The organism is Mesorhizobium sp. L103C119B0 (genome assembly GCF_000502235.1).
Classification (GTDB): Bacteria; Pseudomonadota; Alphaproteobacteria; order Rhizobiales; family Rhizobiaceae; genus Mesorhizobium.
On record NZ_AYXE01000001.1, the window covers coordinates 514,162 to 569,159 of the forward strand.

Here is a 54,998-nt window from a genome sequence, read left to right on the forward strand (position 1 = left end):
TTCGCCAGCGCCAAGAACCGGCGCGCCGACCACACCCATTGCTATCATCAGACGGTCGAGCGCGCGGGCCGTGATCGCCATCGAATCGACCGTTGCGGTGCCACCGCCGCCGAACTCACCGCTGACGCCGATGGCGCCGGCGCGGCGCGCTGCGCCCATCGAGGTCGGCGAGGCCTGGCCGTTGTCAGCGATAAAGCCGTAGGGCATGCCGAGCGTGCGCATCAGCTCGACGCCACGCCGGTGGCGCTCGGGATCGGCGTTGCGTTCGACCAGCGCGGTCGGCAGATGCTCCATCGACGTGCCGCCCGAATGGATATCGAAGACGACGTCGTGACGAGGAAACAGCTCCGTCTCAAGGAAATTCGCGAGCCGGCTTGTCGGCGTTCCCGAGGGATCGCCGGGAAACGCCCGGTTGAGATTGCCGCCGTCGAGCGGCGAGCAGCGCTTGGCGGCCATCACCGCAGGGGCGTTGGCCATCGGCATGATGGTGATGCGGCCCTTGATCCGCTTCGGATCGAGCCGGCGCGCCAGTTTTGCCAGCGACAGCTCGCCCTCATATTCGTCGCCGTGATTGCCGGCCATCAAAAGCAGTGACGGGCCGTCGCCATTGCGGATGAGGCAGATCGGCACCTTGACCTGAAAGTAGGGCGAGCGATCGATCGAGAACGGAATGCTTAGATGGCTGAGCGTCTTGCCGTGGCGGTCGAAATCGAGCGTGTGGGCGAGGCCGGTGTGCATGGTCAGACCGCCGCGACGGCGGTGATTTCGATGCGCAGATCAGGGTCGGCAAGCCGCGCCTCGACGCAGGCCCGCGCCGGCAGGCGGGCAGGATCGACCCAGGCATCGTAGATGCTGTTCATGGCCTCGAAATCACCGATCTGCGGCAGGAAGATGTTGACCGCCACCAGCTTCGACTTGCTGCTGCCGGCCTCGACCAGCAGCGCCTCGACTTTGGCCAGCACGTCGCTGGTCTGGCCTTCGATGCCGGCCTTGCGATCGTTGGCCACCTGGCCGGCTATGTGAACGAGGCCGCCATAGACGACTGCCTGCGACATGCGCGAGCCGGACTGAAAATACTTGATCATATCGGATCCTTTCGAGGTTCTCTTTTTGGGGGATCTGGTCAGCCGAACCAGGTGGGGAAAGCGTGGCGGACGTGGCCGGTCGCGTCGACGCCGAAGATCACGCGATAACGGTCGAGGCAGGTGCAGGGATGCGAGATGCCGAATTCGACGACGTCGCCGACGGCGATGTCGTCGCTCGGCGCAATCGACAGGAAGGAATGCTGGTCGTTGAGCTTGACCACCTCGGCGCGCGCCGCCGGCATCGGCAGCGGCTTGCGGGCACGAAAGACGGTGAGCGGCGTTGGAAAGCCCTGGTCGAACGACACGTCGCGCATGCCCATGCCGCAGATGGCAAGGCCTGGCTCCGGCCGCGACAGCACTTCGGCCCACAGGCGTAGCGCAGGGCGAAAGGAATGCCGCGCCGAAGCGCTGATGCCGCCTATGGCAAAACCCTTGCGGGCATCGAGGGCGCCGAGCGAACGGTCATAGGTGCCGTGGTCGTGGAAGAAGATGGCGCCGCTGCGCAGCACCAGCGTTGCGTTGCCGTCGCTGGAAACGAGGGGTGCAAGCGCCGCGACCGCCTGGTCGAAGAAGGCGGAGCCGCCGGCCGTGACGATCAGCGGTGCGTCGCCGCCGACGCGGGCACGCAGCCGCAGGAACATATCGGCGGTCATTGCCAGCAGGCCGGATATCACCTCATCGGTGCGACCGGGCTCGGGTTGCGCCGCCGCCCCTTCATAGGTCGCAACGCCGGCGATCAGCAGCCGCCCGCCGGCAGCCGTGATCGCGTCGGCGATGGCCTCGGCTTGCGCGGTGGTGCGGGCGCCCGCCCTGCCCGCACCAAGTTCGACCAGCACGCGCAGCGGCGGCAGCGCCGCATTGGCGCGCCAAGCCTCGGCAAGCGCGTTCACGGCGTCGACCGAGTCGGCAAAGACATAGAGCTCGGCATCCGGCCAGGCACCAGCAAGCACGGCCAGCCGGTTGGCGCCGCCGGCTCCGCCAACCTCATTGGCGATGATCAGCCGTGTCAAGCCGGCCTTCAGCATCACTGTCGCTTGCCTGATGTCGGCGACCGTCGTGCCCCATGCGCCGGCCTCGACCAGCGACCGGGCAAGGTCGGGCGCCATCGGCGTCTTGGCATGCGGAGCGATCGCGACATTGTGTTCGCGCGCATAGCGCAGGAACAGGTCGCGATTGGCGGAGAAGGCCGCCTCGTCGAGGGTCAGCACCGGAAGCGCCATGCGTCCATCGGCCGGATGCCAGCGCTCGGCCGCGACAAGGCTGCTGTCAAGCCCGGTTGTGCCGGGAGGCACGCCGCGGATGCGGTCGTCGAGCCGAAAATTTTCGTGCACCGAAAGGGCTGGAACCGGTGAGTTTTCAGTCATCCGATGCTAACCCTTTCACCGTCGCAACGAAGCCAGATCGATCGCCGGTCACAGCCTGAGAGAGATACGTGCCAGAACCTTACGCCGGACCGATCATCGACGCCCATCATCATCTTTGGGATCTCAGCCTGGGACGGCATCCCTGGCTCGCCGCCACGGCCGGCGAGCGCGGCGGCCTGGGCGAGCTTGGCCCCTTGCGGCGGAACTATCTGCCCGGGGATTATGCGCGCGATGCCATAGGGCATAATGTCGTCGCCACCGTCCATGTCGAAGCCGGCTGGGCGAGTGGCGACTGCATCGGAGAAACGCGCTGGCTTGAAACACTCGACAAATCGCGCGGCGTCGCCGCCCGCTATGTCGTTCACGTGCCGCTCGCCGATCGCCAGGCGCCGGCGCTGATCGAAGCGCAAGCCGCGTTCGAGCGTGTCGCCGGCGTGCGCGACATATTGAGCTGGGATCCCGACCCTGCCCGCCGTTTTGCGGCCCGTGACGGCATCATGGACGATCCGGCCTGGCGCGCCGGGCTTGCCTTGCTTGGCCAGCATCGGCTGGCCTTCGACATGATGGTGTTTCCGCGCCAGCTCGCCGACGCGGGGCGGCTTGCCAGGGCCTTCCCCAACCAGCAATTCGTGCTCAACCATTGCGGTAGCCCGATCGACCGCGACGCCGATGGCATGCAGGTGTGGCGCGACGGGCTGCGGCTTCTGTCGCAATGCGACAACGTCGCCATCAAAATATCGGATCTGGTCGCCTACGATCATGACTGGACGCTCGACAGCCTGAAGCCCGTCGTCCTGCATTGCATCGATTGTTTCGGCACCGGTCGCGCCATGTTCGGCAGCGACTTTCCGGTCGCCGGCCTGCATGCCTCGTTCGATGACATATATGACGGCTTCAAAACCATCACAGCGGGCTTTTCCGCCGACGAGCAGACGGCGCTGTTCTTCGGCAACGCAAAGCGCATCTATCGGCTCGACGATGTGTCATCGGCGCGCCTGCTCCCGGCCTGAGAGCAGCAGCAGGCCGAGGATCAGCGAGCCGAACAGGATGCTGCGCCAGCCGGGCGATGCGTTGACGACGGTGATCAGCGCGGTGATGGTGACCAGCAGGATGGCGCCGGGGATGGTGCCGGCATAGGTGCCGAGCCCGCCGAGGATCGAGGTGCCACCGAGGACCACGGCGGCAATCGAGGCGAGCAGATAGGGATCGCCGATGCCGACATAGCCCTGTCCGTTCATGCCCAACACGAGTACGCCGGCAAGTCCCGAGCAGAAGCCGCTGATGCCGTAGACCGCAAGCGTCGTGGACGTGACGGGAACACCGGACAGCGCCGCGGCAAGCGGGTTGGCGCCCATGGCGAAAATCCGGGCGCCGAGCGATGTCGCATGCATCGTGGTCAGCACGATCGCCGAGACGACCACCCACAACAATACGCCAGCGGGAATGCCGGCCGGCCGACCGTTGCCGAGCCAGTGGACCAGCGGGTTCTCGGCGGTCACGGCGCTGCCGCCGGCGATGATGATCAACAGACCCTGCAGGAATGTCGCCATGGCCAATGTCATGATCATCGGGTGGACGCGCAGCAAAGCGACGCCGAGCCCGTTGACCAGGCCGATTGCCGTGGTCAGCACCAGAACGGCAAGGATGGCGGTGATGCCGGTCGGATCCACCTGCCACGACAGCAGCGGCAGGCTGACGGCGCTGACCGTGACGATGGCCGCGACGGAAAGGTCGATGCCGCCGGCGATCACCACAAAAGTCTGGCCCGCGGCAACCAGGCCGATGACGGCGCCGAGCTCCACCAGATAGCGCAGATGGCCATAAGCGCCGAAGCCGGGCGAAACGAAGCTCGCCATGATCCAGACCGCGGCAACGATGGCACCGGTGAGAAACGGCCGGCTGCGCAGGACCGTCAGGGCGCGTTTGGGGCCCGCGCTGTCATTCCATGCTGTCATTGCTGTGCCTTGCGGAATTGCGGGATGGCGACCGCGCCGATGATGATCAGGCCCTGGGCCACATATTGTGCGACCGGCGTGAAGCCGAGGAAGAACATGACGCTGATCATCAGGCTGAGCAGCAGGCTGCCGGCAAGCGCGCCGCGCATCGTGCCCTGGCCGCCGAGGAAGCCGATGCCGCCGAGCACCGCAGCGGCAATCGAGTTCAGGGTAAAGGCGGCGCCGATGACCGGGTCGCCCGAACCGGTCTGTGCGGCGACGAACAAGCCGGCGCCAGTGGAGAGCAGACCGCTGACCGCATAGGCCGCAATGCGCGCGCCGTCGACCGGCACGCCGGAGCGATAGGCGCCGACCGGATTCTCGCCGGCGGCATAGAGGCTCAAGCCAAGCGGCGTGGCGAGATAGAGCTTCCACAGGAGAATGATGACCACCAGCAGCACGAATGCCGCCGGTGTGTTGCCGGCAAGCAGGTCGGACAGCCACGCCGGGATTGCGCCGCCGGGCCGCGGCAGGATCAGCAGTGCGGCGCCGCCGATGATGAACGACCCGGCAAGCGTCACCACGATGGCCGGCAGCCGAAGCCGTACCACGATGAAGCCGGTCGCCGCCCCGATGCCGAGGCCCGTCAGCGCCACCGCGGCAGTGCCCCCGGCGACGCCCAGCGGCCCGGCCATCGTCGTCGCGGCGATGACCGCGCCCAAGCTGACCGTCGCGCCGATGGCCAGGCTGATGCCGCCGGTGAGCATCAGGATCGCCTGCGCCATCGCGACCAGAGCCAATGGAAACCAGCTCTGCGTGAATTTGGCGAAGCCGGACGCCGTGAACAGACCCGGAAAGAGGACGCCATAGGCGATGAGAAACACCAGGACGACGACAAACAGGCTGCGCACGCCGACATTGCGACGCAGTTGCACCGGCCAGTAGAGCGCATCGGTCTGCCGGGCGGAGGAAGATCCGTTCATGCCGCAACCTTCCGCTGTTCGGCGCCCATCGCGGCGGAGACGATGGCTTCCTCGCTCAGCGCCCCACGCGCCAGCATGGCGACGATGCGGCCTTCGCGGACGATGGCTACACGGTCGCAAAGGTGCACGAGTTCGGGCGTGTCGGAACTGAGCAGCACGACCGCCTTGCCGGCGCCGGCGAAATTGCGAAGCATCATGTAGATCTCACGCTTGGTTTCGACGTCGACGCCGCGCGTCGGATCGTTGAGCAGAAGCACCAACGGGTCGTGCGGCATCCATTTCGCCAGCGCCACCTTCTGCTGGTTGCCGCCCGATAGAGCCTGCGCCGCCCGGCCGAGGTGACCCTTGATGCCGAGTTGGGCGGCAAGGCTTTTGGCCGTCTCGCGCTCTGCGCGGCGGCTGCGCAGCTTCAGCGCCGGCAGCCTGGCAAAGGCGGGCAGCATCATGTTGGTGATGATGGGATGGATCAGGTGCAGGCCCTCGCGCTTGCGATCCGCGGGCACATAGGCCAGCCCCAGCGCGTTGGCTTTCGGCACGCCGCCGGGCAGGCCGGAGGCGCCGTTGACGGTCGCCGACGCCGTCCGTGCCGGAATGGCGCCGTAGAGACCGAGCAGCAGATCTTCCTGCCCTTGCCCGACCAGGCCGCCAATGCCAAGCACTTCGCCCGTTTTGATATCCAGATCGACGTCGCGCATCAGGCCGGCCGAAAGATTTCGGACGGAGATAGCGTTGGCAGGCAAACTGGAAGGCTGCCATTGCGGAAAAAGATCACCGGGATCGCGGCCGACCATCAGCCGAACCAACCCGGCGGCGTCGGTGCCTTCCAGGGTGCGGTCGGCCGTGCAGGTGCCGTCCTTCAGAACGGTGACGTGCTGGCATAGCGCCATGACTTCGTTCAGTCGGTGCGAGATGTAGAGAATGGCGATGCCTTCGCCGCGCAACCGCTGCAGCAGATCGGTGAGGATTTTGGTTTCGGTTGCCGATAGCGACGATGTCGGTTCGTCGAGAATGAGCACGCGCGGCCGGCGGTAGAGCGCCTTGGCGATCTCCACCATTTGGCGGCGGCCGAGCGACAGATGCCCGACCGGCGTCGACAGCGGCTCGTGCAGCCCGACAAGTTCGCATGCGGCCCTCGCCCGCGCAGCGAGTTCGCGGTAGTCGATCAGGCCGAACCGTTTGGGATAGGCGCCGAGACCAACATTTTCGGCGATGGAAAGACTGGCCGTCAGGCTGAGTTCCTGCTGGACGACGGCGATGCCGGCCTGCCGCGCAACAGCCGGCGTCATGCGTGAGACCGCGCGTCCATCGACCTCGATCGTCCCGCCATCCGGTCTCAAGGCGCCGGACAAAAGGTTGATCAAGGTCGACTTTCCGGCGCCGTTCTCGCCGAGCAGCGCATGCACGCGGCCCGGCTGGAGAGCGATTGAAACGTCGCGCAGGACGGGGTTGCCGAAGAAAGACTTCGACACCCCGCGCGCCGCGAGCAGCGGAGCCATGGTTGTCAACGCTACAACCCTTCAGGCTTATTTCTGAGCCAGCAGCTTCTTGAACAGCTCCTCATCGTAAGGAGAAAAGATGTAGCCGTCAGCCGGGAAGTCCTTGGCCCGGGCGAGGTATTCGTCGATGTTGGAATTGTCGATCACCGGCAGCGGAATCTTGACGAAAGCCGGCACATCCTTGCCTTCCAGCGCCTGAACGGCGGTGTAGGTGGCGAAGGCGCCGAGCCAGTTCGGCTGCATCGTCGCCCAGCTCTTCAAGCCCTTTTCTTTCCAGAGTTCCAAAAACTGCCGGGCGTTCTCACCGGTGATCGGCACCTGTTCGCGGCCCTGCTTGTCGAGGGCCAGCACGGCGCCTGCCGACAGAGCACCGCCGAGCGACAGGATGCCGTCGATCTCGGGGTTGGCGAAGAGCAGGCTGGTGACGGCTTCCTGTGCCGGCGCGACGTTGTAGGGCGTGTTGGCCTCGGCAAGCACCGTCACGTCGGGATGGGCCTTGAGCTCAGCGTCGGCGCCTTTGCGCCTGTCATCGCTGACCGAAACCCCGGCGGGGCCATTGAGGATCAGGATCTTGCCCTTGCCGCCGATGGCGTCGATCAGGAACTTGGCGGCCTGGTCGCCCCATTGCGAAGAATCGGTGTTGACCTTGGCGGTGACCTTGTCGGTATCGACGAGGCTGTCGAAGTTGATGATGGCGATGCCCTTGGCGCAGGCATCGGCCAGAACGCGTGCAGGTGCGGTCGACGAACCGGCGATCAGGATGATGGCGTCGACATCGGAATCGATCATCGACTGGATCTGCTGGATCTGGACGTTGGCATCGCCCTGAGCGTCGGTGACGACGAGCTTGTCGACCAGTCCCTGCTTCTTCAGGGTCTCGACTTCGACTTCGATCGTGCCTTGGGTCTGCTTCATCCAGGTCGGCACGGAATAGATGTTGGCCCAGCCGATCGTGTACGGCGCCTTGCGGTCGCCCTTGATGCAGTTGGCGGCGGCATTGGCTGCCGAGCCGGCGCCAAAGCTCAGCACGAGACCGAGGCAAAGCGCGCTGGCGGATGCGAAAAACGGTGATTTCATCATGACTGTTCCCTTCAGAGGTTGTGGCCTCGACGTGCAGAACAAGGGCGAGGAAACCCGTCGGTCGCCGGATCTTGGAAACCGTGTGTCGCCTCGGGATTTGTCTGCGTCAGGCTCGTTAGTTTGTCTGGTATTTCAGACAATGTGTCTGTATATCGGACAAACTGGATGCTAGACCGAGCCTTGACATCTTTCAAGCGCCTTGAGACGAGAACCGAAATGATTTTGGCGGATGGTCATGAGCGACGGCACTAACGATGCGATCGGGAAGGAAGCCGGCGCGGAGCCGCGCAACGGCGAACGACGACGCGGCATTGACCGCGTCATCATGCTGCTCGAGGCGTTGCTGCGGCACCGCGCGCCAATGCGCGTCGGCGACATCGCCAAAATGATCGGCGCGCCGCGTTCGACCACCTACGAGATCGTCAACAGCCTGCTCGACGCCGAAATGCTCGAAAACGTCGGCGGTGAAGGTTACGTCTATTTCGGACGCGCCATGCATCTGTTCGGCTGGGCCTACTCACATCACAACGCCCATTACCGTCGCATCATCGAGACCTTGGATAAGTTGGCCGCCGAGACAGGCGAGACGGTCCAGCTATGCGGCCTGCGTGGCAACAAATACGTCGTTCTTGACTGCCGAGATTCGCCGGGCCCGTTCCGGATCTCAAGCGATGTCGGGGTTGAGGTGCCGATCCCATGGACGGCATCCGGACGGCTGCTCCTCGGCCATATGAACGAGCAAGAGTTGAGGGATTTCATCCCATCTGGCGACTACAAGCTTCCCGACGGCCGCATCATTGCACCAGCCGAATTCTTTGCCGATGTTGCCTTGGCCCACCGGCAGGGTTTCAGCGAGACCACAGCCTTGGCCGACCGTTTCACCTGGTGCATGGCGGCCCCCATCCGTGACGGCCACGGCGCCATCAAAAGGACCTTGTGTTTGGTGTTACCCGTCGACACGCCGGAGCCACGGCGCGACGAACTGCTTGCGTTGCTGCGCGAGCGCGCCCGTGGACTGTCTCTGGCGGGAGGCTGACGATCAGCCGTCGTGCACTCAGGTTGAAGCCTCTTAAAGGCACATGGATTCCGCTCTTCCCCATTGGTTCCATTTAGGTTCCGGACCTTAGTCCCATAGTCGGTGGATAAGGTCCGAACCAGGGAACACGCAACCGGAAGCCACATTAGGAGAAGACCGTCGATCAAAGTCCCTTCATCGCCTGTTGAGGATCCCGCCGCTCTTACTGTCGAGAGCGCGGCGGGATCCTTACGCGCGGAGCGAGCACATGAGATTTGTCGAGATTTTCAGAGATGTGCTTACGGCCCTGCTTCTCGCTTTATTCGTGTGCGGGATATTCGCTGTTTTCGGAGGCCATCTGGTTCCTCCACGCTACGCAAAGATGGTGTTGCTGCCGGACCTCGATAAGATGACGACTGCATCATCTACACCCAGCTTGCCCGATTCCATCGACTTGCAAGTTCAAAAGCGCCCAGAGGTGCAAAGGTCTACCGGCGTGACACAGCGCGCAGTCGGTCTGGAGCCGCCAGTGCCATCCAGCAAGCGGTAAGAATCAGCGGAGGTTTTGGGTAGTGTGCTGAGAGTTCTGCAAATTCGCTGAGAGGGGGCGGTCATGGCAGGCTGGTGATTGTTCACGTCACCTGATTNGTGTGCTGAGAGTTCTGCAAATTCGCTGAGAGGGGGCGGTCATGGCAGGCTGGTGATTGTTCACGTCACCTGATTCCCGCGAAGGAACGCCACCATGACCAAGACAGAAGGTAAATCGACCAGCGCTGCCGTCAAAGACATTCTGCTTTCGAACCCGGATGGATTGCACGAAGTGCTCCGTGCGGTGATGCAGGAGGTGCTTGAGGCCGAGATGGACGNGCGCTTCTCCACCGAGCTGTTCGAGCGCTACCAGCGTTCCGAGCGGGCCCTGGTGGCGACACTGGCCGAGATGTATGTCCAGGGCGTGTCGACCCGCAAGGTGAAGGCGATCACGGAAGAACTGTGCGGCCATCAGCGATTGCCGGGATCAGGCTTGCCGCAGACCTGGTCAAGCATAGTGCGGGTTTTCCGAAGAGTCCGACGACCAGCACTCGCGTGAATCTACTGCGCCCCCTTGGTTCTTACCTCCATGATCCGAAAGCCAAAGATTCTAGCGGCCGCTGCATCTCCAGCTTGAGGATTTCGTTGCCGCCTACAGGCTGAAATACGGCTTTGCCGTTGAACAGCTGAGCAACGGGTCCGCCTAAGAAAGATCTGAGGTCTTCGTTGCCGCCGACGGCGCGCTGTCAAGCGCTCACCTTTTGGACCACGATCGAGTGCCTGATGAGAGTGCGGGGCGGATACTATGACACGCTCGGCCCGCTGCTTGCCAATGTCAGGCCCAGAACCCACGACAGAGATCCTTGAGCGACGGCTCGCCGTTTAACGTTTTTTGTACTGTTATCTACGTTCGACCATATTCGTCGTCGAAGCGAACGATATCATCCTCGGCGAGATAATCGCCGCTCTGCACTTCAATGATAACCAGGTCAATTCTGCCTGGGTTCTCGAGCCGATGCTTATGGCCGCAGGGGATGTAAGTAGATTCGTTTGTCCCCAGGAACAACTCCTGCTCGCCATTGACGATTTTAGCGGAGCCGCTGACCACGACCCAGTGCTCCGAACGATGATAGTGCATCTGCAGGCTCAACTGGCGACCGGGCTTCACCTCGATGCGTTTGATCTTGAAGCGCTCGCCTTCCTCCAGAACCGTATAGGTACCCCAGGGCCGGTGTACCGTGCTATGGACCAGATGAGCTTCATGTCCCGAAGCCTTGAGGCCCTCGAAGAGCTTCTTAACGTCCTGAACGCGGTCGCGGGATGTGACAAGCAAAGCGTCCGGGGAATCCACGATCACCAGATCGCTTACGCCCACCGTGCCGATGACGCGCTTGTCGGAGCTCACATAGGTGCCGGTCGTGTCGACCATGTGCACATCGCCGCGTATCCTGTTCCCGCTTTCGTCGGGGGCGATCAAATCGGCCATTGCGTTCCAAGATCCGATGTCGTTCCAATCCATGTGGCAGGGAATCACGGCAAGTCTGTTAGTCTTCTCCATGACAGCGTGGTCGAGCGAGATTCGCGGCGCGGAACCGAAATGCTCAGGCGCGAGTTCGATTTTGGCAAAGCCTTGGCATTGACTGGCGCGGCCGTTCTCGTAGCTGTCGGCGACGGCCTGGAGCACCTCGGGACAATGCAAAACCATCTCGTCGAGCATGGTTTGCGCACTGAAGCAGAAGATGCCGGCGTTCCAGAAGAAGCGTTGAGACGCGACATAGGCTTTGGCTGTATCCAGATCCGGTTTTTCAACGAAACGGACGACGTTCTCACCATCTGCTTCGATGTAGCCGAATGCGGTGTCCGGTCTGGTTGGGGTGATGCCCAATGTGGCGATCCGCCCGAGCTTCGCATGTTCCATGGCCAGGCCCATGACGTCTAAAAACGCAGGCAGGTTGCTAATCAGGTGATCGGCCGGGAAGACGCACAGGATCGCGTCAGGGCCTTGCGTTGCCCTCGCATGGATCGCGGCTGCAGCCACGGCGGCGGCCGTATCCCGAGCTTCGGGCTCGAGCAGAAAGGTGCGTGGCAGGACCACGGAATCCAGTTCGTCAAATTCGTCCTTGGTCAGGAAGAGGTGGTCCCCGGATGTCACAGCGACGAGTTCCACGACACCTTCTATCGAAGCGGCGCGCAGCACAGTCTGCTGAATGAGAGAATATCCGTCCGCCACTTTGAGGAAAGGTTTGGGGTGCGATTGCCTTGAGGCGGGCCATAGCCGCGATCCGGCTCCGCCGCTGATGATCACGGGAATGACTTTCATAACCAACCTCAATTTCGTCTCTGGAGTGACCGCCCGCGTTGTTTCGAGCGTCAGCGTCACGATCGCCGTCGCTCTGGCTTGTCTGCGGCCCCGGCGTAACAGCGAAGTTCTGGTGCGTTGCAGGCGGCGTCAGATGACGACGCTATCGGTAATGTACGACGCCTCCACTGGCGTCGGTGAGAAATGCGCATTCAACTATGCCTGTTGGTTGCGTCTGCCGAATTGCGCAGGTGGCGGGTCTTAACTGAGATCAGAGACTTGGCTGCCTTCTATCAAAGTCAAACGACTTGGCTCTTTCAGATCGAATTCAATTACCCGTGGTGCGAAAAGGCGTGCATATCGTGTAAAGGCGCTCGTCGGGGGAAACCGAATTACGGTATCGCAGCGCCCGAGAAGATACATCTCAACGAGGGCGGAAATTCCGCCGTCAATCCCGAGTGCTGCAGTGTGTAAGGGGCCACCTTGATTGGATCCGAAGTGCTTCGGGACAGTGAGCAGATCGGGAAACCTGGCCGACAGAAGATCCAGTATCCGCGCGCTGTCCGTGCATAAGAACAGCCGCACAGGCCTGGGGTGCGATAACGCCTTAGCCTTGTCAATTGCAGCGCACACTTGCCCAACGGCGAGCTCCGGATCGGCCCAGTAGGGCGCATGCTCCATGATGTCTTCACCGTTACCGTGCCGAACATGAATCCCGATGATGCTGTGCCCCTCAAAACATTCCTGATAAATGGCATCTATGCGGGCTTGAATTTCTGGCCGAGGCTGGACACTCTGGAACACCTGCCGCTCTGCATCCTCATCGCACCGCCACATCAGACAAGCGTCACACACTACTGTGTTCGCTTCGACATCGTGTTCGGCCTGAAAGAGCTCGCCCAACTCATCGCGCTCTTGGAAAATCTGCTCATCTGGCCGGTAAAGGCACTCGATCGCCGGCCTGTTCCACCACTCCGGGAAGAATGGACCAGGGAAGGAAACGTCGTTGATCCGGTCGTCGGAAATAGCCGGCACGCCAGCGATGTCATTGATCGGCTGGAAGAACACCGGAAACGCATTTGTGAAGGGTTGGTCGAGGTAGCAGGCCCCCCGCCAGTCGATGACTAGAGTTCGTCCCGACCGCTGCGCGTAGCGCCAAGCGGCCGCCAATGACCACAGACAATCACCGAACCCCGTACGCCTCCGAGAGACGACGAACCGGAGCTTTTCCAATCCACTAACATGCATTTTCGGAAATCTCGTTTCGGAGAGGAGGTTGCATCCGGCTTGGAATCCTTAGTCGACACTAGTAGACCCTGACGCCGGGCGCTTGGCAGAGGCCGGGCCGTAGGGCAGAAGAGCTCCCTCAGCACGGCCCACTTATCCCTCTCGCACAGCTTGAAGCCGATGCCCTCGCTTCCGGTTCAGCCTTCTCTAATGGGCTTCCGCGGCATATGTAAAATCTATTGAGTGGATGCCGGCCATCCATGTGTTGGATGCCATGATGAAGGGGCTCGGCTGACGCGGGCCCGGCCAATAGAGCCGAAACAGCCGGGAAACGCTGCGACACTGCCTGCCGAAGCAAATCATTCCGTCGACGCCAGACGCCAAGGGTGCAAGGCTGCATACAGCAACCGGTACCGGGCGAGATGAGGTCGACAGCTCGACGCGCCTGGAACCAGCTGATCGACAGAATCTGCAGTCTGCTCCCAAAGTTCTGCACGACCTGTGCCGGATGCTGTGGTGAGAGCTCGCGGCCACGAACTTTGTCCTCGCCCCGAACGGAAGCTCGGGACCTACGACTCCGGGCCGGCGATGCGCCCCGGCTGCTCGGTCAGACCATCCATTCTGTGGATGCACTTTATCCAAACAATCGATTTCACTGATCCAAACAATTCCCATTAGAAGACGCTGAAGCAAGAAAGAAGGCGTCCTCACTCGCTGATAGATGAGCAAATCAGCTGCAAGGTGCTTGGAGTACAGTCGCTCGCGGCGTGAGCTGAGCGGCACTCTGACCGCATGTACGAATCCCAGTTAGCGGCGCAACTCTATTTTGCTGTGACTCCAAGCAAGAGCAGGTGTGCTCGGCTGGCAGACTGTCAATGACGAGCTTCGCGCCGCATCTGTCGAAGTGCTCCATAGGGCACGGGGCGGGCCGCACATTGTGTCGGCGTGGCGACCCGGAGCCGAAACTTTAAACTTTAGATAGAGCAGGAATAGAATGGGCGATAGCAGAAAAGTTGCTCTTATTACGGGCATAACTGGACAGGATGGTGCCTATCTTGCCCGTCTTCTTCTCAAGAAAGGCTACATCGTTCATGGGATTAAGCGACGTTCCTCTTCCTTCAACACGGGTCGTATCGAAGACCTCTACCAAGACCCGCACGAATCCGATCCGCGCCTGATCTTGCATTACGGTGACCTCACTGATTCGACTAACCTCATCCGCGTGGTTCAGGAATCTCAGCCAGACGAAATTTACAACTTGGCTGCTCAGAGCCACGTGCAGGTGTCGTTCGAAACACCTGAATACACAGCAAACGCGGACGGTATCGGTACATTGCGACTTCTTGAGGCGATTCGCCTGCTCGGTCTGACGGACAAGACCCGCTTCTATCAAGCCTCGACTTCGGAGCTATACGGCCTCGTGCAGTCCGTACCGCAGAACGAAACGACGCCCTTTTATCCGCGCAGCCCTTACGCCGCCGCCAAGCTCTACGCCTACTGGATGGTCGTCAATTATCGCGAGGGCTATGGTATGCACGCTTCCAACGGCATTCTTTTTAATCACGAAAGCCCCCTTCGTGGCGAAACTTTTGTGACGCGCAAGATCAGCCGCGCTGCCGCTGCTATCTACCTGGGCAAGCAGGACAAGCTTTATCTCGGCAATCTCGATGCTCAACGCGATTGGGGCCATGCGCGTGAGTACGTGCGAGGTATGTGGATGATGATACAGCAGGATCAACCGGATGATTACGTGCTGGCTACGGGCAAAACGACTCCTGTCCGCCAATTCGTCGAGTGGGCTTTCGAAGATATCGGCGTCGAGATCGAATGGCGTGGCAAGGGTGTCGGCGAAAAGGGCTATGATGTAGCGAGCGGCAGATGCCTAGTCCAAGTGGACCCACGCTACTTCCGCCCCACGGAAGTCGATCTTCTCCTGGGTGACGCTACCAAGGCGAAGGAGAAGCTCGGCTGGGTGCATGAGACATCCGTGCGCGAGCTTGCTGCGGAAATGGTGCGCGAAGACCTGAAGGTCATGCAGACATCTGTAGTCATGAAGGAAGCGTAATGTATGATCTGAACGGAAAAACCGTGTGGGTCGCTGGCCACAAAGGTATGGTGGGCAGCGCTGTTGTACGCCGACTCGCGTCTGAAGACTGCAAAGTTGTGGCCGCCCCTCGGGGAGAGCTAGACCTCAAGCGACAGACCGAGGTTGAAAACTTCGTGGCAGTGATGAAACCGGACGCTATCATTATGGCGGCGGCAAAGGTAGGTGGTATTCTCGCGAACGCCACCTATCCGGTCGACTTTCTTTACGACAATCTGATGATCGAGGCCAATATCTTCGCGGCAGCCCACGAAAACAATGTCGACCGCGTCCTCTTCCTCGGCTCGTCTTGCATCTATCCGAAGATGGCACCACAGCCCATTCCTGAAAGCGCGCTTTTGACCGGGCCACTAGAGCGCACCAACGAATGCTACGCCGTCGCCAAGATCACCGGCATCAAAATGGCTCAAGCCTATCGCCAGCAATACGGCCGCGACTACATCTCCGCTATGCCGACGAATCTCTACGGGCCAGGCGACAATTATGACTTGCAGTCAAGCCACGTCATCCCAGCGCTGATCCGGAAAGCGCATGAAGCGAAGCTCATAAGTGATAAGCAAATCACCATCTGGGGCACGGGCACACCACGTCGGGAATTCATGCACGTCGACGACTGCGCCGACGCATTAGTCTTCCTTCTGAAGAACTACTCTGACCATGATCACGTCAATCTCGGCTGCGGACAGGACATCACGATCCTAGAGCTGACTAGAATGATCTGCCGTGTAGTCGGATTTACTGGGGAGATCGCGCATGATCACTCTAGACCTGACGGTACACCGCGAAAGCTCATGAGCGTCGACAAGCTGCGCACTTTGGGATGGGCAGCAAAGATCACTCTCATGGAAGGCATCGAGAGTGTCTATCATGCATTTCTAAACGGGAGCTACACCGAACGGCGATAGATAAGAGGATTTGCTGCGTCTCAGGCCTGTACGCGCTTTCGGGACCCAGAGCTAATGTAGACTGAGACAATCACTCGATGGCGATAGCGCTCATGTGAGCCAGCCGCGAGGAGCCCCGCCGGACCCGGACCCCATCCGCTCCAACCTCGTCCTTGAAGGTCACGGTGCGCTGCCCACGCCGACGCCGACTGCGTCAATCCTCACAAGGGTAACCGTCGATAACCGAACGCGTCTACGGTAACCGAATGTACTTCTTGTTCTCGTCCGAGGGATCTGTCGATGGGCATTCCGGACGAGCCAAAGTTTGAGCATGTTACCTTCAAAACCCGGTTAGCAACGTCGGATTTGGTATGAAATTCGGAACAAGTGGATTACGGGGCCTGGCGACAGAATTGGCAGGAGCCGCCTCTGCCCTATATGCAACGGCATTCGCGACATTCCTGCTGGAATCCGGCCTGGCCAGAATTGGCGACGAGATACTCATAGGGCGCGACTTTCGCGCCTCGAGTCCGGCCATCGCCGCCGTCTGTGCGGCGGCACTGTCCGCGCTCGGCTTCATCGTAGTCGATTGCGGCGCAGTCCCCACCCCTGCCCTGGCACTGTATGCTCAGGCGCGTAAGAGTGGTTGTTTGATGATCACAGGCTCGCACATTCCGGCCGACCGTAATGGAATAAAATTCTATCGACCCGACGGTGAGATCGACAAGGGTGATGAGCGGGAGATAACGCGCATCGCCTTGCAGTTGGAGAAGCGCGGATACGTCCTTGAAGGTGCTGTTGCACGTCGGCAGCACCGGGAGGCCGAATGCAAGGCCTTTTTCATGGCGCGCAATCGAAAGCTTATGGAGATTAATGCTCTAAAGGGCTTAACGGTGGGCGTATATCAGCACAGCACAGTCGCGCGCGATCTCTTGGTTGACATTCTCTCATATCACTGTGCGACGGTCGTAACCCTGGGACGTTCGGAAGGTTTCATTCCTGTCGACACTGAAGCGGTCTCTGACGAGACTGCTCAACAGTTCAAGCTCTGGGCCAAAGAGCATCGGCTTGATGCGGTCGTCTCGGCAGATGGCGATGGTGACCGCCCACTGGTAGCTGACGACCACGGAGACCCCCTTCGCGGTGATTTGTTAGGCCTGATTTCGGCGAACTTCCTGCAAGCGAAGGCAGTCGTCACGCCGGTCACATCAAACTCTGGTATCGAGACCGCAGGTTCTTTTAAAGTCGTGCGTACCAAGGTTGGATCGCCATTTGTTATTGCTGCCATGCTCGATTTGGTTGCGTCGGGTCACGAGCGCGTGGTTGGTTTCGAAGCAAACGGTGGTTTATTGACAGGCACGGACTTTGACCCGAACGGAACTAAACTGCCGGCGCTACCTACACGCGACAGTTTTCTCCCCATCCTCGCGGCACTTTCCCTTGTTAATACAAGTGGGCAGCCACTGTCGGAGATTGGCAGTTCCTTTCAATTGCCGGCGGCGGCGGCGGATCGCTTGGAAAATTTTTCCGTCGAAAGCAGCACTCGCCTCATGACATACCTTCGTACAGCGGAAACTAACATCGCCGCCTTCGTCGGGTCGATTGGAGTGGTAAGCAAGGTTAGCGATGTTGACGGACTTCGTATCACTCTCGCGGATAAGCGTGTCTTGCATTTGCGTCCATCCGGAAATGCCCCGGAAATGCGGTGCTACGTCGAAGCCGAAAATCGGGAGGATGCGGAGCTTTTGCTCCGGACTGGATTGGATCGAATTCGTAATTGGGCGCAAGGCTAAATAAAAGCCGCCTCCCTGCGTATTCCCAGGTGACCCTGGGGGTCGCACAAGCTACTCAAGCGCGATCAGAACGTCCACAGTGTCCCGGCCCTGTCCGCTTTGAAGCGAACCGGAACGCCCGTGGAAACAGCCGATCCGTACCAGCCACGGAGCATCCGGTCGCTCATGATCAAGGCAGCGCCTTGCGGTAGCGAACAGCCGGTCCCGCACTGACCGCCTGCGCCGCATGTACGATGGCGTTGGTGTCCAGGCCGTGGTGACGGTATAGGTCCGCAATAGTCCCCGTCTGGCCGAACTGCTCGACCCCGAGCGCCTTCACGCGATGCCCGTTAACCCCACCGAGCCACGCGAGCGTCGCCGGGTGGCCGTCGATCACGGTGACGATGCCGCAGTCACGCGATAGCGGCGCGAGCAGCCGCTCGATATGACTCAGGGCGCCAATCGCGCCACGCTGCCGGGCACGTTCCGCCGCCTGCCAGCCCGCATTAAGCCGGTCCGCGGAGGTGATCGCGAGCAGCCCGACATCGCGCCGGTCCTCCGCCAGAAGACCCGTCGCGGCAATCGCCTCCGACGCGACGACGCCTTGATAAGCAATGACGACACTCGCGTTGGGCCCAGGCGGACGCAGCCAATAGGCGCCATTGACGATGTCCCGCGCGAGCGCCGGGTTCATGTCGCGCAGCGGCTGCTCGAGCGGCCGGGTTGACAGGCGAAGATAGACCGATCCTCCGGTCTGATCACGCAGCCACGTCATCTCATCCGGATCCCCCTCGCCATTACGTTGCATGTAATCGAAGGCAAAGCGCATGATCACGGACAGTTCGTCGACGAAGGCCGGTTCGAAGGCGCAAAGCCCATCCTGCGCCATGCCGATCAATGGGGTGCCGATCGACTGGTGTGCTCCGCCCTCGGGCGCTAGAGTCACGCCCGAGGGCGTTGCGACCAGCATGAAGCGCGCATCCTGATAGCAGGCGTAGTTTAGCTGGTCGGCCGATCGGTAGATGAAGGGATCATAGACTGTCCCGATCGGCAGCAGGCGCACGCCATTGATCGAGTGCGAGAGACCGAGTGCCCCGAGCATGATCATCAGGTTCGACTCGGCGATCCCGAGCTCGAGGTGCTGCCCCTTCGGCCCAAATTCCCAGGTAAAGGTCGACGGAATGCGTTCGGCCTTGAAGGTGTCCGCCATGGTCTCCCGGGCGAAAAGGCCGCGCCGGTTGACCCAGCCACCGAGATTGGTCGAGACCGTCACATCGGGCGAGGTGGTGACAATGCGGTCGGCAAGCAGACTGCGCTCGCGTGCGATGTCGTTCAGGATCTGGCCGAACCCCATCTGGGTCGAGAGCGGCTTGCCGGGCTGCCCCGGTGACGGAAGGGTTTCAGGCACCGGCACCGACGGCGCAGACAGCCTCCTACGCCCCTCACTGAAGAACGGCGCCTTTGCGAAGAAGGCGTCAAGTTCCGCTTCCGGCAAGGTGGCGGCCGCCCATTTGTCCCACTCCTCACCCCGCTTTACGCCCATTTGCAGGCGGTAGTCTTCCATCTGCGTGGGCGTCATCTGCCCCGCGTGGTTGTCCTTGTGTCCGGCAAGCGGCAGACCGTAGCCCTTGATGGTGTAACAGATGAAGCAGACGGGACGGTCATGCCTGGACGCCGCCTCGAAGGCTTCGAGGAGGCTCGGCATGTCATGCCCGCCAAGGTTCGTCATCAACGCCTGCAACTCGTCGTCGGAGCGGCGTTCGATCAGAGTGGTGACCGGCCCTTGGTCTCCGATCTCGTCGAGCAGCCGCTTGCGCCAGGCAGCACCCCCTTGGAAGGTCAGCGCCGAATAGAGCTGGTTCGGACAGCGCTCTATCCACTCGAGCAGCTTCTCGCCCCCCGGCTCGGCAAAGGCAGCCTCTTGCAGAGCGCCGTGGCGCAGGACCATCACGTCCCAGCCGAAGTTGCGAAAAATCTGCTCGAAACGCTGCCAGAGGCCCTCCCGGATCACGGCGTCGAGCGACTGGCGATTGTAGTCGACCACCCACCAGCAGTTCCTGAGCCCGTGCTTCCAGCCTTCGATCAGGGCCTCGTAGATGTTGCCCTCATCCATCTCGGCGTCGCCGATCAGGCTGACCATTCGGCCCTCGGCACGCTCCTTCATCCAGCCGTGACCCGAGACGTAGTCCTGCACCAGCGACGAGAACAGCGTCTGAGCAACGCCGAGACCCACCGACCCGGTCGAGAAGTCGACATCGTCGACATCCTTCGTCCGCGAAGGGTAGCTCTGCGCGCCCTTGTAGCCGCGGAAGTTCATGAGCTTTTCGGGGGTCTGGTTGCCCGCCAGATACTGAAGTGCATGGAAGATCGGCGCCGCATGGGGTTTGACCGCCACCCGATCCTGCGGGCGCAGGACCGAACCGTAGAGCGCGGTCATGATGGTACTCAGCGACGCGGACGAGGCCTGATGCCCCCCGACCTTGATCTCATCGCCCTCGCGGACGTGGTTGGCGTGGTGGATCGTCCAGGCTGCGAGCCAGGAGACGCAGCGCTCGATCTCGTTCAGATATTCCAGTTTCCTCGTCATTCAGTTTCCCGCAAATCAGCTGCCGGTCTCACAGGACCCCCGCCCAAATGGTCAAAGATCGAGTTTCAACACACCTGTCGCGCGCGACACACAGGGGATGAAGCGGTGGCCGCGTGCCTCCTTGGACAGGACGGCATCCCGATGGATCGGCTGTCCCGCCAGCATTGCGCATTCGCAGGTCCCGCACACCCCGTTCTCACACGAGGCCATCAACGGCACACCGGCCGCACGCAAGGCGGCCAGTGCCGTGGTCTCAGCCGAAACCTCAACCACCCTGCCCTCAGCCAGTTCTATGACGAACGGTTCCGGTGGCGCGCCATCAAACTCGGGAGGCTGGAAAGTTTCGAAATGAACAGTACCCTCGGGCCAGTGTTGAGCCGCGCGCCCCACAACCGCCATGAAGCCAGGCGGTCCGCAGTAGTATGTCTGCGCGTCGTCCGAACGGTTCGCCAGCAGCGCGGCGATGTTCTGCCGGGTCTGAGGCTCGTCGTCGAAATGGATCCGCACATTGCCGCCAGGAAGATCGCTCCCGATCGCCGCCAAGAGTGGCGTGAGCGCCCGGCTGCGGGTGAAATAGTGCAACTCGAAGGGCTTGGCCTGCCGGGTGAGCGCGCGCGCCATGGCCAGAATCGGGGTGATCCCGATTCCCCCTGCCAGCAGCAAAGTCGGCCCCTCGCCTGGCTTGAGCGCAAAATGGTTGCGTGGCGCGGAGACAGGCAGTGTGGAGCCGACGGCAATGGTTTCGTGGATCCACGCCGAGCCGCCACGGCCGTCATTCTCGCGCTTCACCGCGATGGTGTAGCGGCCAAGCTCGGTCGGGTCGCCGCAAAGTGAATACTGACGCACCTTCCCTTCAGGCAGATGGACGTCGACGTGAGAACCCGCTTCGAACGCCGGCAGCACAGGTTTGCGTGGGTGTTTCAGGTCGATGACCAGCACGTCGCCCGGCTCCTTGCGGGCGGCGGTCACGGTCAGCTTCATGATGATGCGCGGCGAGGCCATGGCGTTTCACTCGTCGATGGGCAAGATCAGATCACCGGGGCGGATCACGCCCCCGACCTCGATTGTGCAGTTCAGGCCGGAGCGGTTCAGAAGCCCCTCGTAGAGACCCGGAAGCCCGAGCAACTCCTCGATATACTTGCACGGCACATTCATCCGGGCGGCCCTGAGAATCGTTTCCCCGACCCGGAAGCGTTTGCCGACAAGATGGCTAAGCGGAACGCCTCGTGTCGTCAGATTGCGCCGGTGATCTTCGGGTGCGAGCTTGGCCTTGAAGCCCGGAATTCTGGGTTCGCCCTGGGCGATGGCGTCCAAGACTTCAGCTTCGATCAGCGTCACTTCGCGAACGTCAGGACGCGCGGAATAGGTCCCCGTCCCCAGGTAGTAGCGGTCTCCGACAACGCCTTGGCCGGCAATAAGCTGCGCCTGCGCCAGCTCCTCCATTTCATAGGAGGCGGCAGGCGCGATATGGACGTGAAGCAGCTTTCCTCGCCAGGTCATCATCGCTCTCGGAAATTCGTCCGTGGAAACCTGCTGCAAAACTGGCCTGATCAACAGCGCCAGTTGCATGGCATTTTCCCGGTCCAGTTGGCTGTTTGGAAAGAAATACGGGGGGCCCTCGGACCGTTTTCAGCGCCAGCTTTCGGCGTCGCCCCGGCTCAGTTGTTCCGCGCCGGCATCGCGTCTTGCACCTGCTTGACAACCTCTCGCAGGACCTCAACGCCCTTCCCGATCTGCCGAATGCTCAAGGCGGCATAGCCCATGACAAGTCCGACGCGATCGGTGCGGCCTTCGTCCGATAGCCGTTCGTAGAGCGGCGAGATCAGGTGTAGCCCCAGGCCAGCGTCGCGGGCGGATTCGACCAAGGCCGTTTCCCGCGATCGTGGCAGGTCATTGAACCAAACCGCGACGTGCAGTCCCGCATCTGCTCCCTGGACAGTGATGCGATCCCCGAAGCTGTGCTGCAAGGCACCCAACAACGTTTCCCGACGCTCGCCGTTCAGCCTGCGCACACGGCGCACATGGCTTTCGTAGCCGCCGCTCTCGATCAACGATGCCAGCGCTTCCTGTTCAGCGACCGGCGAATGCCGGTCTGCGAATTGTTTGGCGGTTGCGAAGACCTCCTGCAATTCGGGCGGGACGACGAGGTAGCCGATGCGCAGCATCGGCGAGAGCGTTTTGGAGATCGTGCCGAGGTAGATGACAGCCCCGTGGTCCTCGAGACTGTGCAGCGGAGGGACCGGATTGATGTCGTAGCGATATTCGCTGTCGTAGTCGTCCTCGATCACATAGGCGTTGTTGTGCCGCGCCCATTTCAGAAGCTGATGGCGGCGCGCGATCGGCATGACGCCGCCCAGCGGAAACTGATGCGATGGCGTCACATAAGCCAGTCGTGCTCCGATCCCCGCTAGCAACTCGGTCCTCATCCCGTCTTCGTCGACGATGACCGGGATGGGTGAGGCACCCGTACTGGCAAAGACCTGACGCGCCATCCTGTAGCACGGATCCTCGATGACGAAACGGTCGGCGGGATCGAGAAGCAGGCGCGCGCACAGATCAAGGCCCTGCTGCGAACCGTTCACAACTATGATCTGGTCGAGGTCGCAGCTCAGGGTCCGGGCGCGCCAGAGATAGCCCTGAAGCGCCTGGCGAAGCCGGCGCGAGCCGCGAGGATCGTCATAGGCAAGACGCAGCGGGCGCTGCCCCATCGCCTCGTTCATCGCGCGTTTCCAGACCAATGAAGGGAAATCCGACGGCGCGAGGTCGCCATAGCGGAACTCGACCTTCAGCCCAGTCGGCAGATAATCTGGCCAGGGTGACGTCGCGCGCAGCCGCTCGCCATATGCGGACAGGTGGATTGGGCCGACCGGTTGCGCGTGAGTGCGCCCCGTCCCATGGCCCATCAACGAAGACGCAACGCGAGGTCGTGCGCCTTGACGGACTTCGATGAAACCCTCCGCAGCCAGTTGTTCATAGGCGACCGTCACCGTGGTTCGCGAAACGCCGAGGTCATTTGCCAGGGCCCGGGAGGATGGCAACTGACTGCCGGTTTCGTAGACGCCGCCGAGGATTTGCTCGCGAAGGGCTTCGTATATCTGGCGTGCACCCATCGCGTGCGAGCGCGCTGCAGACCCGGCACTTGAAGACTGGACCATCTCTTTCATCGCCAACTGGATATTTCACATTGGCCAGGTTGCCGTCAATCTTTCGGAACCCCAAGAGAGATCGCAGAGGCCGAATGACCAGCTCCCATCAATCCGAAACCGATGCTCCCACGGGGTCGCTCAACCGCACCAGCCCCGGATTTGCCACCCGGGCGATCCATCATGGCTACGATCCGGCCGGCTTTTCCAATGCCGTCCAGCCGCCAGTGTTCCTGACGTCAACCTATGGGTTCGAAAGCGTGGCAGCAAACGATGCCGCTGCCGCCCTTGGTGGAAGGCTCTATGCGCGCGAATACAATCCCACGACCGAGATCCTCGAGCAGCGGCTCGCGAATCTGGAAGGAGCCGAGGCAGGGCTGGTTGTTGCCTCGGGGATGGCGGCCTTCGGCACTCTGATCCTGTCGCTCCTGTCCCAGGGCGATGAACTCATCGTCCACAAGACGCTTTATGCGAACACGCTTGCCATGGTCGAACAGGCGGTCCCCCGCTTCGGCATCAAGGTCGTCGCGGTCGATCTGTCAAATCCTCACAATCTCGATGCTGCGATCACCGAGCGGACGCGGCTGGTTTTCTTCGAGACGCCGGTGAATCCGCTGAGCCGCATCCTCGACATAGCGGCAATTGCCGAGCGCGCTCACGCGCGCGGTGTAAGGGTTGCAGTCGACAGCACCTTCGCCTCGCCCGCGCTCCAGCGACCGCTTGAGCACGGGGCGGACATCGTGCTCCATTCGATGACCAAGTACATCAATGGTCATGGCGATGCCCTTGGCGGGGCGCTTCTCGGCGACGCCCAGACGCTCCGTACGCTGCATGAAACGGGCCTGCGCTACATCACCGGCGCAGCGCTCTCGCCCATGTCAGCTTTCCTAATCCTGCGCGGTCTCAAGACGCTGACGCTGCGTATGGAACGGCACAGCGCCACAGCCCTTGCGGTGGCTCGGGCGCTGGAAGCGCACCCGGCGGTGGCATTTGTGAGTTATCCGTTCCTCGACTCGCACCCTGATCAGGTGACGGCGCGAAAACAGATGTCCAACGGATCGGGCATGTTGGCCTTTGGCCTCCACGCTGGATACGAAGGAGCGCGCCGGATGATGGACCGGCTCAACCTGATCATTCGCGCCGTCAGCCTCGGCGATGCCGACAGCCTCATCTATCATCCAGCAAGCCTCACCCGTGCTCGGCAGCCGATCCGCAAGGATGCCCATTTGGCCGATGGAGTCGGCGAGGATCTCATGCGTCTCTCGGTGGGGCTTGAAGACGCTGATGACCTGATCGCCGATCTGCGGCGGGCTTTGGACGTCTTGTAATGACCTGGCGTGCGGCCACCTCTGCGCTCACACATAGATCTGGAGCCTTGCCATGGCATTCCTGAGCGGTCTTTCCGCGTTCCCCATCACCCCGACCAATCGTGACGGCCGCGTCGATAGCGTTGCCCTGCGCAGGCTGATTGCTCGGCTTGGCATTGCTCAGGTCGATTCCATCGGTCTTCTCGGCAGCACCGGCACATACATCTATCTGTCGCGCGAGCAACGGCGGCGGGCGCTCTCCGAGACCTTGGACCAAACGGCGGGGCAAATGCCGGTCGTGGTGGGTGTGGGCGCGCTGCGCACCGATGAAGCCGTGGGGCTCGCGCAAGACGCCAAGGCCCTTGGAGCAGCTGCGGGTTTGCTTGCCGCCGCCTCCTACACCCCGCTTACTGATGACGAGGTGTTCGATCATTTCTCCACTGTGGCGCGCGAAAGTGGCCTGCCGATCGTCGTCTACGACAATCCAGGAACGACGCATTTCCATTTCAGTCCACCCCTTGTCAGCCGCCTGGCAAAGGTGGCTGGGATTGTCGCCATCAAGAATCCGACAGACAAAAGCGATGCGATCAAGAACCACCTGACCGCCCAGAGGCGCACACTGCCGGAAGGGTTCTCGATTGGTTACAGCGGCGACTGGAACGCCGCCGAGGCCATGATCGCCGGCGCCGACACATGGTACAGCGTCCTCGCGGGCATCCTGCCCGAGGTCTGCATGACGATCGTCACAGCGGCGCAACAGGGCGATGCGGCCGAAGCGCGACGGATCAATGCCGCGCTGGTCCCGATCTGGAGCCTCTTCAAGGAGTTCTCGAGCCTTCGCGTCGTCTATGCACTCGCTGAATTGCTCGACGTTTGCAGTGCCGAACCCCCGCGTCCCATCCTGCCTCTGCCCCCAGCAGCGAAGCGCCAGATCGCCGCCGCGTTGAAAGGTTTGCCATCGGATGCCAGCCGGTGAACAGCAAACCCCGTTCGGCAAGTGAAAGGTATTTACCCGCTCATTTCGAGAACTGATCGAAAACAACGCACTCGGCGTGCTGATAGCCATGGCTGGAGCGGTCTCGACGCCAATCACACCCCCTTCGAACTCGACAATCGACTGCGGAGGTACAGACTGCGCAGGGCACTCCGCCCATGCCGCACCGTTCGCCTTCAAACTAGGAATCGGTGGTTTATCCATTGGAATGGCATCGAGCCGGCGCTTTACTTCCGGCCCGGTGCGCGCATTGAAGCCGGTGCCAATGCCGCCGGCGAACACCAGATTTCCGTCCTCGACATTCGCCAGAGCACGCTTCCCGACCGCCGTAACTGTTGCCGGGTTCGCAGCCGATGACGATGAACTCATCACTCAGCACGCATTTTGTCTCACCCATTCTTGGCGCCGGCCGGATCGATATGGACTGACACGCAGCTTGGAGACGATGCCCATCGAGGCCGAACTGGGAGACTTGCGCGAGAATGTCGCTGCCGCCGCTGATCTCGTCGCTCAGAACGATGCCGTTTGGCGGCGTCTCAGCAGGTTAACTAGCGCTTTGCGCCGATCGACGAGTGGCCGATCGCGAAGACCCTCGCCGTCGATCTTGAGCAGGTCGAAGCCGGCAAGCATGGTCCTGACGTCTCCCGCCGCGGCCAAGAGCCCGCTGAAGACTGGGAATGCGCGACAAGCCTTCTGGTCAACGACGAACGCCTCACCGCCTATTATCGCGTCCGAGGCGCCGAGCTCGGCCACCGCCCGGGACGATAGCCGGAAACCTGAGGGTCCAGTAATGGAGGTTGCGGGTCGAGGTAGGCCCCATCGATAGTAGTCCCATTTCATTTCGTGTAGCCAATCAGGGCCCTGCCGGACGCGGCCGACCAGCGGTCGATGTTCGCGACGACCCGAATGTCCAGTCTCGTGTAACCCAGCCTAAAGCGGCCTGTCCGCCCAAAAAATGACATTCAGTTGCCTCCAGCCTTTCGACACGACCCACTTCACGATCTCGTAACTCGCCAACCTAGCGGCTTGTTGCTTGAGCTGCGCGTTCCTACGGTGTGGTCGCTAGGCCTCAGCAACAAGAGCTCGGTTGCCAGGCGGGCGGAGGCTCAACGAGATAGCCAGCTCAGGACAAGGAGAGCAAGCAATGGTCGCTTTTACCCTCAATGGCGAGGCGCGAACACTCGACGTCGATCCAGAGATGCCGCTGCTCTGGGCGGTCCGTGACGTCATCGGACTCACGGGAACGAAATTCGGTTGCGGGCTTGCCCAGTGCGGCGCTTGCACGGTTCACGTTAACGGCATGCCGACGCGCTCGTGCCAGACCGCAGTCGGCGACATCGAAGGAGCCTCGATCACCACCATTGAGGGTGTGTCGGGCAAGATAGGCGAAACGGTCCAGGCCGTGTGGGCCGAGTTCGACGTACCTCAATGCGGCTATTGCCAGTCTGGCCAGATCATGTCGGCCGTGGCCCTCCTTACAGAAACGCCTAAGCCGACGGACGATGATATTGATTCGGCGATGAGCGGCAACCTCTGCCGCTGCGCCACCTATCATCGCATCCGCGCGGCCATCCACGAGACCGCCAACCGGCTGGAGACTTGAGGCATGTCGCAGTTTCTCTCGAAGCATACTGCCGTGCGGCCCACGCGCCGCTGGTTCCTCGTCGGCGCGGGCGTTACCACCGGCGGCCTCGCAGTGGGCTACCGGCCAGTGCTGGCCGCGCCCGACATCGCACAAACGACCCCTGCAAAGGTTCCGGCGAACCCCTTCCAGACCTATGTCGAGATCACAAAGGAGAACCGAATCATCATCCACTCCTCGCAGTTCGAGATGGGACAAGGCTCCTATTTCGGCATCGCCACCCTGGTTATGGAAGAGCTCGACGGCGACTGGGCGCAGGTGGACGTGGTCGGCGGATATGGCAATACCGCGTTCTACGGCAATCTCGCCTGGGGCGGGGCCGCACAGGCAACTGGTGGCTCCACGTCGATGGGCTCGTCGTGGGAACGCTACCGCAAGGCGGGTGCTGCCGCACGGGCCTTGCTGGTGGCGGCCGCGGCGCAGCGGTGGGACGTGCCAGCCGGCGAGATCAAAGTCGCTTCCGGGGTCGTGTCGCACGCCTCAGGGATGCAGGCGCGCTACGGTGACCTGGCTGAAGCCGCAGCGGGAATGCCGGTTCCCGACGACGTGCCGCTAAAGCCGCGCGACAAGTGGGCCCAGATCGGATCGGACAGCCTCAAGCGCTACGATTCCGCCAGCAAGACCAACGGCGCGCAGACCTACACGATCGACCTCATGATGGAGGGACTCCAGACGGCCGTTATGATCCATCCGCCGAAGTTCGGCGCCGAGATCGAGAGCTTCGACGCAACCAAGGCCAAGGCACTCGACGGCATTGTCGATGTCGTCCAGACGCCGCGAGGCCTTGCCGTGGTTGGCAGGGACACCTGGACGGCGCTGAAGGGCCGCGACCTCGTGGAGGTGACCTGGAACGAGGAGAAGGCCGAAGAGCGCGGCACGGCCGAGATCATGGCCGAATACAACAAGGCAGCAGACGATCTGGGCGCGGCCACCGCGCGCGACGACGGTAACACTCCCGCAGCGTTCGCCAGTGCTGAGAAAATCATCGAGGGGCACTACGAATTCCCCTATCTTGTCCATGCTTCGATCGAGCCACTCAACGCGGCCGCCCGAATCAACGAAGACGGCACCATCGATGTCTGGGGCGGACACCAGATGCCCGACCTTTATCAGGCGGCTGCCGCTCAGGTAGGCGGCACCACGCCGGACAAGGTGAGGCTGCACGTGATGAAGACCGGCGGCAGTTTCGGCCGCCGCGCGGTCTTGGATGCAGATGTCATTATCGAAGCTGTTTCCACAGCGCGTGCACTGGGACGCGGCAAGCCAGTGAAGGTGCAGTGGACCCGCGAGAATGACATGCGGGGTGGGCGGTACCGGCCGGCCTATGTGCACGCAGTCAAGGCGGGGCTCGACAAGAAAGGCAATGTCGTCGCTCTCCATGACCACATCGTGGGTCAATCGGTCTTGGGCGGTTCGACCTCTGCGGCGATGATCAAGAACGGCATCGATCCAACCTCCGTAGAGGGCGCCACCAACCTGCCCTATGCGATCCCGAACCTGAAGGTCGAGCTGACCACCACGGACGTGAACATCCCGGTGCTGTGGTGGCGTTCGGTAGGCTCCACCCACACCGCTTACGCGGTGGAAACCCTGATCGATGAGCTCGCCGCCGCTGCGAACCGTGATCCGGTCGACTTCCGCTTGTCAATGCTCGGTCACCATCCACGGCATGCCGCCGTGCTTAAAGTGGCTGCTGAGAAGGCAGGCTGGGACAAGCCTCTGCCGGAAGGCCGTTTCCGCGGCGTGGCCCTGCATGAAAGCCTCTCGACCTATGTCGCCGATGTGGTGGAGATCACCCTCAACGATGAAAATGGTTTCAAGGTCGACCGCGTCGTCTGCGCGGTAGATTGCGGCACCGCGATAAATCCTGACCAGATTCGCGCTCAGATGGAGGGCGGTATCGGATTCGGGCTAGGTGCGATCCTCCAGGAGGAGCTGACCCTGAAGGGCGGTGTCGTAGACCAAGAGAACTACGATACCTATACACCGCTCAGGATCGAGCAGATGCCGCGAGTCGAGGTGCACATTGTGCCGTCCGAGGAGCCGCCCACGGGAGTTGGTGAGCCAGGTGTGCCGCCGATCGGCCCGGCCGTCGCCAACGCGCTACGGGCGGCGACGGGCAAGACTATCCGCAAGCTGCCGATTATAAAGAAGATGTCAGGAATGACACCATGAAACAGCCGCGATGAAGATCGCGCCGTTTTCGAACGCCTCCTGACAGGCGCTCATTTCCATGGGTCAAATTCCGGCGGCTGCCCGCTCGAATATCCGGTTTGGACACGGCACCCCGTGTTCTGAACGACCACAGACGGGCCTTGGCGCCGGTTCCACTGAAGAACCGCTTTCGAGACGCAAATGCTCCACTCCATGAAGAGCACAACCTATGGAAAGCTCACAGCTAGCTACCTCCATCGCTTCGGAGACCCAGGAACCCTCAGAAAACCGAACCTCCAGAGCTCAGAGGCGCTCGTGATCACAATCGCGCTGGTGCGTGGATCATTGTTCAAGGGTTTGTCAATAGGCAGGCGAGATGGCCGATCGACATGATCTTCGCCCGATGCCCTACAAACACAATGCCAGCCGCTGTCACGGAGTCGCGAAGACGAAGGCAATGAGGGTCGACGCCGATACTCATCGTTTGGTTGACAGAGCGCTTGGAATGCCATGCGCTTCAGATCGGAGTAGCCATCCGGGAAGCCTGAAGCGCTTTGAAAACGCATGTGCTGCGGCTGTTATTCATAGCGTGGATGACTTTGATCAAAACAATCGATTTCATCACTCTTCCGGAATCGTGCATGGACAAAAAAGAGCCTCACGCACCAATCACACGCTGCTCTAACGCGTGACGAAAGCTGCCTTAGGTATAATCCAAAGGAGAAAATCTTCGATGCGCCCTGACGTGCAGTGGAGGTCGTGCCGAGAAAGTGAGTTGCAACTGGCCGACAATGTCGCGCGGTGCGACCATGGTCGCTTCGGAGAATGAAATCGGGCCAGTTCACGGGGGCGGTACTGTTATTCGTCGACGGCCGCCCTTCCCAAGAACAGGCGGCATCGCAAGTTGGTTCTGCCGATGAAAACAACATCGCCGGATACATGTCAGCAGCCGCTCAGGATTGGATGATCCAGCCAAGCTCTCGGCGTGATGGCACTGTAGGCGTCACAGTCGAAGCATCTCATTGATCGTTTATGGGGCTTTCTTCGATGCCGCTGATGCCTGACGGGCGGTCGCAGCTGCAGGCGACAACACGGCCTATTTAGTTGGAACAGTCGAGGTAAGCCAATTTGGCTTCCCGTTACTATTTGGAGAAAGAAATGCTGTGTCTAGGAATCAGCGGCGGACTTGACCAAGTCCATGAAAACCGATTCGAGCGTCCGAACGCCTTTATGCACGATGGCGCCGCGGTGCTCGTCCGAGACGGAAAGGTGATAGCCGCCGTAGAAGAGGAACGCCTCAATCGAATCAAGCACTCGAACAAGCTGCCAAGTGGTTCGATTCAATACTGTCTCTCGACGGCCGGGGTTCAGCTCAGCGACATTGATCGTGTCGCGGTCTACGCCAGCGAGCCCTATGCCAACGCCATGCTTGAAGGTATGTCCGCTTCCCAACCGGACATTCTCTCCACTCCGTTGGATGCTAAAATGTTGGTGCAGAACCTGTTAGCGCGTGAGTTCGGCACTAAGTTGGACAGTTCGCGTATTTCATTCGTAGGGCATCATCAGGCGCACGCCGTGAGCGCCTTTGCAATGTCGGGCTTCGAACAAAGTCTCATTCTAGCGATTGATGGCTGTGGTGATTTCCTGTCGGGCCTTGTGGCGGTAGGGTCTGGCACAGAAATTACGCAAATCGAGGCTTTCCCGGAGGACAATTCTCTTGGGCTGTTTTATCTCGAGACGATCCGCTGTCTCGGCTACGGCATGTTCGACGAGTATAAGGTAATGGGACTCGCGCCCTATGGCGACCCCGCTCCCTATCGCGAGCTCTTCGAGCAGTTGTACGAGCTCTCCGCCAACGGTGGCTACCGTGTTCACCTCGACCGCATCGGTCCGGCGTTGCTCCGCAACATCGAGATCAGGCGAAAGGGAATGCCTTTCACCCAGCAGCATCGAGATGTGAGTGCGTCACTGCAGGAAGCGCTTGAGCGGATCGTGTTCCACATTCTCCGGCACCACCGTGAGGCCACCGGCATGAAGCGGTTGTGTCTGGCGGGAGGGGTAGCCCACAACTGCACGATGAACGGCAAGCTGCTGTATTCAGGGCTTTTCGAAGACATCTTCGTGCAACCCGCGTCTCACGACGCTGGCTGCGCATTGGGAGCTGCGCTGATAGTCTCTAACGAGATGGGCCGCCCCGCGCCGCGTGAGCGACTGCAGGAGGTCTATTGGGGTCCTGATCTCGGGAGCGACCGCGCCGTGGAACAGGAACTGAATGCATGGTCCGGACATCTCGAGGTTGAACGCTCTTATGACGTAGCGAGCAGTGCAGCCCACTGGATCACCAACGGCGCCGTGATCGGCTGGGTGCAGGGTCGTTCGGAGTTTGGGCCACGTGCGCTGGGCAACCGCAGCATTCTTGCCGACCCTCGGCCCGCTGCAAACAAGGACCGGATCAATGCCATGGTCAAGAAGCGCGAAGGCTATAGGCCTTTCGCACCATCTGTGCTGGAAGAGGATGCGAGCGAATTTTTCGACCTCCCGGACGGTAAGCACGAATTTCCATTCATGAATTTCGTCGTTCGCGTGCGTGACTCAAAGCGCGCCTTGTTGGGTGCCATTACGCACGTCGACGGTACGGCTCGGCTGCAAACAGTATCGCGCGATGCCAACCCAGCTTACTGGGAGGTCATCAATGCCTTCAAGAAGCGGACAGGCACTCCAATTCTGCTCAATACGTCCTTTAACAACAATGCTGAACCGATCGTGGATACGGTTGCAGACGCGATTGCCACATTTTTGACGACAGAGCTGGATGGACTTGTGGTCGGGCCCTTCCTGGTAAAAAAACGGGCTGCAACGCTGCAGGATTGGACTGCGCTTGCGATTTCATTGCCTCCCTCAGTCTCCCTCCATCAAACCCGTGCTTACACAGCGCGAGATCATCAGGAGACTGTCTGCGAGATTATTCCGAACCACTCCAGCATTGACAGTGTGCGAATTTCAAACGACTTGTTTAATCTACTGATGCGGATCGAGGGCGAAGCCGTGTTGCGAGATCACCTCAATATGATTGAGCCGGATCAGGCCAGGCATGCAGCTCTAATGGAGGGCCTGCGAAGACTGTGGGAGCAGCGCCTGGTTCGGTTGCATCCCTCACAAGCTGGTCGGATGGATCATGGGTCCGATCAAACGCTGGACCAGCCCAATAAGCAATCAGCCTGATAGAGATGCACCTCAAGCTCGGCCAATCAAGGGTGTTTGTCGACCCCGCCTGCGAGCTCCCGCTGTGATTACGGGGTCGTCGCCTACGCGGCGGCGCCCACCAACATCTCCATCAGTCGCTTCGGCGACAAAGCCAATCATCTCCCGTAAGAGCAAGTGCTTTCGGGCAAGGTCTGCAGGTTCAAGGAGTTCGTTGAAGGCGCCGCCAGCTGGAGCTGCGTCGAGCGCATCATCGCGCATGGTCGAGCTCGGCGCCCAAGGGAAATCGCCCAATTCGACACGCGTGCGTTTGCGCCTCATTAAAAACCGCTGCGCGGGTGGTCGAGGTGAAATCGGAAGTCCGTCTGTGCCAGCCGACGACGTTCCCGCAGCGCATCCTGCACATCGCCCTCGATCGCATTCCTCAACTCGCGACATACGACGGGGCGCAGGCGCCGGAAACGAACCCGCCCACCGCAACCTGCAAACTCCCGCCTGTCCTCACGACGGAGCAATCCTGTCGCCTGACCAGGCGCGTGGAAAAGCATCACAAGGGTGACCACAGCGTCGCTTCAGGCCGTCAAACGCTATTGCCGTGCGTCAAGGCGGACTAGGTGACCCGTCGGGAAGCCGGCACCAGCGGCTTTGTCGGGACAAGACACATGCTATTGGGATTTGACCGCCGCAGCCGCGAGCATCGCTTCTCCCATCGCAATGGCCCCTTGGGCACGCAGCATTTCGCCAGGGTTCTGAATGTCGCGCAACTCTTTGTTCTGGCTGAGTTTTGATTTTCCAACCAGGCCGGTGATCTCGATCTCCAAGGCGACGATTGCCCTGACCATCGTGTCGATGAAGTCCTTCGGCGCGTCGCCCATCTTCCATGGGACCGGCTGCGAGGCTTCTTGCATGTGAGTGAGCTTCGCCACGTTGCGGCGCACATACCGCTCATCATCCCGGACAGTGATGCGTCCGTGGGCATGGACGACGAGATAGTTCCAGGTCGGCACCTGCTTGTGGAATTCATGCTTGCTCGGATACCAGTTCGGCGAGATGTAAGCGTCGGCCTCACGGAAGATTACGAGAACCTCATCGCCATTGGCGACTTCCTCCCAGACTGGGTTCTTGCGAGCGACATGGCAATTGAGAACGCCCTTGTCTCCCTTCGAGCGGTCAAGCTCGAAAGGGAGGTGGTTCGCGTCCAGCGTGCCTTTGCTTTGGGTGACGAGGATACCCAGCGGGTGTCTCTCGATAAGGTCAAACAGGGCGTTCTGATCAGGGACGGCAAAATGAGGCGGAACGTACAACGGTTTATCTCCTGTCGCGAATGTGCGGTTGTTAGTAATCGGCGGGGCCTTACGGAACGTGCCCCTGAATCTTCGCTGCCGTCGACGAGTGCCCCGGATTTCGGTGTCCACCACGCTCAAGCACCGCCATCGTGAAGTGGGCGGGCACATCAGATGCCGCCGCATATGAGTGAGGTTGGTCAGTGACAAGCCGCGCACTCTCGCCTTCGCTTAAAATTTCCACGTGGGTACCTACCACAACGCTCAGGGCACCCTGACTGACCGAGATCAGCTCGCGCGTATCCGGACTATGAGCGTCCGCGGAAAACACATCGCCCGGCATCATGACCCAGCTCCACAGTTCGAACATCGTGCGTCCCGAGGTCGACGAATGCAGTTGCGCAGAGCTTCCCTTGGCGCTCGTCCAAAGCCTCCTGGTCTCTGTCCGCTCGATGGGAAGGCGCACCGTGGAAGGGTGCTCGTTCAACAAATCGGCCACCGAGAGCGAAAACGCCGCCGCCAGCCGACACAGTATGCCGATACTGGGGTTCGCCCTACCCTGCTCCAGCGCGACCACGGTTCCCTTCGATAGGCCACTTAGTTTAGCCAGGCGATCCAGGGTCAGGCTTTGGTCACGCCTCAAGTCTCGGATCCGGGCTGCTATCGCTTGCCCAAGCGCTTGCTCGGCATCAAACGCTTCCGTAACATTGGTCATTATATTGACTTGGGTCCTCGGCTCACGTATTGCGGTCAGTATAATGACCGGCACGAAATTGCAACTGCCCGTTAGGAAGGAATAACCGATGCGTTTTGAGACGAAGGCGATCCACTGCGGCCGAGGTGTCGACGCGTCCACGGGGGCCGTATCCATGCCGCTGCACACCAGCACGACGTTCGAACGAGGCGCCAACGGGTCATTTCCGTCCGGCTTCGAATACACAAGGGATGGAAATCCGACACGCAATGCGTTCGAGGCGGCCATGGCGACGCTTGAGGGAGGGGGAGACGGCATCGCCTTCGCTTCGGGCATGGCCGCAATCGCTGCAGTTTTCGAGAGCCATCCGTCGGCGGGTCGGATCGTTCTGCCGGATGACATGTATTTCGGCATTCGTTCGCTGATCGAAGAGACCGACATTGGGTCTCGCTTCGACTTTGCCCCCGTCGACATGCGCGATTTGGACGCTTTGCGCGCCGCGGTGACATCGAAGCGGACTGGCCTCGTCTGGGTCGAGACGCCGTCAAACCCGATGATCCGCGTTGTCGACATTGCGGCCATCTGCGCAATCGCGCACGAGGCAGACGCCTTGGCGGTGGTGGACAATACGTGGGCCACCCCAGTGCTTCAACTGCCACTCGAAATCGGGGCAGACGCGGTGATGCACTCGGCGACAAAGTACATTGGCGGCCACTCGGATTTGATGGCCGGTGTCGTCATTGTCCCAAACGCGTCACCCCTCGGTCGCCCATTGCGGATGGTCCAGAAACACAAGGGCAGCGTCGCAGCGCCCTTCGACTGTTGGCTGGCGTTGCGGGGCCTGCAGACATTGCCGGTCCGCATGCGCGCCCATTGCGAAGGCGCCCAGAAAGTGGCCGAGGCCCTGGCGTCTCATCCGCGCGTCGAAAAAGTGCTCTTTCCTGGTTTGCAAACTGATCCGGGACACGATCTTGCTACGCGGCAAATGAGCCATTACGGAGCGATGCTATCCTTTATCGTCGAGGGCGGAGCCGATGCTGCAATGGCCGTGGCCGGCCGCCTGAAGATTGTTGTCCGGGCGACAAGCCTTGGCGGGACGCATTCTCTGATAGAGCATCGCGCATCCGTTGAAGGTGCGAAGTCCAAAGCGCCAGGCGGATTGCTGCGAATTTCTGTAGGGCTTGAACATCCTCAGGACATTATAGATGACCTGATGCAGGCCCTAGGCGAAACCTGCAAAGCGGGAGTCCAATGACGGGTGCAAGAACTCTGGCGCCGCTTTACGTGACGGCTGGCGCAGCCGACGATCGGCAGAACAATGTTCCTGCTGAGTAGAACGCACGTCCTCTGGTGAACCGCTACCGCCGTGTCGCATTGTCTCGGGCGTGGTGGTCGCCTGGGTGATGAACGTCTTCGGGTTTCCGGACGATGGCCACGCGCTCGACCGGATAGCGGAAATACCCAGATTTGCCGTTGACCTACTGCTGCTCGACCTCGTCGGAGATCGCGGTCAACAGATGGGATGGATGTGCTGGCACTACGGCAGTTTGACAAGCCGGCCATCGGGGCGCTAGCACCGTCCAAAGCCAAGAGTCGCAGGGCAGAACTGACCGCACCCAGCTGGCTGCGGGACCCATCAGCTAACGGCCAGGTTGGTACCTCAAGGCGCATCAGCACCATGGATGTCACATTGTCCTTGTTGCGAGCGCGATTTCGGAACTTCGTTGTGACGCAGTCTGTGCACAGAGCGCACCGCTGTAAGCAAATGAGCGGACGAACGACACCCAGTGGAGGAGAGAAGTGATGCGGCGTCAAGATCCTCCGCGCTTTGCGGCAAACACACTGATCCCTCTTCACAACCCGGTCTTTCGTTCTATCTGGACAGCCACGCAGATATCCAGCCTTGGCTGGCTGGTGCAGAGCGTGGCTATAAGCTGGCTCATGGCGACGATTTCAGCCTCCGATCTAATGGTTGCGCTCGTACAGGCTGCATCGACACTGCCCGCGTTCTTCTTGTCGATCCTTGCTGGAGCCATTGCAGACAGCTTCAGCCGCCGCGGCGTGATGCTTGCCGGACACTGCCTTATCGCACTGGCATCCACGGCGCTGGCACTCGCTGTGGGACTGGGCTTTGTTAGTCCATGGCTGATCCTGGGACTGAGTTTCTTGGCCGGATGCGGCTTTGCCTTGAACGATCCAGCATGGCACGCGTCGGTAGGCGATATCCTGGAAAAGCGCGACATACCCGCCGCAGTGACGCTGATGTCGGTGGGCTACAACGTGGTTCGGAGCATAGGACCGGCGCTGGGCGGTGTAATCTTAGCTTTGCTAGGCCCCCTTACGGCTTTCGCCCTCGCTGCGCTGAGTGACTTGGTCCCGTTGAGCGCTGTTCTGCGCTCAAAGTGGCAAGTTCGCTTTTCGCCTCTTCCGCGCGAGCGGATGACTACGGCCATTCATGATGGCATGCGATTCACGGCAATATCCTCAGAGATCAGAGTGGCGATTGTGCGTGCAACCCTATTCGGGCTGTCAAGCATCTCGATCCTTGCTCTGCTCCCCCTCCTGGTTCGCGACCAGCTGGCGGGAGGGCCAATTGTTTACGGGGTGCTATTGGCTGGCTTCGGCACAGGCGCCTTCATAGCCGGCATTGGCAGCAGCTACTTGAGACGCATTACGTCCCAGAACCGATTGATCACGCTCGCATCCGTTGCTTGCGCAACGTGTTGCCTTTTGATGGCCCTCACATCGTCGGTGGCTGTGGCGGCGATCGCGCTTGCAATCGGTGGCGCTGGCTGGGTTGTCACCTGGACCGGAACCGACGTGTGTGTGCAGTTGGCAAGCCCAAGGTGGGTCGTTGGTCGGACCCTGTCCATCTATTACGCCCTGACCTACGGCGGCATGGCAGCGGGCAGCTGGATCTGGGGTGCTGTCGCGCAGTACTATTCGCTGACGTGGGCTTTGGAAGGTGCTGCAGCGGCACTGTTGCTGGTCGCGGCTGTGGGAAAGCTATTGCCAGTGCGGCTATGGGAGGAATCGGATCAAGCGGCCGTCGACTTCAGGCCACCAGAACTGGCCCTCCCTTTGAAACCCAGGAGCGGTCCGATCGTGATCAAGGTGGAGTACTCGATACCCGAGGAGAGTATCGATGAATTTCTGAGCTGCATGCGCGAAAGGCGGCGCGTTCAGAGCCGCGCCGGTGCGCGGGACTGGACCCTCCAGCGCGACCTTCAGAAGTCGACGCTTTGGACCGAGACATTCCGCACGCCGACATGGACGGACTATCTTCGTCTAAACCATCGGCTGACGGTGAATGACAGGGAGGTAGGCGAGCGCCTTGCCGCTCTGCACATGGGTGATTCTCCGCCTCGCATCTCACTTTCAATCGAGCGGTCGACAAGCCCCGCCCCCGGCAGCCAAGTCCAGCCTGTGCCTTTTGTATCGCGCCCGTGAGATAACCAAGACTTGTCTGGGCTTGGACACGGAACGAGCTACTCCTTGATTTGTCGAGCCTGCCCGGATTGCAAATCGTTCCGGCCGGTTAGGCGAGCATGAGAATTCGCGCGGCAATTATGTCAATCACGGGTCCCATGTTCAGCCCGCCCCCTCTGCCGCCAGATCGGCTTGAGCACGGATTCAGGTCGCCCATCCTTTGCATAGCGGCGGGCAACGAATAGCAAGGGGGCGGAGGGTATCCTCGTCTGCGAAGCGGGCAGAGGAGGAATCCGCAAGGCGGGTTGCTGGGGAGAGGGGTCGCGCGCCTCTTTCCGCCTCACTTAGAAACGTGCGGCCAAGCACGTTCATGTCGGCCGTGGGCGGCCGCAACAATTGCCTACAAGGCGCAAGCGTCGTCACATATTAAGCGTAGTCGCGCGACAACCATCCGTGGTCACGCGCAATCCTGCGAATTGTCAAGCGGAGACAACGATCGCGGCACCAAGCAAAGTGGCGAACCCGATTCTGCTCGGGAGATCCCAAAGCTCTCCGAACCCTATTAGATTCATGAAGCGAAACACGGCGCCCTGAAGCAGGTAAAGCAGCAGTGTGCTCTGACCAAGCTCCACCGCAACAAAGCGAGCTACGCGAGTTGAATGGCCAACTCTCCAGCATAGGAACATAAGCTGCATTGTGACTGCAGCAGTTGCTACGGAGCCAATGAACATCAGCAACACTTGTCTCGCCGACTCTCCATCGTGATCGAAACGAGATTGTTGTAGACGTAAGTCTCCCTTCCCCAAACAAGAAAGCACACTCACGGCGTGCCGAGCAGCTTGGCCAAGGAGCCGCACTGGGGCCTCCGGAGTGAGTGTTATCGCTCAAGCAGCCACGTCGGCGCGGCCTAAAATCTTCGATGAGCGCGTCAGGAGAGCGTCGATCTCCACATTTCTTCCAGGAGATCGTCCCCACATCATCATGGCCACGGCTCTAACGGGCTGGTGCCCTCCCTTTCCCGTTTTTTGTCTCGATGCTCGGTTGCGCCGCCCGCCGGGGCAAGGCAAAAAAATCGTCGAGGCTGAGCCCCCACTGCGGCTTCGGCGAAATATTCATCCACGGGTTCGCATCACCGCGGGCAGCGGGCGAGTTCGTCGATAGGAGTGCGGATGGAAGTAGGCGATGCACATCGTCACCAGCGGCTCAGATTGTGTGAGCTCCACGGCTCGCTGGTTTCCGCCGACGACGGCGCGGACGGCATCGGTATGCGCAGAGCGGGTCCGTCGGCTTGGCGTCAGTTTCGGGGCAAGGGGCTATTGCTGGTCGCGCGGCGCTGAGTTGGGCGGAAGGATCGACGGCGCAACCCGGGGCTCCCGCGCGACGAGCAGGTTTTTTTCCCGGTCTGACCTGGCCTCGACTCCAGATGTCGCGATGACCGACGTGGCCGGCGCGATTGAACGGGTCTCATGCCCAAAGCTGCCTCGGTGCCCAGTAGCGGCACCGCATGACCCACCCGGCGCTGCTCGAAGTAAACCGCGGCCAGCCAACATCCGAAGGTGCGCCAGACCCGATGTCGCGGCGGCCTGATGGCTCCGGCGCCGTGCCGCGGCAGAAAGCTGCCGATCTCGTCTGGCATGGTCGCTGACCGCATCGTCACCCGGGCCATCGCAGCGACTTTTCTCCGTTACAAAGTCCCCGCGGGACGGACTGCCAGTTCACGCCAGGGCCAACAGCACCCGCAGGGGCGACCGCCGCGTCTGCCGGTCCTGCGAGTAGAATAAGATCGGGAAGTGCGGCTTCATCCTCGATGCCAGAGCTCGCTTCGCCGTACCGCGGCCGCCATAGCCCCTTGCGCTATCACGAGTCAGCCCACCTTTCTAGCTGGCAGCCATCGGGAGCCGATCCGCAACCACAGGGCGGCACCTGTCGGCCCGGCTTCCGTGTCAACGCAGAACATGATGCATATTCCCAGCGCTTTTTGACAGAGCGAACTACAAAATGCAGAACACTGACTCTCCGCCAAATGAATGCTGCGAGCAAGCAGCAGGCGGAGGAACTCCGTCTGGGCTGAGTACCTGTTTCAAAGTGAACAAATAAATTGTAGCCAGTTCACGAAACGCCAGGCCCGCTCCTCTGCCGTCCGATCGTCCAGGAAATCCCCTCGGCGCGCACCACGCCAGACACCTCCTTGCCGATATGATGCTCAAGCACCGGCCGCCAGGGCACCAGCGTGAACTCGCGCGATTTCTCGATGACAGCGTATTTTCCGCCGGCGAGCTCGACGCAGCGGCGCAGCGTACCGTCTATTCGATTGCCATGCTGCGCTTCAGAATACGAGAGCCCGAGTTCGTCCGAGAGCTGACTGGCAACACGGTTCAGCTCTCGTTGGCGCAGCATTGAAAGCATGTTGGCGCGATAGATGACCCGATCCTGCGCATCATGGGCAAGACCTTGCGCGATCAGCCACTGCTGTCGGCGGGCCTGGACCTGACGTACTTCTCGACCGAAGCCAGAGTCGCGCAAGGACTCAGGGTGGGCTGATACCAGCTCCTGGTCGATCCAGGTGGCGCCGTCAAAGCCTACTTGGCTCTCCAGCGGCATTGATGAGAGCTTGTCGACGACAACAGGCTGGGCCCTCGCTCGTTGACGCTCGTAATCCGCGACGCGGTTGAGATGGTCGGGCGCGACTGTCCATGTGCCGTCCGGCTCGCGCTCGACGCCACCGGTCGCACGGCGGATCGCCTCCAGTCGCCGCACGTGCGTTTCGGCAAAGCGTTCGGTGGCCGAGGGGTCATGCTTGAGATGGATATCGATGCTGTAGCGCCCGTCGTTGACCGTGGCGATGCCGGCAATTGTGCGGTCGACTTTTCTTGGCCCGGTGTCCCTCGGCCTGATCCGCACTATGCAGCCTTCTGGTGTCGGTTGGGTGGCCTCGCCTTTGCCGATATCAAAATAGTGGCTTTTGCCGTCCACGCCGTCAACGACGAGGTAATGGCGGTCAGTGATTTCGTCGGCCAGCCCGCGCCCGACGACACGTCCGACCACGGTTTGGGCCGACCCGTCGGATCGATCGTGGATAAGATAGTCGGCGGCACTGCGGACGAGCCCCTTGCCGGTCAGCTCGCGATGGATGGTCTTGACAATGTCGCCGCGCTCGCCGATGCGGCGTAGCGTGGCTTCGAGATCATCCTCCAGGCGCCAGCGACCCGAAGGCATCTCCTCGGCGAGGCCCATCCGCTCGAGCTTGCGCAGGCGGCCCTGGTGCAGCGTCTGGCGAAAGGTGTCTCGGCTGGCTGGTGAGACATGCCCCTCGTCGCGCATGCGCATCAGCTGCCGGTCGATGCTGGTGAAGCGTTCCTGCTCCATCTCCTGGCGCAAGCGCTGCTCGATCTCGCGGTCGGTGCGCGGGCCAAGGTCGAGGCTAACCAGTTCGGCTGCGCGCTCGCGCAGGCCAGAGGAGATGTAGTCCCGCGCGATGACGAGGTTTTCGCCGTGATCGTCCCTGCCGCGCACGATGATGTGGGTGTGAGGATGGCCGGTGTTGAAATGGTCGACGGCCACCCAGTCTAGCCTGGTGCCGAGGTCTTCTTCCATTTGCGCCATGAGGCGCCGGGTGAGCAGCTTCAGGTCATCATACTCGATACCGTCTTCAGGGGCGACGATGAAGCGGAACTGATGACGGTCACCGTTCGCGCGATCGAGAAAGGCCCTGCCGTCCGCGTGGTCTTTGTCGGCAGCGTAGAGCTCGCCACGCTCGCCTTCCCGGGTGACGCCGTCGCGCTGGAGGTAGCGGAGGTGCGCACGAGCTCCGTCGACTCCCTTGCCGGCCAGCTTGACGATGCGTGCCTTGACGACTGCGCGCCGCTGCCGAAACGCCGCGTGGCGGTCGCGTGCTCTAAGAACGGCGGCAGCAGCCCCGCCGCGCCCCACCCGGCTTCCGATGAAGCGGCTGCCGCGTCCGCTCCTGCCGCCTGCTCGGTTGACCGCGGCCTGGACCTGGCCAGCGTAGCGTTTGCCCGCCTTCGAGCCGCGCGAGCCAATTTTGCCGAGCCTCGGCGTGAATTCGTCATCCTGCATGCGGCCTCCGATGAACCAGCAGCAAAATCAGAGGCTTGCGCGCCAGACCCTCCTGGACCCGCAGGCAACCTCCCGGGAAAACGATGTGCAGACAAACACTTCGCCGCCTCAGGAGGCGATGCCTTTATCTTGCCTTCCGCGGACCTGCCTCCCTGCCCCCCGCCCGAACCGCGGTAGCCGCTGCCCTCACCTGCGATCCGGCCGGCCTGACCTTGCTCGCTCCGATCCGAGCGGCACCAGGAGGTGGCCATTCGGGCCGGTCACGGAAACACCGTTTCGGAGGAAAAACAGCGACTGCCCGGAAGGGATTCCCGGCGCGCTTTTGGAACGGGATTTGTCGGTGAGCGCGTCCATATCGGCGGCCGAAATGCCCGCCGCCTTGACCTCTTCCAGATACGAAACCGTCTCGCTGGGCAGTGGCCGCCCACGCTGCAAATGCTGTTCGTAGCGCTCCGGCCCGGCGTTATAGGCTGCAAACAGGCCTGGAAATCCGAAGCGGTCATACATGGCGCGCAGATAGGCAGTGCCTGCCAGAATGTTGTCGCGAGGGTCGTGCGGGGCGGCTCCCAGGCCAAGCTCTGCGCGCAACTCCTCGTAGGTGCCTGGCATCACCTGCATCAGGCCAATGGCACCGGCGCTCGACGTGACCGGCCGTCCATTGAGCCTTGTCTGCCCCCGGCTTTCGGCATCCATGACGGCATAAATCCAAGTCTGTGGAATGCTGAAACGCCGGCTTGCTTCGGCTACGAAGGGCTGCCATCTTGCAAGCTGCGGACTATGGGAGATGACGACCGGCTTCGTGTTGGTCGCCGCGGAACAGGAGCATGGTGCGAGAGACACCATGCCCAGCATCAGGAGGGTCACTCGGTCCATAGCGGCACGAGCCTCCCGATGATATTTTCGGTCGGCACCGGCCCGAAATAGCGGCTGTCGAACGAGCGATTTTTGTCGCTGCCGAGTAGGAAAACCTCGGCAGCGGCGAGCTTTCGGCAGGCATTCCACGAAGGCAGCGGACGGTGCTGCGTGTCGGTTGCAAGCCGGCGCGCGACAATCTCGCCGCCGATGATGATGGCGTCGCCGAAGGCGCAGACGTGCTCGCCAGCCAGCGCGGCAAGGTGCTTGACCAGCGGCACGTTGCTGGGCAGATAGAAGCGTTCGGCGGCCAGATCGACGACCGGTTTTGGCGGGCGGACGAGTACGAGATCACCAAGAGCCGGCGATCCGGACGCGACGCGATAGAGGCCGACCGGCGCACTCGCCGAGGCGTTCCAGACCAGCCAGGGCGATGGTTTGCCGAAGGCGGCGAAGCCGATCAGGGCAAGGCCCATCGTGGCCATGGCGATCGTCTTGCGCGCCCGAATGCGCCGCAGATGGCTGCCGATCAGATGGATGGTGGGACGCCGGCTCATGAGCGGCCTCCCTCGCCGGCCGAGCCGGAATCGTGCCCGCCGTCCTCGGGCCCGGTCTCCTGCGCGTGCCCCTTCGACCAATCGTCGAGTTCGTCGATGTGATAGCGGACATAGCGGCCGTGCTTGCGGAATTGCGGGCCGCCGCCTTTGAGGCGCATCTTCTCCAGCGTGCGCTGGGACAGCCCGATATAGAAGGCGGCTTGCGCGGTATTGAGAAACGGACTGCCCTTCTTGGCGCGGGCTGCGCGTTCGTTTTCGTCGTCCATGATGATCCTCGTTTCGCTACGGACAAGCGAAGGCGAGGATCGGCGAGCGAGATCGTTTTGGGGACGGGCGAAGAGTGGGAGGCGAGTTTTCGCCGCCCCCTTCGGCGGCCTCACGGGTCCTGAGAGAGGACCCCGCGCCGGTGGCGGCGCGGGGCTTTCCGGATCGGCCGGTTAGTCGACCGGGTTCCAGATGATGGCGTAAGTGTCGTCGTCATCCTGGCCGGCGGCGCGGCCGAGATTGGCGTAGAGCTTGCGGGGGCCAAACTCGGGGGCGGCAATCGACAGGCTCACATAGTCCTTGCCGGAGGTCTCGCCGGTGCGGATCCAGCCCGCACCCACTTCGACCCCTTGCGTCAGCACCCGGAAGTCGGGATGGGTGTCGGCGCTCTTTGCCTGATTGGGCACGATATCGATGTCGGCGCGGACGCTGAGCGTCTTGAGCTGGCCCTTGTAGCCGCCGTTTTCCTGTTTGGTGACGTATCCGATCGCGGTCATTTCCAGTCTCCTCTTGGTGCTCGCAAGGGACCATTCCCCTGCGATGGCGGACCGTGATGGGCGCGTCCGGACCGCCGGAACCGGGACGGCCGCAGCGATAGCGGAGGACCCGCGCGGGCAGCTTTTTTGAAGCGAAGCGGCGCGAGGAAGCCGCCGCAGGCGGTGGGGAAAAAAGCTGCCGGCGAGGGTTTCGGGCGGGCCTGATCCGCCCATAGGTCGACAAGCCAGCCGCAGGGAATGGTCCCCGAGACACAATGGAGACAGGTGGCGCGATCGGTGACACAAGAAGCCGGCCGCAATGCAGAGCGCCGGCTGCGCGGGCTCTGTCGGCAACCGGATCGGACAATTGGCCCCATGGGCCTTTGGCGCCTCAGCAAGCAACCCGGCGCGGTGCGGGGCTGCCGAAATGGGGCGAACTGGCGTCGGAATTTCTCGCGCGCGGCACTGGCTCGACAAGACGCCCAATCGGCAGCCGGCGTGGCCCGTAGCGGCGCGCGCGACCTGAGCGGCGGTAATCGAGAGAACCGCCGCTCGGGCCCTGATCGACTATTCGCGCACGAACAGCGGCTGCACTTGTGTCCACTGATCGGCGGTGCGGAGCCGCTGCGGCTGGTGTAGCTTTCGGCCGGGAATTTCATCCAGCGCGGCAGCCAGGTCTCGACCCAGGGGCGGCCATTCTCGCCCGCCAGGAAGTCGCGGATGATGTTCTTTTGCGTCTTGACCTTCTCGGCGACATTGCCGTCCGCGACCAGCTTGCCGCCGACGTCGGCCAGCATCGAATTGGCGATTTCCTTGTCGCGCAAGAGGTCGAAGAGGCATCGTCCGGTTGCCACCATATGCCCATGTCGACGTTCAGGTGGTTGCCGAGCGCCTCGACGACGGCGCTGCCGGCTGCAAGCGTCTCGGCCATGACAAGGGTGAGAACGCGCATGACATCGTCGTCGCAGAGAGCCAAGAGGCGCGCGAACACGCCGGCGATAGCAACGGCGTCGCCATTGCCGCCGGCGACCAAGCTATCCTCATCCGGTGATCCGAGCAGGGCCAATACCTCGCGCCGCTTTTTGCCGAATGCGGCTTCAGCCTTGCAGCCGGCAAGGCTGGCAGTCACCGTCTCGTTGGCTGCGCGCTGCGGCTCAGGCCGCACCTGCCACAGGCCCGAACCGGTGATGGCGTGCGCCACCACGAGGCGCAGCGCCACGGCGGGATGGTCGAGCATGGCCGCGCGCACGGCGGCATGGCGATGCAGATCGATATAGTTGTGCATCGGGCCGGTGACTTCGGGGCGCGGCAGCTTGGCGGCTGTTTCTTCTTGCTCGCCGCCCTCGCGGGCGCGGCGGGCTTCCTTGCGTGACAGCCAGCCCTCGTGACACTCGACCTCGCCGCGATGCGAGACAGTGATGACGATCTTGCCGCCCTTCTTCTTCGGGGTCTTCTCGTGGTCCCATGCGTGGAAATACTGGCCCGGTTCCAGCGCACAACCTCGCTCCAGCCCTCGTTGAGATAGGTGTCGCGTTTGGTGGCAATCGCTTCGTTCTGCTTTTGCCAGAACAGGTCCGCATCGGCGAAATAGCTGTCCTCGCCGAACAGGTCCGAGGTGATCAGGCCGGGATACTCCTCGATGGCAAACAGTGCCACCTTGGTGGAAATCGACTGGCCGCCGAACAGCCATTGCTTCAATTGATAGCCACGCGGCGCGTATTGATCGGGATCGGCACAGAGTGCCAGCCAGTCCTTCTGCTGCGCCTTGGAAGACATGGTGAGATGGCGCACCGGCTCGGTGTCGATCTCCTCGCGCCGATAGGCTTCGCGGATTTTGGGCAAGAGGTCGCCAAGCGCCAGAATGCGTTTGACCTTGAGATCAGTGGTGCCGAAGGTCACAGCGATGTCGAGAACGGTGCGGCCTTGCCTGACAAGCCGCGAAACGTCTCCCATTGCCATACTTCGTCAGGATCGAGGCGGGCGAGGTTTTCGATCAGGAAGCTTCGAGCGCATCGGCGTCGTCACCGTCCTCCATGATGGCGCAGGGCAAGGGATCGCCTTCACCGCGCTCGTCGGCAAGCGATTTCGCGGCGAAATAGCGCCGCCTGCCGGGTTGTCCCGCCGCGGAGGCCGAAGGCCGACGCGGCGGGACGGGTTTTGCGCCTATCGGCGCTNCGCGGAGGCCGAAGGCCGACGCGGCGGGACGGTTTTTGCGCCTATCGGCGCTGCTGTTCCGCCGTGTCGGGCGGAAGCTCGGAATGGGGCTTTGATAGGGCGTCTGCTGCCTGCTGCAGCAGTCGCTCGGCCTCGGTGACGTGGCCGCAAAATGCGGGCGGCTTCGGCATGGACGGAGATCGGAAAGCGCGCCTGGAAATGCAGGTCGCGCTCTATGCCGAGGCCAAGCGGCCCTTTTACGGATGCAAGCTCGGCCAGACTGACGCTGCCAAGTTCGGGGAAGCCGAAGCCGAGATCGCAAAGACCGAACAGCGTGTCGCCATCGGCGTCGAGTTCGCTCAGAAGCGAGGTCGCGGCACCTGTCGGATCAAACAGTTTCACAACGGGAAAATGGTCGATGTCGGCGCCGGCGGCGCCATGGGCGAGCAGTCGTGCGCGCAGTGGATTGGTGATCAGGATCATGGAAAGACTCCTTGTCAGAACGGGTCGCGTTGACTTCTTGCGTCCGGCGGGAGAAAGGTTCACCGGACCTTCCTCTGATCCGCCTCCCCATTAGAGACCGACCTCGAGCAGCTTTGCGCCGCGCGCGGACACATCGGCGCGTCCATCAGGAGGGTTTGCCCGCGTGGTGATCGGCTGGACGCCGGGAATGAGCGTCTGCTCCTTTGCGGCGTCGGCTCGGTCGCGGTCAGTTGAGGATCGCGCATCGTCATGCCGCAATCCCTTCTTGCGCCTCGCCTTCCGCATCGGCCGGAAGGCCAAACAGGAAATCAGCGGCCTTCGAAGCTAGCCTGGCGGCACGGAATATAGCGCGGTTGTCCTCGCGCAGCACCTTCAGCCATGAGCCGATGTAATCGGCGTGACGCACGGTCGGCTCGATGCCGAGATTGCTGCAGACGAAGGCGGCAGTGATTTCGGCGACCAATTCTTCACGCGCGTAGGCCTTGGAGCCGAACGAGCCGGAGAGGTCGCGAGCAAGCCGCGTCGGGTGGCCGGTCCAGTGGCCTAGCTCGTGAAAGCAGGTCCGGTAATAGTCGATCTGCTGATGGAACGCTGGCTGCGGCGGCACCTGAATGTGGTCGCTGCACGGCATGTAGAAAGCGCGATCGCCGCCGACCCTGAAATCCGCACCGCTGGCGAGAATGAGCGTCTCGGCCTGCGGCACGATCTCGCACTGTGGCAGCGGCTCGGCAGGGGCATGGAGGTGTTCCGGAAGATTGTCGCATTGCGCGACATTGAAGACGGTAAAGCGCTTCAGAAAAGGCACGGCCTGTGGTGCATCGCCCTCGTGGCGTGCGCGCTCCTTCTCGTTCTTTGGGACAAAGCGGTCGGCATGCACGATCGTCGTGCCGCGCTCGCCCTTCCTGACATTGCCGCCCAGGGCAAGCGCCTGCCGGAAGGTCAGCCAATTCTGGCTGGGATAGCTGCGCTCGATGACGGCGCCCCACAGGATGAGGATATTGATGCCGGAATAGGTGCGCCCCGTGGACGCATTCCTCGGCAGGCCGAGGCCTGCTTTTGCGCTGCCCCATGGCTTGACCCATGGCACGGTGCCGCGCTCCAGCTCGGCAATGATGCGGTCGGTGATCTCCTGATAGAGGCTTGCGCCTGGGCGCCTGCCCTTGCCTGCGCCAGCCTCTCCGCTGGTGGTACGCTTGCTGTTTGCACGCATGTGTTATCCTCCGCTCGCCAATCGCCGCGCCTTTCCCCGGAAGCGGGGTGGGCGGCGAGTCGCGACCGGAAAGGCCCGCCGTGGTAGGCGGACCGCATCCGAAGGACCGGAACGAAGAGGAGGACCCTGAGCGGCACGCGAAGGGTTGCGGGCTGCCGCGGCGGGTCTAGAAGGGAGTGCCGCCCGCCCCGCGCCACCGGGAANAAAGGCCAACAGACAAACCGCGCCGCCCGCAAGGGCGGCGGCCGTCACAGCCCGAAGGGCTGCCCACGCCAAGGGGCGAAGCCGAATGGCCGAGACCGCCTGAGCTTGCCGAAGAAAAGCGGGCTCGGTTCACGAGCACCTGGTGCGCGTCGTCAGGCGCGCGGGCGCCCGCCAAGTTTTTTCGCACATGGTCAGGCGCCGCAGTTACGTCGAGAACCAAAAGGCATCGGCGCCGTGCGCGCGGCTTCCTCCGAAAACCAGCGCTCGCCTTTCAACAAATTGAGGCGTTGTCCCACTCAATATTCCTGTCCGTGATCATGATAGATGCGGCGCGCCCGCTAGGACCGGAGGCTGGAGAGAATCTCGCACGGATCAGCGTCAAGGGCCGCAGTTATGTCGAGAAACTCGATGACATCGAGACGCCGCTCTGCGCCCTCGTACTTGGCCACGAAGGATTGGGGACGACCAAGCTTGTCAGCCAGCTGCTTCTGGGTCAGGCCTTTGGCCTTGCGCAGCAAAACCAGCCGGGCCAGGAACCGCTGGTGGCGGGGCGATCGAAGGGATTTGGGCATGGAGGCGAACCGGTCGGGTAAAGACCGGATCAGCGACTAATCCCGGTTTCGGATTATCCCATTTTGGGATATACTGCCTGCGCTCACAGGCGAGGTTCGCAGGCATGAATGGACCAATGGGAACAGATGAGACTCGAAGCTCAAGTTTGAGCGATGAAGTCCCCTGGTCGGAGAACCTCACGAGCTACGACAGGGAGCATTTCACGATCTACCTGCGGATCCTGGATGCCTGCGCCGAGAATGCCAGCGAAAAGGAGATGGCCGAGCGCATCCTCGGCATCGACCCGTCCATTGACCCGGTCCGCGCCCGCAAAGCTCTTCGCAGCCATATCGACCGTGCGAACTGGATGGTGACGACCGGCTACAAGGAACTGTTCGCCGGCTGATGCACAGCGCCCAATGCCACGTGTTTCGAGTAGGCAAGTCTCTGTAGCCAAATTCGGCAGCGCACGGCCGCGACAGCGGGCGCTGCGGGAGCGGTCACAACTGGTTCGCGTACTGTTTGACTGCCATTTCCAGTGCTTGCATCAAAGGCACAGCCTTGGAGAAGAGGAAGCCTTGGGCGGTTCGGCAACCAAGCTTGTGCAGGGTTTGCCGATCCGCCTCTGTTTCGACGCCCTCGGCCATGACCTCGATCCCGAGCATGTCACCGAGTTCGATGACGGATTTGACAAGCAGTCGGTCCTCTCGGGACTTGGCCAAGCCGCGAATGAAGCCTTGGTCTATTTTCACCTTGCGTATCCGACGGTCCTTGAGAGATGCCAAGGTAGAAAAGCCGGTGCCGAAGTCGTCGAGCGCGATGGAAATACCGGCATGCGAAAGCCGTCCGAGCTTTTCATCCACTCTGTCCGGATCCACCGGCGATTCTTCGGTAATCTCGATTTCGAACATCGTCGCAGGCAGGCCTCTTGCGGCCAGACCATCCAGAACCATGTCGTCGATATCGCCGGCTTCCAGTTCGCGCGGGGAAACATTCATCGCCACACGAATGTTACGACAGTCAGCTTTCACCAAGCCGTCGATAAAAGCACAACAGTCGGCGAATACGGTTTGCGTCAGCAGCTGAAGCATTCCGGTTTCGCGTGCGGCTGTGATGATTTCGGGTGGAGAGATGGCACCATGTGTCGGATGGGACCATCTCAGCAAGGCTTCAAAACCGACCACGGCCTCGGTGTCGAGTTTCACGATCGGCTGGAACCAAGGTTGCAATCTTCCCGTCTTTATCGCCGAATGAAGGTCCCGTTCGATGGACTGGCGGCGTTGGAGTTCCCGGTCGAGTTCGGCATCGAACAGGCAAAATTCGTTCCTGCCATGGCGCTTGGCCGTATAAAGGGCGATATCGGCCCGCAACAGCATTTCAGTCAGGCTCGACGTCTGCGCCAAGTATATCCCTATCGATGCCCCGACGCGCACGGACGCGACCCCGACATAGGGGCGAGCAATTTTGGCTATGATATTGGAGGCGAGATCACTGGCAGAAAGCGAAGCTCTCGTTGAGGGAAAAACCAGCACGAATTCATCGCCGCCGATACGAGCTAGCGTTGAGCCTTCCGGTGCTTCCTGCTCTATGCGGCGGGCGATCATGACAAGCAGTTCATCACCGGTCCTGTGACCGTAGGTGTCGTTGACAGATTTAAAGCCGTCCAGATCAATCAGCATTGCCACGAAGGGGCCATCCGCGGTCTTGAACCGACCGATGGCGTGTTCAAGGCCCCGCCTGTTGAGAAGGGCGGTCAAATGGTCCTCCCTGGAGTTGCGCTCCATTTCCGACGCAAGTCGCTCTGCCTCATGTCTCAGGCGGCTTGCTTCGCGGAAGCGCGCCTGCCCAACAAACGAAGCTCGGACCAAGCCGCCCATGAAGAGCAGAACGGTGAAAGCCAGAATGTAGCGTTCAAAATTGCCTTTCGCCAAAAGGCACGCCACCGTGATGAGGAGTGGAGGTGTGATGAAGCTGGTCGCCGCCGCGGCATACGAACTGCCATATGTAACCGCACCAGCTGAAATGCCCGCCAGTATGACCAGATGCATCGGTGCTTGAGGTGTTGTGTATCCAACAGTCAGCACGGCCGGGAAGGACCAGGCAAACCCTGCCAGAAGGGCAAGGACGCCAAACATGCGAAGGCGCGGCAAAACGCCAAGCAAATCCTGATGGCGCCCCGTTTCCTTTAGCTGAAAACGGGCGAGTGCAAGCCGGGCGGCATTTAGCGCATTGACGACCAGGAACCAGCTTGCAGCGGCAAAGCCGCCGCCAGAAAGGGCCTGCACCCCGCAAATCAGGCCTGACAGGATCGCGCTTATCGGCATCGACACGAAGAGCCCGGCCCTCAGGTCAGCAAGCTGATCCTGACGGATTTTGGCCTCCAGCGATTCTTCTTTCTTTAGGGGTGCCATGAATGGACCAGCTTGCTTCCGTCATTGTTCGCGAGGACCAAACCTATGCAAGCCCACTGAAGGACGGGTTAACTACCCAGCGAGGGTAACCAGTGCGCTCACCATGCTTCGGGTCACACCTTTGGCTTAGCATTGCCGAATCATCAAGGTTTCGCCCGCGCGCGTGCCTTGATCCGAATCATGCCATGATCGGCAACGTCACCAGGAAGCAGCCTTGCCCGCGACGCTGCGAGCCAGCAAGACAAAGAAGCCGCGCCGAGACAGCGCTCCAGAGCGGTAGCGCTCTGTGCGATTCACCGCCTGAGCATGGCCGAAATGCCATGGCGGACAAAGGGAAGATGTTGGGCAAAGCGGAGCCCAGCATGTCTTGCAAGCCGTGCCGCCGGGTGCTCGCTTGAGTAAAGACCGACAAGCATGTTGGTGGCATGATAGAGCGGCGCCGCCGACAGCCGCAGCCGGCTTTCGTATCTGCCGAGCATGTCGGGATCGGCAATGTCGCGGCGGGCGCGACATGCTGTCAGTATTTTATGAGCGAGTTGCTTCTGGCCGCTGAGGCCGATGTTGAAGCCATGCGCGGTCACCGGGTGCATGCCGATGGCAGCGTCTCCTATAAGTGCCGCACTCGGTGCCGAGAACTTGTGCGCCCAGGTCGTGACCAGCGGATAGGCATGGCGGGTGCTTGCCAGGGTCATCTGCCCGAGGCGTCCTCGACACCGGTTCATCAATTCCATGAGGAACAATTCGTCATCGAGAACAGACAGTCTATCGGCCTCGATTGAGCGCAAAGTCAGAAGCAGCGACGACACGCCTTCCATGAGCGGCAACATCGCTATGGTCTGATGGTGGTCGAACCATTCGACCGCGATCTGGTGATGGAAGCGCTCGTGCCTCACTCGGCAAATCAGCATGGAGTGGCCAAGCGGATGGATGTTGGCGCCAATGCCGAGCAGGTCGCGCATCGCGGACAAACGCGAATCCGCTGCTACGAGCAGCCGAGCGGCCAATTGCCTGCCATCAGAAAGCGTTATGACCGCCTCGTCGTCGCTGGTTGTTGCATTCACGACCGAGTTGCCGCACAGCAGCCGGGCATGATCCTGGAAGTAGACAATTTTGAACAGGGCATCGCGGATCCGACAATTTGGGACCAGAAATCCGAGTGGTTCCCCAGATCCGCTGCGAGTATCGAAGCACAGGGCGAAAGGGCTCGATCCGTTGAGCACGCGCGCGCCATGAAGCGGTGATTTGTCAGATGCGGGCATGGCGTCCCAGGCGCCGAGCTCGCGAAGGATTCTCACCGATGCGTGCGTCAGCGCGATCTCGCGACCGTCGAAAGCCGGATTCGCCAGGCTGTCGATCGACTGCCGTTCAACCACTGCCACCTTGAGTCGGCTCAGGGCGAGCGATGCTGCGAAGGCAAGTCCGACCGGCCCAGCTCCGACGACAATGATGTCGAATGTGTCGACAGAGCCGGCCATCAGCGTGCCGCCATAGCGGCTATCTGCGATACGAAGCGCTCTTGAAGCATCGCAATCACCCACGGTTTGCCGCTCATCTCCCCATCGTCGATAGACATGCGTTCTCCGTTGGAAGCCTGGTCAATGAAACCACGCCGACGAAGAGATAACGCTGATCTGGATCAACCAGGCTCGATAACCCGGCAACGGCGGGTTCACGGTCGAGTGGTCGATTGCCGTGAAAACGTTTGCATGTCTAGGCATTCTGAATGGTCGGCTTCCCAATCGCGGGCCCCTACTGGCCAAAGGTTCGGCAACGTATTGTGGCTGATCCGTTCTTCGCACGCGCGCCGATATCATCATGACGAGGCAATCCAGCAAAGACTCGGTCGACTGACGACCAGCATCCGCACGGTCGTTGGGCGCCGCCAACCGGTTCAGCCTCGCGGCTCTTCCCGATCGATAAGGATCCGCTGGGCGGAGCCGTCGAGATCTTCGTATTGGCCGCTCTTCATATCCACAGGAAGCGCCGGTCCAAGCCCCACCAAAACAGGCAGCGGCCATCGCATTCCGTCAGGACGGGCATCTTGCTGCCGATAGCGTGCTCTCCGCCCATGACGGGCGCTAGACGCCGAAGGAACTCGCCGACAGCCTCATGTCCAAGTGATGTGGGAAGGGAGCAGAACCAAAGGGACTCTGCTCCGCGTCCCCGCCTTTTCCGCAGCTATGAAACCTTCACCGAACGGATCCGTACTGAGGAGGAGGCCGTCCTTGACTTGCCCGACGCCGGCAACCTTCTCAGCCGCAACGATCGCTGCCTTCCGCTGACGCTCGTCGACAATCGCCCCCTTCAGTTCGACAAGGCCGTCGCTGACCCTCACATCGATCAAGTCACCACCGCTCCAGGTTTGTGACTGCAGTTCGGCAAGGATAGCCTTGCGGATCAGGTCGTCATCGGGTGGCGTGGTTCCCTGTTTCGGCATGGCGCGGATCAGGACAAGCAGCAAATCAGTTCGCGTGATGATGCCGATGACCCTGTCCCGATCGACAATCGGAAGATTGTTGATGCGATGTTGCATCATCAGGTCGACAATATCTGCAATCGAGGCGCTAGGAGGCGCCGAGATGACGGGTGTGGTCATCACCTGATGGATGATCCGTCCGTTCGAGCGCGCATAGTCATTGGCGACTGTGCCCGGGCCAAGATCAAACTCCAGCCAGCGCGGACGCACACGCTGGGTCCCAAGTTCTTCTCGGCGCAAGAAGTCGCTTTTGCTTACAATACCAATCAGGGTGCCGTCGCTGTCTGCTACCGGCAGGCAGCTGACCTTGTTTGAAAGCATGAGCTCGACCGCTTGCGCGATCGTCGCGTTCGCATTCGTCGTGATGACTGGCTTTGTCATTATGGATTCGGCTTGCATCCTCACCCTCCTGATCTTTCGTCGGACGACGATAGGACATCCCGACCCGCGGCGCGTTGATCTGAGTCACTTGGAACGAGGAGGATTCTCCGCGCCGTCGTCGCGGTCGATTAGAATGCGCTCCGCAGCGCCATCGAGATCATCGTACTGGCCGCTTCTCAACGCCCACAGGAAGCCGGACAGGCCGAGTGCGCCAAGGAACAACGCCACCGGAATGAGATAGGCGAGCGTCGTCATGAAGATCGGGCCAAGGCGCCGGCCCGCGCGGGCCTGCCCTGCCGCGCTGTTTCGGACGACACACCCGTTGCGAAGCCTTGCAGACGCATTGCGTTTCCAATCACAAGCATTGACGAGGCAGACATCGCGACCGCCGCGATGAGAGGCGTAACATGACCCAGAATGGCGATCGGCACGGCCACAGCATTGTAAACGATCGCAATTGTTATGTTCTGTCGGATCAGGCTTCCCGCCTTGCGCGACACGTCCAGCGCCAGCGGGATCGCCAAGAGGCTTTCGCGCAGAAAAACGAAGTCGGCTGCATTGCGGCCAATGTCGGCGGCGGTGGCGGGTGCGATCGAGACATGCGCGGCGCTCAGCGCCGGCGTGTCGTTGAGCCCGTCGCCAACCATCAGAACCTTGTGCCCGTCTCTCGCCAGGCTCTCGATGCGTTCAACCTTG

43 protein-coding genes and 3 pseudogenes (1 of these 46 running past the window's edge) are annotated in these 54,998 nt (G+C 61.4%); 15 read left to right on the forward strand and 31 right to left on the reverse strand.

Features of this window, described 5'->3' with window-relative positions:
• The 3 genes in view from X728_RS163815 to X728_RS163805 are tightly spaced (at most 38 nt apart) and all read right to left on the reverse strand, a layout consistent with a single transcriptional unit that may run on beyond the window.
• Positions 1 to 738, reverse strand: the 5' portion of a protein-coding gene (locus X728_RS163815; protein ID WP_023827910.1) for a succinylglutamate desuccinylase/aspartoacylase family protein. The gene continues 273 nt to the left of window position 1, outside the view; 738 of the gene's 1,011 nt are visible here — the first part of the coding sequence; its start codon is at positions 736 to 738; the stop codon falls past the left edge of the window.
• 2 nt (positions 739 to 740) lie between these two features.
• Entirely contained in the window at positions 741 to 1,085 is a 345-nt protein-coding gene (locus tag X728_RS163810; RefSeq protein WP_023804501.1) for a RidA family protein, read from the reverse strand.
• Positions 1,086 to 1,123: 38 nt separating this feature from the next.
• Positions 1,124 to 2,449, reverse strand: coding sequence for an alanine racemase (locus tag X728_RS163805; RefSeq protein ID WP_031194652.1), 1,326 nt, complete (start codon positions 2,447 to 2,449; stop codon positions 1,124 to 1,126).
• 68 nt (positions 2,450 to 2,517) lie between these two features.
• On the opposite strand from X728_RS163805, the gene X728_RS163800 reads away from it, so the two are divergent.
• A complete protein-coding gene (locus X728_RS163800) occupies positions 2,518 to 3,459 on the forward strand; it encodes an amidohydrolase family protein (protein WP_023830465.1) in 942 nt (313 codons plus the stop codon).
• Here X728_RS163800 and X728_RS163795 read toward each other — a convergent pair.
• The 4 genes from X728_RS163795 to X728_RS163780 are packed head-to-tail and all read right to left on the reverse strand — an operon-like array spanning position 3,433 to position 7,942.
• Positions 3,433 to 4,404 carry an ABC transporter permease gene (locus tag X728_RS163795; protein ID WP_023830466.1) on the reverse strand — a complete coding sequence of 324 codons (972 nt, stop codon included), beginning with the start codon at positions 4,402 to 4,404 and terminating at the stop codon, positions 3,433 to 3,435. The genes X728_RS163800 and X728_RS163795 overlap by 27 nt on opposite strands.
• Positions 4,401 to 5,366 carry an ABC transporter permease gene (locus X728_RS163790; protein WP_023830467.1) on the reverse strand — a complete coding sequence of 322 codons (966 nt, stop codon included), beginning with the start codon at positions 5,364 to 5,366 and terminating at the stop codon, positions 4,401 to 4,403. The genes X728_RS163795 and X728_RS163790 overlap by 4 nt, the downstream gene beginning before the upstream one ends.
• Positions 5,363 to 6,862 (reverse strand): sugar ABC transporter ATP-binding protein, encoded by a 1,500-nt coding sequence (locus X728_RS163785; protein WP_196815041.1) that lies wholly within the window; start codon positions 6,860 to 6,862, stop codon positions 5,363 to 5,365. Before X728_RS163785 ends, X728_RS163790 begins: the two co-directional genes overlap by 4 nt.
• Before the next feature lie 27 nt (positions 6,863 to 6,889).
• Positions 6,890 to 7,942, reverse strand: a complete 1,053-nt coding sequence (locus X728_RS163780) for an ABC transporter substrate-binding protein (RefSeq protein ID WP_031194655.1) — start codon at positions 7,940 to 7,942, stop codon at positions 6,890 to 6,892.
• A gap of 235 nt (positions 7,943 to 8,177) precedes the next feature.
• On the opposite strand from X728_RS163780, the gene X728_RS163775 reads away from it, so the two are divergent.
• Both X728_RS163775 and X728_RS0133970 read left to right on the forward strand, forming a co-directional pair.
• Positions 8,178 to 8,978, forward strand: a complete 801-nt coding sequence (locus tag X728_RS163775) for an IclR family transcriptional regulator (RefSeq protein ID WP_023732358.1) — start codon at positions 8,178 to 8,180, stop codon at positions 8,976 to 8,978.
• Between the two features lie 721 nt (positions 8,979 to 9,699).
• A pseudogene (locus X728_RS0133970) lies at positions 9,700 to 9,957 on the forward strand (IS256 family transposase); the annotation flags it as partial.
• Between the two features lie 432 nt (positions 9,958 to 10,389).
• Here X728_RS0133970 and X728_RS163765 read toward each other — a convergent pair.
• Entirely contained in the window at positions 10,390 to 11,805 is a 1,416-nt protein-coding gene (locus X728_RS163765; protein WP_023830472.1) for a mannose-1-phosphate guanylyltransferase/mannose-6-phosphate isomerase, read from the reverse strand.
• A 240-nt stretch (positions 11,806 to 12,045) separates the two neighbouring features.
• Complete coding sequence (locus X728_RS163760) at positions 12,046 to 13,032, reverse strand: nodulation protein NodZ (protein ID WP_023830473.1); 987 nt, start codon at positions 13,030 to 13,032, stop codon at positions 12,046 to 12,048.
• Positions 13,033 to 14,005: 973 nt separating this feature from the next.
• On the opposite strand from X728_RS163760, the gene gmd reads away from it, so the two are divergent.
• From gmd to X728_RS163745, 3 genes are all read left to right on the forward strand, one after another.
• Entirely contained in the window at positions 14,006 to 15,076 is a 1,071-nt protein-coding gene (gene gmd / locus X728_RS163755) for a GDP-mannose 4,6-dehydratase (protein WP_023692482.1), read from the forward strand.
• Positions 15,076 to 16,020 (forward strand): GDP-L-fucose synthase, encoded by a 945-nt coding sequence (locus tag X728_RS163750; protein WP_023689384.1) that lies wholly within the window; start codon positions 15,076 to 15,078, stop codon positions 16,018 to 16,020. Before gmd ends, X728_RS163750 begins: the two co-directional genes overlap by 1 nt.
• Before the next feature lie 350 nt (positions 16,021 to 16,370).
• Entirely contained in the window at positions 16,371 to 17,792 is a 1,422-nt protein-coding gene (locus tag X728_RS163745; RefSeq protein ID WP_023830474.1) for a phosphomannomutase, read from the forward strand.
• A 169-nt stretch (positions 17,793 to 17,961) separates the two neighbouring features.
• On the opposite strand, the gene X728_RS163740 is transcribed toward X728_RS163745, so the two are convergent.
• The 4 genes from X728_RS163740 to X728_RS163725 all read right to left on the reverse strand — a co-directional run bounded on the left by X728_RS163740 (position 17,962) and on the right by X728_RS163725 (position 23,522).
• Positions 17,962 to 20,358, reverse strand: a complete 2,397-nt coding sequence (locus X728_RS163740; RefSeq protein WP_023830475.1) for a transketolase — start codon at positions 20,356 to 20,358, stop codon at positions 17,962 to 17,964.
• Between the two features lie 51 nt (positions 20,359 to 20,409).
• Positions 20,410 to 21,360, reverse strand: a complete 951-nt coding sequence (locus tag X728_RS163735; RefSeq protein WP_023697831.1) for a PDR/VanB family oxidoreductase — start codon at positions 21,358 to 21,360, stop codon at positions 20,410 to 20,412.
• Between the two features lie 6 nt (positions 21,361 to 21,366).
• Positions 21,367 to 21,858, reverse strand: a complete 492-nt coding sequence (locus tag X728_RS163730) for an MOSC domain-containing protein (RefSeq protein ID WP_023704114.1) — start codon at positions 21,856 to 21,858, stop codon at positions 21,367 to 21,369.
• A 158-nt stretch (positions 21,859 to 22,016) separates the two neighbouring features.
• Positions 22,017 to 23,522, reverse strand: a complete 1,506-nt coding sequence (locus tag X728_RS163725) for a PLP-dependent aminotransferase family protein (RefSeq protein ID WP_032895599.1) — start codon at positions 23,520 to 23,522, stop codon at positions 22,017 to 22,019.
• Between the two features lie 74 nt (positions 23,523 to 23,596).
• Here X728_RS163725 and X728_RS163720 point away from each other — a divergent pair, with 74 nt between their 5' ends.
• From X728_RS163720 to X728_RS163695, 5 genes are all read left to right on the forward strand, one after another.
• The gene (locus tag X728_RS163720; RefSeq protein WP_023697828.1) at positions 23,597 to 24,829 is read left to right on the forward strand and encodes a PLP-dependent aspartate aminotransferase family protein; all 1,233 of its coding nucleotides are present in this window, start codon (positions 23,597 to 23,599) and stop codon (positions 24,827 to 24,829) included.
• A gap of 52 nt (positions 24,830 to 24,881) precedes the next feature.
• Complete coding sequence (locus tag X728_RS163715; RefSeq protein WP_023685525.1) at positions 24,882 to 25,784, forward strand: dihydrodipicolinate synthase family protein; 903 nt, start codon at positions 24,882 to 24,884, stop codon at positions 25,782 to 25,784.
• Between the two features lie 1,162 nt (positions 25,785 to 26,946).
• Complete coding sequence (locus X728_RS163705; protein ID WP_023689394.1) at positions 26,947 to 27,405, forward strand: (2Fe-2S)-binding protein; 459 nt, start codon at positions 26,947 to 26,949, stop codon at positions 27,403 to 27,405.
• Positions 27,406 to 27,408: 3 nt separating this feature from the next.
• The gene (locus X728_RS163700) at positions 27,409 to 29,619 is read left to right on the forward strand and encodes a xanthine dehydrogenase family protein molybdopterin-binding subunit (protein WP_023830476.1); all 2,211 of its coding nucleotides are present in this window, start codon (positions 27,409 to 27,411) and stop codon (positions 29,617 to 29,619) included.
• 1,137 nt (positions 29,620 to 30,756) lie between these two features.
• Positions 30,757 to 32,820 carry a carbamoyltransferase gene (locus X728_RS163695; protein WP_023708043.1) on the forward strand — a complete coding sequence of 688 codons (2,064 nt, stop codon included), beginning with the start codon at positions 30,757 to 30,759 and terminating at the stop codon, positions 32,818 to 32,820.
• 644 nt (positions 32,821 to 33,464) lie between these two features.
• Here X728_RS163695 and X728_RS163685 read toward each other — a convergent pair.
• Both X728_RS163685 and X728_RS163680 read right to left on the reverse strand, forming a co-directional pair.
• Positions 33,465 to 34,103 (reverse strand): FMN-binding negative transcriptional regulator, encoded by a 639-nt coding sequence (locus X728_RS163685; protein ID WP_023672382.1) that lies wholly within the window; start codon positions 34,101 to 34,103, stop codon positions 33,465 to 33,467.
• A 49-nt stretch (positions 34,104 to 34,152) separates the two neighbouring features.
• Positions 34,153 to 34,797 (reverse strand): XRE family transcriptional regulator, encoded by a 645-nt coding sequence (locus tag X728_RS163680; RefSeq protein ID WP_023709150.1) that lies wholly within the window; start codon positions 34,795 to 34,797, stop codon positions 34,153 to 34,155.
• A gap of 88 nt (positions 34,798 to 34,885) precedes the next feature.
• Here X728_RS163680 and X728_RS163675 point away from each other — a divergent pair, with 88 nt between their 5' ends.
• Both X728_RS163675 and X728_RS163670 read left to right on the forward strand, forming a co-directional pair.
• Positions 34,886 to 36,031, forward strand: a complete 1,146-nt coding sequence (locus X728_RS163675; RefSeq protein WP_023685532.1) for a PLP-dependent aspartate aminotransferase family protein — start codon at positions 34,886 to 34,888, stop codon at positions 36,029 to 36,031.
• Positions 36,032 to 36,579: 548 nt separating this feature from the next.
• Entirely contained in the window at positions 36,580 to 38,226 is a 1,647-nt protein-coding gene (locus X728_RS163670) for an MFS transporter (protein ID WP_023704122.1), read from the forward strand.
• A 405-nt stretch (positions 38,227 to 38,631) separates the two neighbouring features.
• Here the strand turns inward: X728_RS163670 and X728_RS1000000172180 are convergent.
• From X728_RS1000000172180 to X728_RS163640, 6 genes and pseudogenes are all read right to left on the reverse strand, one after another.
• Positions 38,632 to 39,025, reverse strand: a pseudogene (locus X728_RS1000000172180) (nodulation factor fucose acetyltransferase NolL); the annotation flags it as partial.
• A 1,289-nt stretch (positions 39,026 to 40,314) separates the two neighbouring features.
• Entirely contained in the window at positions 40,315 to 42,282 is a 1,968-nt protein-coding gene (gene rlxS, locus X728_RS163660; RefSeq protein ID WP_023711844.1) for a relaxase/mobilization nuclease RlxS, read from the reverse strand.
• Between the two features lie 186 nt (positions 42,283 to 42,468).
• On the reverse strand, positions 42,469 to 43,155 hold the full coding sequence (locus X728_RS163655) for a lytic transglycosylase domain-containing protein (protein ID WP_023704126.1): 687 nt from the start codon (positions 43,153 to 43,155) through the stop codon (positions 42,469 to 42,471).
• Positions 43,143 to 43,691, reverse strand: a complete 549-nt coding sequence (locus X728_RS163650; RefSeq protein ID WP_023711845.1) for a S26 family signal peptidase — start codon at positions 43,689 to 43,691, stop codon at positions 43,143 to 43,145. Before X728_RS163650 ends, X728_RS163655 begins: the two co-directional genes overlap by 13 nt.
• Positions 43,688 to 43,957 carry a helix-turn-helix domain-containing protein gene (locus tag X728_RS163645; protein ID WP_023672373.1) on the reverse strand — a complete coding sequence of 90 codons (270 nt, stop codon included), beginning with the start codon at positions 43,955 to 43,957 and terminating at the stop codon, positions 43,688 to 43,690. Before X728_RS163645 ends, X728_RS163650 begins: the two co-directional genes overlap by 4 nt.
• 171 nt (positions 43,958 to 44,128) lie before the next feature.
• Positions 44,129 to 44,452, reverse strand: coding sequence for a DUF736 domain-containing protein (locus tag X728_RS163640; protein WP_023672372.1), 324 nt, complete (start codon positions 44,450 to 44,452; stop codon positions 44,129 to 44,131).
• Between the two features lie 826 nt (positions 44,453 to 45,278).
• Here X728_RS163640 and X728_RS1000000171275 point away from each other — a divergent pair.
• Entirely contained in the window at positions 45,279 to 45,482 is a 204-nt protein-coding gene (locus X728_RS1000000171275; RefSeq protein ID WP_023830478.1) for a hypothetical protein, read from the forward strand.
• Positions 45,483 to 45,556: 74 nt separating this feature from the next.
• Here X728_RS1000000171275 and X728_RS1000000171280 read toward each other — a convergent pair whose 3' ends face one another.
• From X728_RS1000000171280 to X728_RS1000000168250, 4 genes and pseudogenes are all read right to left on the reverse strand, one after another.
• Positions 45,557 to 46,384 (reverse strand): hypothetical protein, encoded by an 828-nt coding sequence (locus tag X728_RS1000000171280; RefSeq protein ID WP_023830479.1) that lies wholly within the window; start codon positions 46,382 to 46,384, stop codon positions 45,557 to 45,559.
• Positions 46,385 to 46,647: 263 nt separating this feature from the next.
• A pseudogene (locus X728_RS01000000166130) lies at positions 46,648 to 47,068 on the reverse strand (DUF2958 domain-containing protein).
• Between the two features lie 247 nt (positions 47,069 to 47,315).
• Complete coding sequence (locus X728_RS163635) at positions 47,316 to 48,278, reverse strand: zincin-like metallopeptidase domain-containing protein (protein ID WP_023830480.1); 963 nt, start codon at positions 48,276 to 48,278, stop codon at positions 47,316 to 47,318.
• Between the two features lie 542 nt (positions 48,279 to 48,820).
• Positions 48,821 to 49,054, reverse strand: a complete 234-nt coding sequence (locus X728_RS1000000168250) for a helix-turn-helix transcriptional regulator (protein WP_023708050.1) — start codon at positions 49,052 to 49,054, stop codon at positions 48,821 to 48,823.
• A 104-nt stretch (positions 49,055 to 49,158) separates the two neighbouring features.
• Between X728_RS1000000168250 and X728_RS163625 the strand changes: the two genes are divergently transcribed.
• The gene (locus tag X728_RS163625; RefSeq protein ID WP_081731646.1) at positions 49,159 to 49,440 is read left to right on the forward strand and encodes a DUF2285 domain-containing protein; all 282 of its coding nucleotides are present in this window, start codon (positions 49,159 to 49,161) and stop codon (positions 49,438 to 49,440) included.
• Positions 49,441 to 49,534: 94 nt separating this feature from the next.
• Here the strand turns inward: X728_RS163625 and X728_RS163620 are convergent, their stop codons facing one another.
• The 6 genes from X728_RS163620 to X728_RS0133990 all read right to left on the reverse strand — a co-directional run.
• Positions 49,535 to 51,445 (reverse strand): bifunctional diguanylate cyclase/phosphodiesterase, encoded by a 1,911-nt coding sequence (locus tag X728_RS163620; RefSeq protein WP_023746202.1) that lies wholly within the window; start codon positions 51,443 to 51,445, stop codon positions 49,535 to 49,537.
• A gap of 293 nt (positions 51,446 to 51,738) precedes the next feature.
• Positions 51,739 to 52,920: a 5-demethoxyubiquinol-8 5-hydroxylase UbiM gene (gene ubiM / locus X728_RS163615; RefSeq protein ID WP_023746201.1), complete on the reverse strand. Its 1,182-nt coding sequence runs from the start codon at positions 52,918 to 52,920 to the stop codon at positions 51,739 to 51,741.
• Positions 52,921 to 53,336: 416 nt separating this feature from the next.
• Positions 53,337 to 53,468, reverse strand: coding sequence for a cbb3-type cytochrome oxidase assembly protein CcoS (ccoS, locus tag X728_RS1000000172185; RefSeq protein ID WP_081732297.1), 132 nt, complete (start codon positions 53,466 to 53,468; stop codon positions 53,337 to 53,339).
• A gap of 84 nt (positions 53,469 to 53,552) precedes the next feature.
• Positions 53,553 to 54,320 carry a CBS domain-containing protein gene (locus X728_RS163610; RefSeq protein ID WP_023830481.1) on the reverse strand — a complete coding sequence of 256 codons (768 nt, stop codon included), beginning with the start codon at positions 54,318 to 54,320 and terminating at the stop codon, positions 53,553 to 53,555.
• 66 nt (positions 54,321 to 54,386) lie between these two features.
• Positions 54,387 to 54,557 carry a cbb3-type cytochrome oxidase assembly protein CcoS gene (ccoS, locus tag X728_RS163605; RefSeq protein WP_023697810.1) on the reverse strand — a complete coding sequence of 57 codons (171 nt, stop codon included), beginning with the start codon at positions 54,555 to 54,557 and terminating at the stop codon, positions 54,387 to 54,389.
• Positions 54,554 to 54,998, reverse strand: a 445-nt coding sequence (locus X728_RS0133990; RefSeq protein ID WP_031194668.1) for an HAD-IC family P-type ATPase, incomplete at its 5' end; no start/stop codon positions are given. The genes ccoS (X728_RS163605) and X728_RS0133990, both read right to left, overlap by 4 nt.

Coding starts and splice junctions, on each gene's coding strand:
- X728_RS163810 (WP_023804501.1), bottom strand. CDS start 1,085: ATGATCAAGTATTTTCAGTCCGGCTCGCGCATGTCGCAGGCAGTCGTC.
- X728_RS163805 (WP_031194652.1), bottom strand. CDS start 2,449: ATGACTGAAAACTCACCGGTTCCAGCCCTTTCGGTGCACGAAAATTTT.
- X728_RS163795 (WP_023830466.1), bottom strand. CDS start 4,404: ATGACAGCATGGAATGACAGCGCGGGCCCCAAACGCGCCCTGACGGTC.
- X728_RS163790 (WP_023830467.1), bottom strand. CDS start 5,366: ATGAACGGATCTTCCTCCGCCCGGCAGACCGATGCGCTCTACTGGCCG.
- X728_RS163785 (WP_196815041.1), bottom strand. CDS start 6,862: ATGGCTCCGCTGCTCGCGGCGCGCGGGGTGTCGAAGTCTTTCTTCGGC.
- X728_RS163780 (WP_031194655.1), bottom strand. CDS start 7,942: ATGATGAAATCACCGTTTTTCGCATCCGCCAGCGCGCTTTGCCTCGGT.
- X728_RS163775 (WP_023732358.1), top strand. CDS start 8,178: ATGAGCGACGGCACTAACGATGCGATCGGGAAGGAAGCCGGCGCGGAG.
- X728_RS163765 (WP_023830472.1), bottom strand. CDS start 11,805: ATGAAAGTCATTCCCGTGATCATCAGCGGCGGAGCCGGATCGCGGCTA.
- X728_RS163760 (WP_023830473.1), bottom strand. CDS start 13,032: ATGCATGTTAGTGGATTGGAAAAGCTCCGGTTCGTCGTCTCTCGGAGG.
- gmd (WP_023692482.1), top strand. CDS start 14,006: ATGGGCGATAGCAGAAAAGTTGCTCTTATTACGGGCATAACTGGACAG.
- X728_RS163750 (WP_023689384.1), top strand. CDS start 15,076: ATGTATGATCTGAACGGAAAAACCGTGTGGGTCGCTGGCCACAAAGGT.
- X728_RS163745 (WP_023830474.1), top strand. CDS start 16,371: ATGAAATTCGGAACAAGTGGATTACGGGGCCTGGCGACAGAATTGGCA.
- X728_RS163740 (WP_023830475.1), bottom strand. CDS start 20,358: ATGACGAGGAAACTGGAATATCTGAACGAGATCGAGCGCTGCGTCTCC.
- X728_RS163735 (WP_023697831.1), bottom strand. CDS start 21,360: ATGGCCTCGCCGCGCATCATCATGAAGCTGACCGTGACCGCCGCCCGC.
- X728_RS163730 (WP_023704114.1), bottom strand. CDS start 21,858: ATGACCTGGCGAGGAAAGCTGCTTCACGTCCATATCGCGCCTGCCGCC.
- X728_RS163725 (WP_032895599.1), bottom strand. CDS start 23,522: ATGAAAGAGATGGTCCAGTCTTCAAGTGCCGGGTCTGCAGCGCGCTCG.
- X728_RS163720 (WP_023697828.1), top strand. CDS start 23,597: ATGACCAGCTCCCATCAATCCGAAACCGATGCTCCCACGGGGTCGCTC.
- X728_RS163715 (WP_023685525.1), top strand. CDS start 24,882: ATGGCATTCCTGAGCGGTCTTTCCGCGTTCCCCATCACCCCGACCAAT.
- X728_RS163705 (WP_023689394.1), top strand. CDS start 26,947: ATGGTCGCTTTTACCCTCAATGGCGAGGCGCGAACACTCGACGTCGAT.
- X728_RS163700 (WP_023830476.1), top strand. CDS start 27,409: ATGTCGCAGTTTCTCTCGAAGCATACTGCCGTGCGGCCCACGCGCCGC.
- X728_RS163695 (WP_023708043.1), top strand. CDS start 30,757: ATGCTGTGTCTAGGAATCAGCGGCGGACTTGACCAAGTCCATGAAAAC.
- X728_RS163680 (WP_023709150.1), bottom strand. CDS start 34,797: ATGACCAATGTTACGGAAGCGTTTGATGCCGAGCAAGCGCTTGGGCAA.
- X728_RS163675 (WP_023685532.1), top strand. CDS start 34,886: ATGCGTTTTGAGACGAAGGCGATCCACTGCGGCCGAGGTGTCGACGCG.
- X728_RS163670 (WP_023704122.1), top strand. CDS start 36,580: ATGCGGCGTCAAGATCCTCCGCGCTTTGCGGCAAACACACTGATCCCT.
- rlxS (WP_023711844.1), bottom strand. CDS start 42,282: ATGCAGGATGACGAATTCACGCCGAGGCTCGGCAAAATTGGCTCGCGC.
- X728_RS163655 (WP_023704126.1), bottom strand. CDS start 43,155: ATGGACCGAGTGACCCTCCTGATGCTGGGCATGGTGTCTCTCGCACCA.
- X728_RS163650 (WP_023711845.1), bottom strand. CDS start 43,691: ATGAGCCGGCGTCCCACCATCCATCTGATCGGCAGCCATCTGCGGCGC.
- X728_RS163645 (WP_023672373.1), bottom strand. CDS start 43,957: ATGGACGACGAAAACGAACGCGCAGCCCGCGCCAAGAAGGGCAGTCCG.
- X728_RS163640 (WP_023672372.1), bottom strand. CDS start 44,452: ATGACCGCGATCGGATACGTCACCAAACAGGAAAACGGCGGCTACAAG.
- X728_RS1000000171280 (WP_023830479.1), bottom strand. CDS start 46,384: ATGGGAGACGTTTCGCGGCTTGTCAGGCAAGGCCGCACCGTTCTCGAC.
- X728_RS163635 (WP_023830480.1), bottom strand. CDS start 48,278: ATGCGTGCAAACAGCAAGCGTACCACCAGCGGAGAGGCTGGCGCAGGC.
- X728_RS1000000168250 (WP_023708050.1), bottom strand. CDS start 49,054: ATGCCCAAATCCCTTCGATCGCCCCGCCACCAGCGGTTCCTGGCCCGG.
- X728_RS163625 (WP_081731646.1), top strand. CDS start 49,159: ATGAATGGACCAATGGGAACAGATGAGACTCGAAGCTCAAGTTTGAGC.
- X728_RS163620 (WP_023746202.1), bottom strand. CDS start 51,445: ATGGCACCCCTAAAGAAAGAAGAATCGCTGGAGGCCAAAATCCGTCAG.
- ubiM (WP_023746201.1), bottom strand. CDS start 52,920: ATGGCCGGCTCTGTCGACACATTCGACATCATTGTCGTCGGAGCTGGG.
- ccoS (WP_081732297.1), bottom strand. CDS start 53,468: ATGCGATGGCCGCTGCCTGTTTTGGTGGGGCTTGGACCGGCGCTTCCT.
- X728_RS163610 (WP_023830481.1), bottom strand. CDS start 54,320: ATGCAAGCCGAATCCATAATGACAAAGCCAGTCATCACGACGAATGCG.
- ccoS (WP_023697810.1), bottom strand. CDS start 54,557: ATGACGACGCTCGCCTATCTCATTCCGGTGGCGTTGTTCCTTGGCGCA.